Here is a 57,671-nt window from a genome sequence, read left to right on the forward strand (position 1 = left end):
CCTTTCCTTTCTGCGTCCAAGCCACCGAAGCGAACGTCCGCTGATTACCCATCACCGCACCTCCTCATCCGCCACTCAACCAGTTCCTTTGTACACCAATCGATCAACTTATGCAGAGGTTCCCTAGGGGTTCAGTGATTTGATGACCTCCGGGGCTGTCATGGAAAAGGTCGTGATGGTCTTGGCATCGAGCGGCATTTTCATCAGGTCCACCGAACGAATCTGGCTGTTCTCGTAAGTCCGGAAGTAGTATCGCTTCGCCTTCAAATCGGCGGCGCTGGTCCAAACCGTATAGTCGGCGACGATGTTGCCGTGCTCGTCCTTCTTTCCCTGGCGGGACACGCCGTTGGGAATGTCGAAGTTGTTCATAATATGAAACCCCTCGAGCACCGCCTCTTCGCCGGTCTTGGCCGGCAGCGCCGACGCGCTGAAAGCCACGGCTCGGACAAACCGCGACGGCGGGGTGAAGTCGCCCGGCATCCCCAGCATCCCGGTGCCTTGGCCGAAGCCGGTCAGCGTGATGCCGCCGACTTTCACCGGCGGAACATTCACTATTGAGAAGTTTACGTAATTGCGCAGATTGGTCATTTGCCAATCGAAGGATGGCGAGTTGGTCATCACCCCCAGCGGGTCGTCGTGGACATGAAGTTTTCCTTCCACATATTCTATCGCGATGCTCTTGCCCGAGGCGTCATTCACCACGTAGTGAAGCGGCGGCACAAAGTCCATCTGCTTGACCACGACCGCCGGGACTGTGATGCTTCCCATGCCCTGTTTGACTTCTTCGACCGTCGCGAAATTTTCCAAAATCCAGGAACCGACCTCCCAGGGTGCGACGGTCTTGGAGGCCTCGGCAGCGTGGTACTTCATGTAGCCGACGGTCCCGGGAAAATAGAGCAGGCCAATAGCCAATCCCTTCTCATTAACGCCATCGACCAAAAACGGCATGTCGCCACCGTTGTTGACGCCGACCGATGCATACTTGGAGGTCCACTTCAGCCCATTCTCGCCCTCCGGTGTGGTACCGGTTCGCGCATAGCCGCGCGGCACCATCATCACGGCGGAATCCATAACGATAGCGAACTCCATCGTGCGCGCGTACACGACGCTCCCGTCGCTGGCTCTGAGTCTGATGCTGGTGCAGGCTGGCGCCGGCTTCGCGAAAAAGAGCGAACACGCGAGGATCGCGAGAAATATCGCTCCGGAAGCGCTGGGGAACTTGCGGGGCGCGGATGCTTTGACGCCGATGCCGGTAATTTTCATTGGTTCGTCCTTTCTGCGGTTGCTTGGTTCAGTCAACCTGCGGTGATTTTGAAGATGCCCTTACGATACGATTCGGCGTCTAGCATGAAGAATTCCCTTTCTGGATCCAGGCCAGACGCGAATCGCTAAAAGAATGCGCCAGCACGTCCGCCCCGACAACTCTCTGATTGCCTTCTCTGACATTTTGGTTATCAAGGGAACTATTTGAGAAACAGCCTCAGTGTTATTGTCGGACATACATGAGAAGAGTATCTTCGCCACGTCAACCCGAATCTGGGGGATCGTGAATATTCCTGCGGCAGAAAAAATGATGCGATTCAGACCGGTGCTCGTAGCTTTAGGCTGCCTGGCGTTTTTGATTCTTTTCGCGAAGCCGGCGCACGCCCAGCACGGCGACTGGCTTATGGGAACCGACGGCTTGTTGAGTGCTCAGCAGGCGCCGGAAGGGATTTTCTATTCAAACGTCTGGTCGTACTATCACGCCTCAGGCAGTAATTTCGTATCACTCGCGTCACCAGCACCACCGCTCGGGACCGGGGGTAACGGGCCTCTCAAGCTTAATGTCAGCGGCAGTCTCGACGAATTCGTTGACCAGAACATTATTGGCTGGACCTCGCCCTATAAGGTCCTGGGCGCGAACTATGGATTGTTTGTCGATGTGCCGTTTGCCATCGCTGATGCCAGTGGTGCTGCGAGCCTGGAACCCGTCCTGAGTCTGCACGGGAGCTCGCCGTCGCTACAAGCTTCCGCCGGGGTAACCAAGGGCAGTATCGGTGATATTTACGTGGAGCCGGTAGATTTCGGCTGGCACTTTCGCCAGCTGGACGCCATCGTCTCCTCGGGGTTCTTCGCGCCTTCAGGACCGTACAACTCGAAAGCGGCGCTCAACATTGGCTATGGCCACTGGACGGGCGCCTTTGGCCTTGGAGGTATCGCCTACGCCGACGCCGCTCGAACCTGGTCGCTCTCCATTTATACTCACTACCTGCTGTACGCTTCGCAATTGGGCGCAAAATATACGCTCGGCGATGTCGTACCGTTCGAGTGGGGTGCGGGAAAGACCCTCAACTTGAACAACAGCATTTTCCAGCAGCTTATCTTGGGCGCGGTAGGCTACGCCCAGTGGCAGACAACGAACAACCAGATAAATATCGCTAGCCAAAACCAAACCGCTGCCGCAGTTATCAAGACGCTGGAGGATACGCGCGCACAGGTCTATTCGGCGGGCCCTTCAATCAATCTACTGACGAAGTACGGGCTCTTCTCGCTGCGCTACTATGAAGAGTTCGACGCGCATGCCACCCCGTCGGGCCGGCAATTGATGTTCAGCGTCGCCCTTGCTTTTGGTTAGGGCGATGAATCCCGCCCTCGATAGGATGTTGAAAAGAAAGCAACCCAAGACAACCCGATGATGCTCCAGCAAGCAAATCGAATGATGGCAATCGTGTGCAAATACTCGAGCGGCAAAAGGATGGCCAGAATGAAGCTTAGATATGTGCAGTTACTTTTTTGTATCGCCCTCGCGTTGACGATTGTATCTCCCGCGGCGGCGGACGCTGCCGATAGCCAATCGCTCGACGAGGTCAACAAAGAACTGTCTAACCCGATTTCGAGCATCTGGGCGCTGCAACTCCAGCAGAACACTTACTGGCTGAATAAGCCGGATCGAAACGTTGTAAATATGCAGTTTCAGCCGGTGCTGCCTCTGGCGTTGACCGATGACTGGAACCTGATCACCCGGCCCGTATTTCAGGTGTTCAACTCCACGCCCTATGTGAACGAGAGCCTCCATCTCCATCGCGTCACCGGTTTTGGCGACACAATAGTCGGGTCGGTGCTTTCGCCGAGTCCGAAGCTTGCCGGCCCTTGGCTGCTGGGCGCAGGTCCCAGTTTTATCTTGCCTACCGCGAGCAATTCGAGGCTGGGACAGAACAAGTGGCAGCTGGGACCGGCTGGCGTATTCGGCTACCTCGGTGATAAGTGGCTGGCGGGAGTATTTCCGCAACAGTGGTTTTCGGTCGGCGGCAATGGCTCGCAGACTATAAGCCAAATGAACCTTCAATACTTCTTCGTCTATCTGCCGGGCGGTGGTTGGGGCATAGGCACGTCGCCGAACATGCTGGTCAATTGGTACACGAACAACGCGAACAAGGTAACGTTCCCGATCGGCCTGAGTGTCAGCAAGGTAATCAAAATCGGTCCGCTCCCCGTGAAACTTGCGGTTCAACCTCAGTACATGCCGGTTCGTCCTGACGTCTTCGGCCAGAAATGGAACCTCCAGTTCTCGGTCACTCCTGTCATCCCCGATCTGGTTAACAGAAAGATCCTCGAGGGTTGGTAAATCGGTTTCCTCCCCCTGGGGCCGGGCCCATGGTTCGCGGCCTCGAAACCGAGAAAGAAGAAACCCCCGCCCGCGACTTCCGGATAATCTCAGCCCACCACATCGGCGAAGGCAGCCTCCGGGGAAAAGCCCTCACCAACATCGACGCCATCCGCACACTCAAACTGATCGAAACAGAAAATCGCGACGCAACCGAAGCGGAAAAATCCATCCTCGTCCGCTACGCGGGATGGGGCGCGATGCCGGGTGCCTTCCGCCCCTATCCGCCGCAGGAATGGCAATCGGTCGCGAACCAACTCCGTGAGCGATGATTTCAGAGAGACTGGAAGTGACAACGATGGCTCATTCGTCCGCAAAATAACAGCGTTTCGAGAAGCGAGCCGCGCGCATCAACCACCGGCGTCAACCGCCGCTTGTCAACCGCCTCATAGTGTCAACGGCCGTATGGGTGTCAACCGGTTGACAGGTTGACAGGAGAGCAGTACGCATCGGACTCGGTCATCCACCATTTACTCGAAAACTAGAACATGAAAGTTATCGGGCTCGACGCCGCGATCAGCCACCCAAACCATAGCGTTTCGAAAATCGCGATCAGCGTCAGATTGCGCGACGCGCTGTAGGCCGCCGCCGAGAATACTTCGATCATCACGAAATTCAGCGCGATGATCGGCAGGATCAGCATCAGGAAGAACGGCAGTATTCCCAGGCTCACGCCCACCACCATCAAAACCACGATCAGGATGCGACCGAGCGCGGCCCAAACCGTCGAAATCGCCGCTCCTCCGCGCCGCACCAGCAACTCGAAGCCCATCCAGAACGGAAACTGGAGCACGCACGCCATCGCCATGACCATCAGCCGTTCGGGCGACAGCGACAGGTGATGGAACGCCACCGTCATCGCCACCTGGCACACGTAAGCCACAGCGAACCCCCCCGCCGCGACGAATATTGCGGCGCCGGCGCCCTCGCGGATGCGGTACCAATCCAGCGTATGCGACAGCGCGAGCACGCCCACCATGATCAACCCTGCGACCGCGAACCATGAGATCTGGATATCGCCGACCACCACCGGCACAAACGCCGCCGGGTCTGACTCCGCCAGCGGCATCGCTGCAATCAGCGCGCCGCCCAGGATCAGCAGTCCGATCAATCCGCTCGGTCCGGGCCGCTCGCCCGCCCAATTCGCCACCATCGAGCCGCAGACTCTGCCCATCGGCACCAGCAGAATCACAAAGACCAACAGCGCGAATCCCGCTGCCCCCATCCGCGCATCCGCAACCTCGATCACTCCGGTTCTGGTGGTTCCAAACGTGCTATCGAGCCATTTCACGATCGTCGTCGCGGCCGCCGCGGAATAGACGATGGTTATGTGATCGAGCCCCGGCATTCGAACCGCTTCGACCGCGCTGCCCTGGGCGAAATCGCCGTAGGTCTTGCCCAGCTCGATTTGCGCCGCGCCCGCCAGATACGACGCCAGCGCAGGGGACGTGTCCTGGATCATGTCCGGATCGCGCTCGGCAAAAATGAACAGCGCATTCTTCGGACGTTCCGGACCGAGCTGCCAGCCGCCCGAGATCATCACCGCGCCTTTGAGATTGGGATCGTGCGTGGCGTAGTCGAGCGCCGCGCCCGCGCCCATCGAATGCCCCATCACGACGATTCGCGACCCATCGACAAACGGGCTGCTGCGAAGATAATCGACCGCCTGCTTCACGTCCTCACGCAGGCTGCCGACGTCGCCTACGCCGCCAGCGAAAGGATTGGAATTCTCGCCGTGTCCGTTAACGTCGATCGCCAGCACCGCGTACCCGTTCTCCGCGAGCCGTCGCGCAAGCACGCTCATCAGCTTGCGATCCGCCATGAAGCCGTGAATCAGCACGACCGCCGGTGGTCGCTCGGCCGCCGGTTTGGGGAGTTGCATGTAGAACTGACGCGCCGGTCCGGGCATGTACATCGTCGCCGGCTCCTGCCCTGGCAACATGATGGATACGTGCGACGGACCGCGATTTTCCAGCCGCGCCAGCCGCGCGATCGCCAGAATGAATACGACCGCGAGACCAATTGCGATGATACGGGAAATTTTCATTGTGAATTCGCCGCGCTCCTCTCAGCTGACATCCGCGATTTGCATTACGATGTACCAGACGGGCACGCATGGGTCGATCACGCCGCGCGATCGGCTCCCGCGCGACGCTTCTCGACTTCCTTGACCAATACGTCCCTTTACTGGTCGGTCAAGGTCCAGTTCCAGACCGCTTGCAAGCTGATCGCTGCGTTGCCAACGAGTACGCCCCGACCTACCATCAGGCTTGATGCTTATCCATGGGCCGAGGTGGGGCGCGCTATCATCGACGCCAAGGCTCATGTGCTGGCAAGGCTTTGTTCGCAACCGAAGCGTGAAATACAAATGAAACGGCGCGCGAGATCGCGGCTCAAACCATCCCGCATTGCCGCGGCCCGCACCGCTGCGCGCGCAAAGTGAACCGGCATCGGGTTCAAAAGGCGGAACGAAATGGAAGAAAAGTACGCAATTGACTTCGAGCACGTGACCCGAATCTACAAGCGCGACGAGTTCGAGGTCCGCGCGCTCGACGACGTGACCGTGCAGATCCCGGCCGGACGCTTCGTGGCGATCATGGGGCCGTCGGGATCGGGCAAGACCACGATGCTCAACCTGATCGCGGGAATCGATCACGCGACTACCGGACGAGTGGCGGTCGGCGGCGACGAGATCACCCGCATGAAGGAGCGCGAGCTGGCGGGCTGGCGCGCACACCATATCGGGCTGGTGTTCCAGTTTTACAACCTGATTCCGGTGCTGACGGCGTTCGAGAACGTCGAATTGCCGCTACTGCTGACGCATCTTAGCAAGGCCGAGCGGCGCGAGCATGTCGAGACGGCGCTCAGGGTGGTGGGACTGGCCGACAGGATGGACCATTATCCGCGCCAGTTGTCGGGCGGGCAGGAGCAGCGCGTCGCGATTGCGCGCGCGATCGTCGCCGATCCCACGATCATCGTCGCCGACGAGCCGACCGGCGACCTCGACGCAAAGTCGGCCGAGGAAATCCTGGGCTTGCTGGTCGATATGAATCGCCAATTCCAGAAAACGATCGTGATGGTCACGCACGACCCCCGCGCCGAGCGTTACGTCGATACCGTCTATCGGCTCGACAAGGGCGTGCTCGCGGGCGTCGAGCCGGGCAAGCGCGGCGCGACGCCGGAAGCGGCGGCGAATGCGTAACGCGTGAGTTAGCATGAAGTACACGGGGCTGGTGTTAAAAAATCTGGTGCGCAGCAAGCGCCGCACTATTCTGACCGTGCTGTCGATCGCGGTCTCGCTGTTCATCTTCTCGGCGCTGGTCAGCATCCCGACCGCGGCCAACCAGATCCTCGGCGACACGGCGTCGGCCACCCGGATCGCGACGCATAATAAGGCCGGGCTGGCCTACGCGATTCCAATCGCCTACAAGCAGCGAATCGTGGTGATACCGCACGTCGAGGTGGTGGCGCCGGAGAGCTGGTTCGGCGGCGTGTACCATGAAGTGTCGGATCAGTTTCCGAACCTGGCGGTCGATCCCGAGCAGGTCGATCTGATGTGGCCCGACTATGGAATCAGCAAGGAGCAGTTCGAGCAGTTCAAGAAAATCCGCACCGCGTGCCTGGTCGGCGCCGACACGATGAAGCGCTTCCATCTGCACATCGGGCAGCAGATCCAGCTGCGCGGGACGCTCTACCCGTTCAACGTGACGCTGAATATTGTGGGCACGACCGGCGGCAAGGCGCCGCCCAATTACCTGCTCTTTCGGCGCGACTACCTGGAAGAGGCGGCCGGGCGGCCCGGTTGGGTCGATCTCATTTGGGTCAAGGTCGATAAGCCGGAGAATATGCCGCAGGTAATAGCGGCGATCGATGAAGGCTTCGCCAACTCGTCGGCGGAGACATCGTCGGAGTCGGAGGCGGCGTTTATCGGCAGCTTCCTGGACCAGTACCGCACGTTTTTCAGGATGGCGGAGGTGCTGGGATTTATCGTGGTGCTGATGATAGGACTGGTGGCGGCCAACACGGCGGCGATGTCGATTCGCGAGCGGCGCGGCGAGATTGCAGTGATGCGCTCGATCGGGTTTCCGTCGCGCACGATTTTGTCGATGCTGCTGGCCGAGTCGATCCTGATAGGCCTGGCCGGCGGGATTATCGGATGCGGCGCGGCGTATATCGTGCTGAAAGTGTTTTCGGTCGGCAGTGGCACGGGCCCGCTCAGCACGATCCGCATGCAGCCGGCGATTCTGGCCGAGACCCTGGTCGTGGCCGCACTAATAGGACTGTTCAGCGCACTCGTGCCGGCCCGCTCGGCGGCGCGGCGCAATATCGTTGATGCGCTAAGGACGGTTGCCTGAGATGGCTATTCCGCTGAAGTACAACGTGCGTTCGCTGCTGGTGCGGCGCGTCTCGACCGCGATGACGGGCGGTGGAATTGCGCTGGTGGTGGCGGTGTTCGTGATCGTGATGGCGCTGGTGGCGGGACTCAACTCGGCGATTTCCGACACCGGCGACCCGGACAACGTAATCGTGCTGCGCAAAGGCGCGACTACCGAGACCTATTCCGCCATCCAGCTCGATCAGTTCGACGCGATGAAGTTCCTGCCGCAGATTCGGCGCGAGCCCGACGGCGAGGCAGACGCATCGCCGGAACTGCCGGTGCAGGCGCTGATGGAACGCACCGGCGGCGGGCGCGACAATATCGTGGTGCGCGGAGTTCTGCCGATCGCGCTCAAAGTTCATCCCAAGGTGAAGATCGTCGAGGGCCGGATGTTCAATCCGTCGGTCAACGAAGTGATCGTCGGCAAGGGCCTGATGGGGCATTACGAGAACATGACGCTCGGTTCCACCCTTCGCTTCGGGCGCGGCAACTGGAAGGTGGTCGGGATAATGACGGCCGAAGGCGGCTCGTTCGAGTCGGAGGTGTGGGGCGATATCCATAATGTGCAGGACGACGCGCAGCGCGGCGCGTATTACGCCGACGTGCGCCTCAAACTTGCGGCCGGGGCGGACGCGGATGCGCTGATTCGGCGGCTGGCGGACGATCCGCGAATCAATCTGCAGGCCGAGACCGAGGCGGACTACTACAAGGACCAGGCGGTGGTCGCCAACCAGATGCGGGTGCTCGGGATGATCGTCGCGGTAATCATGGCGGTCGGCGCAATCTTTGGCGCGATGAACACGATGTACGCGGCGGTCTCGTCGCGGACCACCGAAATCGGCACGCTGCGTGCGCTCGGCTTCGCGCCGATCGCGGTGATGACGTCGTTCCTGCTCGAGTCTCTGGTGCTGGCGGTGACGGCGGGCGCGATTGGCATCGTGCTGGCGATGCCGATAAACGGGTTGACTTCGACGTTTGGCAACTTTGTCACGTTCTCGACCCTGGCGTTCAGCTTCCACGTCACTTTTGCAATAGTGATCGAGGCGCTGATCTTCGCCGCCGTGATGGGCGTGGTCGGCGGCTGGCTGCCGGCGCGACAGGCGATGAAAATGTCGATCGTCGATGCGCTCAGGAGCATCTGACCTTGTCCACCGAATCACCCAGGGGACCCAATATCCGCGAGCTCGAGTCGCTGCGGATTGCGCGCGCGGCCGAGCCGAAGAAGCCGAGCAGAATCATCCCGGCTGCGATCGTGCTCGCGATTCTCGCGGTGGCCGGCGCGGCGGGATTTTTCGTCTATCAGCGGACGATTGGCCGTCCGCCCGAAGTGCAAACCGCGATCGTCACGGTGAAACAGGCGGGACAGGCCGGCACCGTGCTGACCGGCAGCGGCTATATCGTGACGCAACACAAGTACATCGTGATCGGCACCAAGATTCTCGGCCAGATAGTCGCCGAGCCGATCGAGGAAGGGCAGCGCGTCAAGGTCGGCGACCTGCTGGCGCGGATCGACGATCGCGACTACCAGGCGCAACTGAAGCAGGCCTACGCAGATCGCGATCTGGCGGCGGCCAACGTCGTGCTGAGGAAGGCGCGCGCGCAGCGCCTGCGGGAACTCTACAAGCAAGGCGTGCAATCGAAGGACTCGCTCGAGGACGCGGAGAATCAGCTCTCGGTGGCGGAGGCGGAGCTCAAGAAGGCGGACGGCGCGATCGATTTCGCAAGGTTCAACGTGAGCCAGACCGTGATCACGGCGCCAATCAACGGCGTGGTGCTGCAGAAGTATCGCGAACTCGGCGACACGATTAACTTCGGCGGCGAAATCCAGGCCGGCGGCGGCGCCACCGATATCGTGCAGCTTGCAGACCTGAGCGATCTGCGCTGCGAAGTCGATATCAACGAAGGCGATATCGCGAAGGTGAAGATGGGAACGCCGGCGACGGTGATCCCGGACGCGTACCCCGACAATCCGTTTGCGGCGCAGGTCGTGAAGATTTATCCGGAGGCCGACCGCCAGAAGGGCACCGTGAAAGTCGAAGTCAGAATCCTTCAGCCTGATTTGAAGATTATCAAGCCGGAAATGAGCGCCAAGGTTACGTTCCAATCGATTATGACGCAGACAGCGACAGCGGCGGCGCCGATGGCGCTGGTGCCGAAGAAGGCGATCGTCACTGAGGGCAGCGCCAGTTCGGTGTGGGTCGTGCGCGGCGCCACGGCGCATCTGACGCCGGTCGTGCTCGGGCGCGAGTTCCAGGAAGGCGTCGAGGTCAGGCAGGGATTGAGCGGCGGCGAGATGGTGATAGTGGTACCGCCGGCGACGCTCAAGGAAGGACAGGCCGTCACGCCGGTGGCATCGTAATAACCTAACCCCTAACCCCTTCCCTCGATGGAAGGTGAACAATCGAGTTGAGAAGATGGCGGAGACGTTTGTACTGGTGCATGGCGCGTGGCATGGCGGATGGTGCTGGGCCGCGGTGATCAATCAACTCGAGCGGTTGGGCGACAGAGCCTACGCAGTCGATCTCCCGGGGCATGGCATGAACCGCGCCGATCGCGCGAAGGTGACGCTCGACAGCTACGTCAACAGCGTCGCGGAGTTTATCGAGCGGCACGATCTGAAAAACGTGGTGCTGGCGGGACACAGTCTCGGCGGGATCACAATATCCGGCGTCGCGGCCAAGATTCCCGGGCGGATCAAGCGCGTGGTGTGGATCACGGCGATGGTGGCGCTCGACGGGCAGCCAATCATGGATCCGTCGGCGTCGCCGCTGGCGGCGGCGATCGATTCGTTGCCGGAGCGATCGATTACAATCGAGATGATTGGCCCGGAATTTATCGACGGGCTTACCAACGACATGGCACCGGCCTTGAAGGAATATGTTTTTTCGGCGCTAGGCCCGCAGCCGCTGGCGCCGCTGCTCGCGCCAGTGCCGATGGCGCCCTACTTCGCCACCGGAATTCCCAGCAGCTATATCATTTGCGAAGACGACCAGACGCCGGTCGCGGGCGCACCCAACTGGCATCCGCACTTTTCCAGCCGGCTCAGGAATCCAACGCTCAAGTTCGTGAAGAGCGGGCATGAAGTGATGTTCACGCATCCTGTGGAATGCGCGCGGGCGCTGCACGAGCTGGCGAGCGGCGATTGAGCCAGGCGCCCTCACTCTGAGCGAGCGGCAGGTATGATCAATTTCCCAGCAATCGATGTCGTTGGGCGGTCATATCGCGCATGATCGGGGCGCTCATCTCATGTCGGCGAGTTTGACCGGGCGGGCGGCGCCGTCGCGAAAGCGGGCGGGCGAAAAGGGCGCGAGATCAATGGCGGGCATCCGGCCCTTGACCAGGTCGGCGATCACTTCGCCGGTGAGCGCGGAGAGCAGAATGCCGCTGCGGAAATGTCCGGCGGCGTAGAACACGCCGGCGACCGTCGGCGATGGGCCGAGCACCGGCAACAAGTCGTCGGTGGCGGGGCGAAGTCCAGCCCATGCTTCGCGAAAGGGAATCGAAGCGATCGAAGGGACCATCGCACGCACTGCGCGCAGAATCCGTTCCATCCCATCGAGCGTGACGGACTTGTTGAAGCCCGCATCCTCGAAGACCGAGCCGGCGAGCAGCCGCCCGTCACGCCGCGGCACCAATATTGCGCCGCCCGAGAACAGCGAAGGCACCACCAGGCCCGGCCGCGCGTCGAAGCATAGAATCTGGCCGCGCACCGGGTAGAAGCGGATTCGATCGTCTTCGAGGCCGCGGATGTCGCCGGCCCATGAGCCGGCGGCGTTGATGATGACATCGCCGGTCTCGAGCGATCCGTCGGCGAGGCGAAGGCCGGTGGCGCGCGCGGCGGTAGTGGCGATCGAATCGACGCGGGCGCCTTCGCGGAAATCGGCGCCGGCGTGCGTGGCGGCGTTGATATAGGCAAGGGTGAGTTTGCGATTCTCGACGCGCCGATTGTTCGGCATGTGGAGCGCGAAGATGATTTTTTCCGACAGCACGGGCGCGAGCTTGAACGCCTCGCGCGGGGATAATTCCTCGACGTCGCCACCGGCCGCGCGTTGCCATCGCGCCCGCGATTGCAGCTCCGCGCGCGCCGCGTCGTCGAAGGCGACGTAGAGCACGCCGTGACGGTCGTACTCGGGATCGACGCCGCTCTCGGCGATGAGCCGTTCGACGATGGCGTCGAAGGATTTCTTGCCTGCGAGAGCAAGATCGAAGAACACGCCGGGTTCGTACGCCTCGGCCTGCGGGCTGATGAGTCCAGCCGCCGCCCACGAAGCTTCAAGGCCGAGACGGCCGCGCTCGAAGACGGAGACCTGGACGCCGCCGGAGGCGAGCCGCCACGCCACCGAGCTTCCGATTATGCCGCCGCCGATTACGAGAGCTTTCACTTTTTCACTTTTTCACTTTTTCACTGAGACCCTGCCGACGACTAGATTACCGGCGCCACGGGGACGGTGAAAGCGCGCGGGTGCGCGAGCAGAGTTTGTTGCGTCGATGCAATCCGGCAGCTAATTGGTATCCTTCGAAATCGCCGGAGGTCAAAGTCCATGCTTTTTAGCCCGGACGATTCTGGCATAGTAGGTGTCGGCCCATTGGCACTGTCAGTGGCGAAGTACTTGAGCTGAGGCACGGACTCATTGGACAAGATGAACACTGATTCGCCAGCACCGGTTTCCGAATATTCAGAGGCGCCGCCGCAATCCCCGCACAATCCGCCCGGCGCGAGCGCGCGCGCGTTGAGGAAATTTCTCGACGACCCTGACTACATACTAAGAGCGTGGGCAGCGATCTTGATCCTTGTCGCGATCGACTGGGTATGGGCCCGGCGCGCGGGGTTCGAGATTGATGGAATCAGCCCGGCGGTGCGGGGGGTCGCGATGATCGCGGCGTTGGGCTTCTTTTTCGATTACACAGGACGCGCGCGGCCGGTGTCTGAGGCGGCGCAGTATAGCGCGCTGTGGATAGCGTTCGCGGTAGCGCTTGCCATTTATAGTTACGTAGTGGCGACTCTTCGAATGCCGATGTGGGATCTCCGGTTTGCGCGGATGGACGCGGCGCTTGGATTTAACTGGAGCGCGGGCTTTGATTTGATCACATCGAATTGGACGGTCCGATACGTATTTGGACATGCCTACAACAGTATGATGGTCCAGATCTTCGCGTCGATTGCCTTTTTTGCGTTGATCAACCGCACCGACCGAAATCGGGAGCTGCTGTGGATAGGAATGTTGTCGGTGCTGATTTCTGTGTCCCTGTCAGGTCCCTTTCCGGCCCTTGGTCCTTACACGAAAGGCGTTATGCCGGCGTGGTCGGCGGTCCTGGTGACGATACGCAACGGTACTTTATCGAAATTCACACTGGCTGACGTGACCGGGATCGTAGCGTTTCCATCAGTCCATACCGTTATGGCTGTTCTGCTGGTGTATGTTCATCGTCCACCGTTGCGAAGCTTCGTGCCGGTGGGAATTCTGAATGCACTAATGCTAGTAGCTATTCCATTCGCAGGGCATCATTACTTAGTTGACATGATAGCCGGTGGCGCGATTGCAGCTGTCTTTATCGCGATCGGACAAGCGGCGATGCGACCGCGGAGTCTCGCGCGACCCCAAGGAGTTTGAGCTGCCGCGCTACTCGCTACTTTCGGCGTCGCGATGGACGGTGGTGCTTTCGATCGCACTCGCGACAGCTGACAACTTCGCCGATCCGGACCTGTGGATGCACATTCTGACCGGTCAGGCGATCCTCCGCACCGGCCATATTCCACGGTTCGATACCTACTCCTACACTGCGGCGGGAATGCCATGGCACAATCACGAATGGCTGGCGCAGTTGGCACTGGCCGTCAGTTACGCGCATCTCGGCGTATTCGGCCCCAAGCTCCTGAAACTGCTGTGCGCGAGCATCACGATACTGGCATTGGCGATCGGGATCTCCGCGACGCACGCGTCGAGCCGGATCCAAAGGCTGACGCTGATTATTACCGGCGTTGCGCTGGCGACTCAGATGCAATTTCGACCTCAGCTCTTCACCTTCATGATGTTGAGCGTGGTGATGACGTTAATCGCGATCGAAGTTTACCGGGGCGGGGCAATACTGTGGCCGCTGATTCCGATGTTCGCGCTATGGGCCAATCTTCACGGCGGCTACACGATAGGACTTGGCGCGATGATCATTGCGGTTGCGGTTTTGTTTATCCAGGGCCGTGGAGACACAGGCCGCAAGACGTCGGCGCGCAGGCTCGGATTGGTCACGCTTGGATGCGCGGGCGCGACGATTCTCAATCCGTTCGGAGCGGGCTTGTGGACGGGAGTGGCGCATTCGGTCTCCGATCCGCTGATTCGGCAGATAGTCGCGGACTGGGTCCCGTTGCCGGAAACGCTGCTATCCATGTGGCGCGAATCCAAGCCGGAGCTGCTTCAGTATGTTGCCCCGCTCCTGCTGTTTGCCAGTTTTATCGCGGCAGTTGCGATGGCTCCCGACCTCGGGGACGCGGCCTTGCTCGCGGTCGCGACAATCTTCATCGGGAGCGCCCTCTATGCCTCACGTAACGTGGCGCTGGCGGTGATCGCGCTCGCGATTCCGCTGGCGCGCCATGCCACCTTGGCATTGGAACCCACACCAGCAATCAAGGTTGGTGACCGCTTGGAATATGCCGACCCGCCGCAACCGACTCTCGGTAACGAACCGACGACGGCGCTGCTGGCGATTTCGGCGCTCTTGGTGGCGCTGGCGGGTGGAACTTTCTCCAACCGACTCAAAACCTGGAAGCCCGTGCCTACCGGTGCGGTCGCATTCATGGAACGGCATGGCCTTCACGGCAACATCCTTAACCAGTTCGAATGGGGCGAATATCTGGCCTGGCACGTGGGTAATGACAGCCGGGTCTTTATCGATGGACGCTGCGAGCTGGTCTACCCGGACAGGCTGATCCGCCAGTACGCAGTCTTTTTCTACGGGCTGGAGGGCGCCGATGGTGTGCTCGACGCGTTTCCCCACAACTTCGTGCTCATCGGCCCGCACACCAAGGGCTACGAAGTCGTCAGGAAGGACGGACGCTGGCAATTGATCTATAGCGATGCGACCGCGGCGCTTTTCGCGCGAGCCGCCTTGCCCGTCGAAGCGCCCACCGGCCGTAAGGTTGCCGACACCTATTTTCCTTGAGCTTTCCGTCGGCGGCGGAATAAAAAATCGCCAGACTCAGGACCTGCGCTACATCCGGTTCAGCAACACGCCAAGTCATGCATTTTGAGACAGCGCCGGCCGACTAATGGCATTTCGGCACGAGCAACGCATTTTGGGACACTCGCCGCGACTGCGTAAAAATTCAGCGACTGAAGCCAACGTCAGGCTGCGATAGCAAGTCGTTGACGTGCTCCGCGCGGGGCATTGGACTTGCTATTGAGGTATGGACCATCGGATCGATCCGTCCGTCGACGGCTTAGGGATTGCTGACCCGCGCCACTTAGCCAACGGTACGGCTGCGTCGGCCACGCGTGACGCATTTCCCCCCATAACCGACGGCATTCGACGGGACCCGGCGGGCGGCTCTGACAAAGCGATGACGTTCGTCATGGGCGACGATGACAATTTCGAGTGGGTGTCGTCGATATTGCGCGCGAGCTCATTGGCGATCATAGCTTTTCAGATCGGATACACGGTGCTTGACGGCGCGGAGTATCCGCAGACCTTCGCGCGGACTCTTCCGCTTCATATCGCAACCATTACGCTGGGCCTGGTCGCGATCATGGCAACGCTCTCCCCGCGTGCGATGCGGAACTGGCGCGCGATCGCGCTGGCAATCTGCGCGTCGATTCTGGCGATCACGGCGTGGATTGGAGCGATCAATAGCGACGGCGACGTACTGGTCGCGTCGATTCTGCTGTCTTTCCTGGCCTCAGGTGTGTTCGTTCCATGGAACCCGCGCTGGCAGGCGGCATTCAATGTTAGCGGAGCGCTGGCGTTGCTGGAGTACTCGATGCAAACCGCGGATCCGAATTCGCGCCTCGCGATCGCCTGGATAATGCTGCTCAGCGCGGCGCTTTTATCCCAACTGAGTGCGGTCCTTGCTACCCGCTATCGCCGGAAACTGGCCGAGCAATTGGCGGCCCTGGCCGAGAACGATCGTTTGCTCAGGCGCGAGATGGACCTGCGCGCGCAAACCGCATCCGCTCTGGAACGCGATCACGAGCAGCTGCAGGCAAGCGAGGCGATGCTGCGCAAGGTATTCGAAGCGGCGCCGGACAACATCGCGATCAACAGCCTTTCCGACGGACGTTTCATTGCCGTCAACGACAATTACCGGGTCGGCGGTTACACCCGCGACGACGTGATGGGGACCAACGTGATCGCCCTTGGGGCGTGGCGGCACAAAGAAGAGATAGCGGAGTTCCTCGAGAGCATTCGGCGAACCGGGCGCGTCAAGAACATGGAAATAACCCAGCGCCGCAAAGATGGCTCCGTCGACGAGACGCAGCTGATCTCGGCCTCGGTGGTCGAAGTCAATGGTGAGCCGTGCGTGATTTCGATGCTCCGGGACATCACGGAGATAAAGCGCGTCGAGACCAGCCTGCGCGCCAGCCACGCCGCACTGCGCAAGATCTTCGACGCCACCCTGGACATCATCGTCGTTACCAGGCTGTCGGACGGCAGCTTCATCGATTTCAACCAGCAGTTCGAGCAGATCGGCGACCTGCGCCAGAATCCCGACGATTCCCGCAATGGCCGCCGTCAGATCTGGGCCAACGCCGAACAGCGTCAGGAGCTTCACGATCGCATCATGGCCGACGGCGTCGTGCGCAACATGGAGGTCGATTTCCTGAAGCCCGATGGCGGTCTGATGCCGGCGCTGCTGTCCGCCGTGCGTGTCGAACTCGATGGCGAAGACTGCATGGTCAAAATGATTCGCGACATCACCGAGCGCAAGCGCAACGAGCGCGACCTGATGGCGGCGCGCGAGAAATTGTCACGGCAGGTAAAGGCGCTCAGCGCCAACGAGGAGACCTTACGCAAACTTTTCGACGCGAACCTGGACAGCATGGCGCTGACCGGAGTCGATGGAAAATATATCGATGTCAACCAGGAGTTCACCCGGGCAACCGGGTTTTCGCGCGAAGAGACCATCGGCCATCATTTCACCGAACTCAACCAGTGGATCCATCCGGACGAAATGATTGCCTTCACCGATCAACTTTTTAGGACCGACGAAGTCCGGAACCTCGAGGTGACGATCCGTCACAAGGACGGTTCGGAGTTGCCGATGCTCATTTCGGCGGTGAATCTGGAGCTGCATGGACAGCACTGCTGCTTGACTATTTCGCGCGAAATATCCGACCTCAAGATGACGCAGCGCGAACTGGTCGCAGCGCGCGAGGCGGCGCTGGCCTCATCGCGCGCCAAGTCGGAGTTCCTCTCGAGCATGTCGCACGAGATTCGCACCCCGATGAACTCGATCCTCGGGATGGCCGATCTGCTGATGGAAACGGAGCTCGGCGACGAGCAGCGAAGATATTTGAGCACTGTCATCAGCAATGGCCACGCACTGCTCGAACTGATCAACAGCATCCTTGACCTAGCCAGGGTCGAGAGCGGCCGGATCAGCCTCGAGGCGGTCGAATTCGATCCCAAAGACGTGACCGAGAAGGTCCTCGAGACGCTGGCGATTCGCGCCCATGAAAAAGGCCTCGAGCTGATGGTCCGCTTTGCGCCGCAGGTCCCCGAGCTCGCGCTCGGCGATCCATTGAGACTCGGCCAGATCCTGATCAACCTGGTCGGCAACGCGATCAAATTCACCCAGCGCGGACAGGTGCTGGTGTCGGTCGAGCCCGACCCGGACTCCACCACCGCCGGCGGGCTCAAGTTCACGGTCACCGATACCGGAATCGGAATTCCCGCCGACAGCCTCCACCTGCTGTTCCATGCATTCAGCCAGGCCGACTCTTCGACCTCGCGCAAATACGGCGGCAGTGGTCTCGGATTGGCAATCGTCTCGCGACTGGTCGCGCTGATGAACGGCAAGGTTGCGGTAACGAGCGAACCTGGAATCGGCAGCGCGTTTTCATTCACCGCGCAATTCGGGACGGCCAGCGCCAGGACGGCGCCGTCGGGGCCGCGGGAACCGGCGTTCGCCGGCGTAAGAATTCTGCTGGTCGATGACAACCCCGACAGCCGATCGATTCTCTCCGACCTGCTCACAGCGCAAGGAGCGGATCTGACCCAGGCGTCGTCGGGCACCGAGGCGCTGGACGAACTTCGCAGCCGCGCTTCGCCCGGGTCGTGCTTCCAGATCATGCTGCTCGACAGCACGATGCCTGTGCCGGGCGGATTCTACCTCGCAAAACACCCCATGACCGGCGCGCCCGCGCCGCCGCAGATCGTGATGATGGTCGCCACCAACGACTTGACCGGCAAGCTGGTGCGCCTGCGTGCGATCGGGGTCAACAACTATATTGTCAAACCGGTGCGGCGCGCTGAGTTGTTCGCAGCCGTCGCGCGAGCGTGCGAGGAAGCGCACCTCGAATCGCGCGGCGACCGGTTCGCGGCGCCGGCAATCGCGCCGGTATCAACCTCTCCGCCAATGCTCGATCGGCCGCTGCAAATTCTCATGGCCGACGATTCGCACGATAACCGCGCTTTGATCCGGGCGTATCTGAAGAAAACCCCCTACCGTCTCGAAGACGCCGAAAATGGCCGGCAGGCGATCGACAAATTCATCGCGGGGAAGTTCGATCTGGTGCTGATGGACATCCAGATGCCGATCGTTGACGGCTACGAAGCTACCACCTTCATTCGCGGCTGGGAGCGGGCCAACCATCGCCACCGCACTCCCATCGTGGCCCTGACGGCGTCGGCGCTGGAAGAAGCAGTGCATCGCACAAAGGCGGCGGGGTGCGACGCGCACGTAACCAAGCCGGTCAAGAAATCGACGCTGCTCGATGCGATTCGCAACGCGATAGAAGGGGACCCGTCGGACGACAAGCGGGCGGACCTTGCCAATCTCAAGGAGGAAACATGCCCGACCGAGTAATAGTGGAAGTGGACGAGGATCTGAGCGACCTGATCCCGGGGTTCCTGACGCACAAGCGCGCCGATGTCATAACGATTTTCGACGCGATTGCGCGCCGCGACTACGCGGAGATCAGCCGCATCGCGCATCGGATCAAGGGCGAAGGCGGCAGCTACGGATTCGAAACGATGACGGAGATGGGCCGCTCGCTCGAGCATGCCGCCGCGATGCGCGACGATGGCGCAGTGGCGACGCTCGCGCGTCAGCTGCTCAACTACATGGATGGTCTCGAGATAGTGTTCCAGCCGTCCAAGGATTAGCGCAACGGCATCATTGGCGGCGAGCTTTCGCTCCAACTGCCACGGCTAAGAGGAATTCAGCTTGCCAAGTCGGCGCCGTGCTCGCCAAGGGTCGCGAGGCTGAGGCCCTTGAAGGCAGGCTCCGCGGCAGTCATCGACGCAAACACCGCGTCCGCCGAGCTCGGACGATCGACGCCGTCGAGCGCATGACCGAGCCTCGCGATCGCCTCGATGGCGGCGATCGCGGCTCCGGGCGGCGGGAACGCCGCGTTGATCCGCTGCACACGGCCCTTGAAGTTCGTAAAGCTGCCGTCGATTTCGGGATACGCCGCGATCGGCCAGACCTGGTTGGCCATCTGGCAGGTCTCGTTGGCGTCGCTCGATAGCACCAGCATGTAGTCGAGCGCACCGAAGCGCCTGACGAACTCTTCTTCGCCCAATGCGCGAACCAGGTCGGCGCGCATCGCGATCAGCATCTTGAGTTCGCCCGACGCGACGGCGGCTGCTAGTCCGTCGAGTCCATCGGCCGGGATCGCCAGCGCCGCGAGTCCGCGCGCGTTGGGATTTTTGTTCGCGCGGATCAGCAAGTCGTCATCGCCACTGGCGCCCGGCGGCGACCAACTGAGCGTCGCGATTCGATCCGATCCGATCGCGGTCTTCATCAACTGCTTCAGCGCGAACGCTTCTTCGTTGGTGGACTGCGCATCGACGACCGCCGCGATCGAATTGGGGCCGTACCGGCGCCTGTAATCCGCGATGATCGACGCTGCGCGCCTGATACCTTCGCCCCAGGGCTCGGTTACCAGCTGGTCCTTGGACTGCACGAGCGGCGACGTGAGGCGCGTCTCGTTCTGCAGCGCGGGGAAACTGTGACGGCCCTCGTCGCACATCCAATAGCTGTTGACGCCGGGGTTGAAGCGCGGCTTGAAGCGGTAGATTCGTCCGCGATGGTGGTGGATGTCGATCGCGCATCCACGCTCGCATCCGCCGCACACCGACGCGGTGCGATGCAGGTACCACACGCGCATCCGGAAGCGGAATTCCTTTTCGGTGAGTGCGCCGACCGGGCAGATGTCCACGACGTTGCCCGCGTACTTGTTGTTGACCGGCTGGCCCGGATTGATGTCGATGCGGTTATGGTCGCCGCGCTCGAAAATCGCCAGTTCGGAGGTCTTCGTCACTTCATCGAAGAACCGGGTGCATCGCGCACACAGGATGCATCGCTCCTGATCGAGCATCACGCCCGAGCCGATGTCGATCGCCTTGCCCTTGTGATTTTTCTCGGGCAACGGAAAGCGCGACGGCTGCTGATCGTAGTCCATGTAGTAGTCTTGCAGCTTGCACTCGCCGGCCTGATCGCAAACGGGACAATCGATCGGATGGTTGATCAGCAGAAACTCGAGCACCGCCTTCTGCGCGGTCCTGGCCTTGTCGCTTTTGGTATGGACGACCATCCCCTCGGCGACGCGCGTGTTGCAGGCGATTTGGAGCTTGGGCGCCTTTTCGACTTCGACCAGGCACATCCGGCAGTTGCCGACGATCGTCAAGCCGGGATGGTAGCAATATTGCGGAATCTCGATGCCGACGAGTTCGGCCGCCTGGATGAGATTCAGGTTGGCGCCGGCGTCAACTTCCTTGCCGTCAATGGTGAGCTTGGGCATCTGAAAATCTCAGTGGCCGGCCGCGGCGCTGAGGCCGCCCGCCTTGCCGTCACGATCTTTGAACGGGCATCGCCCGAGCTTGATGTGCGCCTCGAATTCGTCGCGATACTTGGGCACGAAGCTCTTCACCGGCATCGAGAGGCTGTCGGCGAGCACGCAAATGGTGTTGCCTTCCATGTTGGAGGCGGCATCGATGAGGACCTTGAGATCTTCCATCTTGCCGCGCCCCGCTTCGATTTCGGTGACCAATTTTTCGATCCAGCCGCATCCTTCGCGGCACGGCGTACACTGTCCGCATGACTCGTGATGGTAGAAATGCGCGATCGTTTTGAGCGCATCGACCATGCAGGTGTCTTCGTGCATCACCATCACGCCCGCAGTCCCCATCAGCGAACCGGCAGCGCGCACGGATTCGAAATCCATGTTGACTTTGACGGCCTCTTCGGCGGTGAAGATGGGAAACGACGAGCCGCCGGGAATGACGCCCTTGAGCGCCTTGCCGTCGAGGATTCCACCGCCGACATCGTAGATCAGATCCTTGAGCGGAAAGCCCATCGGCAATTCGTACAATCCCGGTTTGTTGACGTGACCGGAGAGGCAGAAAATTTTGGGACCGGGACTTTTTTCGGGACCGATCGATTTGTACCAGTCGGCGCCGCGATTGATGATGTGCGGGACGTTCGCGAGCGTCTCGACATTGTTGACGACGGTCGGGCATCCGAACGCGCCCTGGATGGCGGGAAACGGCGGACGGTTGCGGGGATACGCGCGCTTGCCTTCGAGCGATTCGAGCAGGCCGGTTTCCTCGCCACAGATGTATGCGCCGGCGCCGCGATGCGTGAAGACGTCGAGGTCGAAGCCGGAGCCAAGGATGTTCTTGCCCAGGTAGTTGCTGGCGTAAGCCTCGGCGATTGCGGCGTCAAGAATTCTCTTCTGCACGGTGAACTCGCCGCGCAGGTAAGTGTAGGCAATATGCGCGCCGACCGCGCGACACGTGATCGCGATGCCCTCGATGATGCCGTGCGGATCTAACTCGAGTTCGTAGCGATTGGCGAACGTGCCGGGCTCGCTCTCGTCGGCGTTGCAACATAGATAGACCGGCTTCTTGGAATCTTTCGGAATGAAGCTCCACTTCACGCCGGTTGGAAACGCCGCGCCGCCGCGCCCGCGCAGGTTCGAGTTCTTGACCTCGTTGATAATCTCCTCGGGCTTCATGTCGAACAGCGCCTTGCGCAGCGCCTTGTATCCGCCGTTGCCGACGTACACGTCGAGCTTGCGAAGATCAGGGATATCCAGCCAGCGAGTCAGTATCCGTTCCATGTGAATCCGGTCAGGCGGTTTGATGCTTGCCGCTGAGCGCCATCAGTTTCTGCTTCTGGCCCTGGATTTTCCGCTGTAGCGCCATCAGTGCGTCGAGCACGCCTTCCGGCCGCGGAGGACATCCAGGAACATACACGTCAACCGGGACAATTGTGTCGATGCCGGGCAAGGTCGCGTAATTGTCGTAGAAGCCGCCGGTCGAGGCGCATGCGCCAAACGCCATCACCCACTTAGGCTCCGCCATCTGATCGTAAACGCGGCGCAAAATCGGCCCCTGCCGGACCGTTACGGTGCCGATCACCATCAGCAGATCCGCCTGGCGCGGAGTGAAGCGCGGCAGCAGCGCGCCGAAGCGGTCGATGTCGTAGGGAGTCATCGAGAGCGACATATATTCCATCGCGCAGCAGGCGGTCGCGAACGGATACGGAAAAATCGAAAACTTTCGCGCCCAACCAAGAGCCTTGTCCAGCCGGGTCAGGACCGCGGTGTCGCCCAGCATATTCTCGTCGCCCTTGGACGACTCGAGCCCGCTCTTAATTAAAGCCATTGATGCCTCTGGCGATGGATGTCTACGTTAGATTGCTACGGTTGAAGGGTAGCAAGCATCGCGTCGCCACGTCAACGAACCCTAATGAGACGGCCGTTCTGAGTGAAGGAAAACTTGCACTGCCATGGCATCTCACGAAATTCGCAGCACGCCGGCGCCTTTGATCTCGTCGTGTTTGAGCATCTTGAGCGCCATATTCGCCTCGGCCAGCCCGAAGGCCACGGTACTCGTGCGAATCGGTATCTCGCCCGCAAGCTTCAGGAACTCTTCGCCGTCGGCGCGTGTGTTAGCCGTCACACTGCGAAGTTCTTTTTCATAGAAGAGATGCTTTTCGTAGTCCAGCGCCGGAATTGGACTTAGGTAAATTCCCGCGACCGCCAGGATGCCTCCGCGATCGAGCGCTTTCAGAGCCGGCAACACGAGATTTCCCGCCGGAGCAAACAGAATTGCCGCATCCAGCAGCGCGGGCGGCGGATCCTCTGCGTTGCCGATCCATTCGGCGCCAAGATCTTTCGCCAGGTCGCGATGCGGTCCGCCCCGGCTCATGACAAACACGCGGCATCCCCAGTGGCGGATCACCTGAATCGCAAGATGAGCCGAGCCGCCGAAGCCGTAGAGGCCGACCGTCGCACCCGGCTTGACCTCGGCACGCTTGATTGCGCGAAATCCTATTATTCCGGCGCACAACAGGGGCGCCGCTTCCTCATCGCCAAGCGAATCGGGGATCGCGTAAGCGAAATCCTCACGCACGGCGGCCCACTCGCAGTAACCGCCGTCGTGGTCGTAGCCGGTGAAGCGCGCGTTCGGGCAGAGATTTTCGCGCCCGCGGCGGCAATAGATGCAACCGCCGCAGGTCTCGCGAAGCCATGCGATCCCGACTCGATCGCCCTGCTTGAAACGAACGGCGCCGGCCCCGCGCTTGTCCACGACGCCCACCACTTCATGGCCGGGGATGATTCGCGGATGGCGCGGCGGCAGGTCGCCTTCGGCGACGTGAAGATCGGTCCGGCATACGCCGCAAGTGCGTACTCGCACGAGAATTTCGCCCGGCCCCGGCTCGGGCACGGCCGTGTCGATGGCGTGGAGCGGATCCGATTCGATCGGCGCGGGCTTTTCGACCACCATCGCCTTCATTTTTTCATCAATCTCATTTGCAACGATTGAACTCGAACTGGAAATATCATACCTGACGCGTCCGTTGTTGGCCTGCCAACAAACCCCGTAAGCCACCGAAAGGCAAATAATTGTGCTACCGTTTATCGGCGTGCTCTATTGAGCCGCACGGATGCAGGCGCTCAAACAATCCCAACCGTCGGGCGAACTTTCATTTGCGCGCTCCGATAACTCTACGCTGGTCGTCCGGCTCGCCGGCGATTGGCATCTTCGCCGTGGCCTGCCTGAGCCTGACCTTGTACTGAAACAACTCGACACCGCGCCGAAGCCCGTCAGGCTGACCTTTGACGCTGCCGGGCTTGGCGACTGGGACAGCGGCCTGCTCACGTTCCTCATGGGCGTCAGCGAGATCTGCCATAAGCGCAACTTGCCCGCGGATTGGAGCCCGCTTCCCGAGGGCGTGCGGGGCTTGATCCAGCTGGCGGAAGCGGTGCCGGAAAAACTCGGCGCGCGCCACGAGGCGTCGCATGCCACGTTCATCGAAGAGCTTGGCCAGGCGACGATTTTGTATGCGCGCGGGCTGCAAGAATTTTTGCGCTTCCTCGGCGAAGTTGCGATCGCGTTCGCCATGCTGTGCGTTGGCAAGGCGCGTTTTCGAAGGGTTGACCTGATGATCGCGATCCAGGATTGCGGCGCCAGCGCGTTCGGCATCATCACGCTGGTCAGTTTCCTGGTCGGGGTGATTCTCGCGTTCATGGGCGCGGTTCAGCTGCAACAATTCGGCGCGGCAATATACGTCGCCGACCTGGTCGGAATTGCGATGAGCCGCGACATGGGCGCGATGATGACCGCGATCATCATGGCCGGCCGCACCGGAGCCGCGTTTGCCGCGCAGCTCGGCTCGATGAAAGTGACGCAGGAAATCGACGCGCTGACCACGATGGGAATCTCGCCGCTCGAATTCCTGGTCTTGCCGCGCGTGCTGGCCCTGTTCCTGATGATCCCGCTGCTATGCGTGTACGCCGATTGCCTCGGTGTAGCAGGCGGAGCGTTCGTCGGCGCGACGATGCTGCATATCTCGGTCGGCACGTACATTCGCGAAACGGCAAACGCGGTCACACTCACCGAAATCTTGGGCGGCGTATTCAAGGCCGCTGTTTACGGCGTAATTATCGGGGTCGCCGGATGCCTGCGCGGGTTCCAGTGCGGCGACAGCTCGTCGGCGGTCGGTGACGCGGCGACTTCGGCGGTGGTTACGGGAATCGTCTATGTAATCGTCGCGTGCGGAATGTTCGCCTTCATCTTCAATCTCCTCGGACTTTAGCTGGAAGTGAGAATCAACCTGCACAGCCCGGCGCGCTGATATGGCCACCACCCCCTCATCAATCAAGTCTTCGGACGGCAAACGCCTCTCCAGGGTGAAGTTTCCCAAGGAGGGTCCTCCGCCCATCACGGTCAAGAATCTCACCATGGCGTACGGAACCTTCGTGTTGATGAAAGATATAAACTTCACCGTGAATCACGGCGACATCTTCATAATAATGGGCGGCAGCGGCAGCGGCAAAAGTACCCTGCTCCGCCACCTGCTCGGGCTGATCGTGCCCGCTGAGGGCGAGGTTTGGTACGGCGATTTCAACTTCACCAGAGGCGAGCCGCTCGAGCGCGAGGCGATGCTGCGGTACTTCGGCGTTCTCTACCAGAGCGGCGCGCTATGGAACTCGATGACGCTGGCGGAAAACGTGGGACTGCCGCTCGGCGAATTTACCGATCTGTCGGACGCGGAAATTCGGGAAGTTGCTGCGCTGAAGCTGGCGCTGGTCGGGCTCAAGGGCTTCGAGGACTACTATCCCAGTCAGATCAGCGGCGGGATGAAAAAGCGGGCGGGACTTGCGCGTGCGATCGCGCTGGACCCGGAAATACTTTTCTTTGACGAGCCGTCGTCCGGCCTCGATCCGATAAGTTCGCGCCTGCTCGACGACTTAATCCTGGAACTGCGCGACAACCTCGGCGCGACGATCGTCGTCGTGAGTCACGAGCTGGCCAGCATTTTTGCGATCGGCAACAACAGCGTCTTTCTCGACGCGGAGAGCAGGGCCATGATCGCACACGGCGACCCCAAGGACCTGCTGGCGCATTGCACCGATCAGCGCGTGAAAACCTTCCTCACCCGCGGAGGAAAAGACGCGGACAAATCAGCGAGGAATCATGGGTAAACGAATCAATCCGGCCACCGTGGGTGCGTTCGTTTTGGGCGGACTGGGCCTGATCCTGGCGGCGGTTGTGGCCTTCGGATCGGGAAACCTGTTCCGCACCACCCACCAATTTGTCATCTACTTCGGCGGCGGCGGCGGCGGTATCAACGGCCTGAGGGTCGGCGCGCTGGTCAAGTTCAAGGGCGTCGAGATAGGCCAGGTCAAACAGATTCGATTGCGCCTGGAGCAGGAGGTGAGCCGCGACACCGGCAAGTTGAGGGCCCAGGTGCGCATCCCGGTAATCATCGAGCTCGATCAGGAAAAGATTCTTTCTCACGGCGGCACCACCATGGACTTGAGCGACCCGCATACAATTCCCAACCTGATCCGGGAAGGGCTGCGCGCGCAACTGGGCTCGGACAGCTTCGTGACCGGCCTGCTATACGTGGCGCTGGACATCGAGCCGAATATGCCGATTCAAATGGTCGCGCCGCCGGGTTCTCCGCTGCAGGAAATTCCCGCAATTCCAACTACCCTCGAACAAGCCCAGGCGGTGGCGGTCCGAATTTTCGAAAAACTCGACAAGGTGGACTTCGGCGCCGTTTTCCAGCAGATGACCGATATGGTGAATTCCATCAGGCAACTCACCAGCTCGCCTGGGCTCAGGGAAGCGGTGGCCAATTCCGAAAAAACACGCCGGCAACTGGAACGAACGCTGGCTGGCGCACAGCAGACTCTCAGCACGATGAACAGCCAGGTACCTCCCCTGTCGGACTCTTTGCAGAAGACCTCGGTTTCCGCAGACGCCGCAGCGAAGCAGGCCCGGCTGACGTTCGGCGCCGTCCAAACGGCGATCGAGCCGAACTCTCCCGTCAACTACCAGGTGCTGCAGACGCTGCAGGACGTCTCCGCCGCCGCGCACTCGATCAAGGAGCTGGCCGACTACCTGCAACGTAACCCGAGTGCAATCATTCGCGGGCGCGACATCAGCCAGGATTAACGATGACCTCGACCAGACAGCTTGTGAAGACTTGTGCGGTCGGCGCGATCGCGATGGCGCTGGCAGGATGTTCCGATGTCGCCAAAACGATTCTCGCCCCACAGCCGGATATCACGAAGTTTTATCTCCTCACACCCACGGCGGGCACTGCGGCGCCGGCGGCTGCGCAGGGCGTGGGCGGCGATTTCGCGATCGGACTTGGGCCGATCAAACTGCCTCCGTACCTCGATCGCCAGGAAGTAGTGACGCGGGCTGCCCCCAATCGTCTCGAGCTCTCAAAGGACGCGCGATGGGGCGAATCGCTGCAGAACGGTTTCACGAACGTGATGGCGCGCGACCTCGCCGCGCAAGCCGGGACGCGGCGCGTGATTATCTTCCCGTGGTACAACACCACGCATATCGATTTTCAGGTCCAGATTGACGTCTATCGCTTCGAGACCGACGGCCAGGGCAACGCGCAACTATCGGCGAAATGGACGATTCTCGACTCCACCGGCAAGAACATCCTGTATACTGCGGAGTCCAATCTGACGCAGCCCTCCAAGCCCGGCGATACCACGGATGCGGCGGCTGCGCTTAGCCGAACGGTCGGCGATCTGAGCGGCCAGATCGCGAACATGCTGCGCCAGGTGCGCTCGCAACAGGGTGCGCATCCGGCTTGAGCGTAAATCGGCGCGCCCAGATCGCGAGCGGCGCAGTTTTGTTTTGCAACTAGGTTGCCTCACCGTAACTGATCGCTTATAAACGCGATTGATGCCGTCGATGCATTCATCGCTCGCTTCCGCGCCGCGGGAACGCGCGCCGATCCGCGATATCCTCGATCGAGCGCTCGCGGGCGCGCGCTTAAGCGATGCCGACGCGATCGCGCTTATCGAATGTCCCGATGGCGGCCTCGACGCCATGCTCTCCGCGGCGGCTGAACTCCGCGATCGTGGCAAGGGCCGCGACGTAACCTACTCGCGCAAAGTCTTTCTGCCCGTCACCAATCTCTGCCGCGACCGATGCACCTATTGCACGTTCCGCAAAGACCCCGGCGACCCGGGCGCGTGGACGATGATGCCTGACGAGATTGCCGATTGGTCGCGGCGTGGCGCCGAACTCGGATGCAAAGAGGCGCTGATGTGCCTGGGCGACAAGCCCGAGGTCGCATTCAAGGAATATCGCGAGACGCTGGCGCGGCTGGGCGTCCGCACCACGATCGAATACGTCGGCCGCGCCTGCGAAATCGCGCTGGCTGAGGGACTGCTGCCGCATACCAACGCCGGCCTGATGACGTCCGATGAAATGCGCGCGCTGCGTCCGCTCAACGCGAGCATGGGTCTGATGCTCGAAAATATCTCGCCGGGACTGCGCGCGCGCGGCGCAGTGCATCAGGCCGCGCCGGACAAGGATCCTGCGCTGCGGATTAAGATGATAGATGAGGCAGGCGCGATCCGAATTCCGTTCACGACCGGAATCCTGCTCGGGATCGGCGAGACTCCGGCCGAACGCGCGCTGAGCCTGACAGCGATTCGCGACACCCATGAGCGTCACGGCCATATCCAGGAAGTGATCATCCAGAATTTTCGCGCCAAGCCTGAAATTGCGATGGCCGATGCGCCGGAGCCTGACGCATACGACATGGCGCGGGCGATCGCGACCGCGCGCCTGGTGCTCGGGCCGGCGATGAACGTACAGGCGCCGCCTAACTTGTCGCCGCGTCAGATCGAGTTGTTCCTGAGCGCCGGAATCAACGACTGGGGCGGAATTTCGCCGCTCAGCAAGGACTACGTGAACCCCGAGGCGCCGTGGCCGCACATCGAAAGGCTCGCCGAGCGATGCGCGCGAGCTGGATTCAGGCTCGATGAAAGGCTCGCAATTTATCCCGAATACATCAATGATGAGTGGCTCGACCCGGCGGTCGCGACTAAAGTGCGCGCGATATGGGATCGATCCGTCGGAGGCCAACAATGAATCTGGAGTACTGGCGAGATTACGTTGACGAAATCGAAGCGACTCCCGTTGACGCTTTGCTTGGCAAGGCGTCCCCCGCCGTGCGCACCGCGCTCGAACACGCTCTCCTGAAAAGAGAACTGACGCCCGAAGAAGGCCTGCTGCTATACACCGCGGAGGGCGACGACTTGCGCGCGACCATCAGATGCGCCGACATCGCACGCGCCGAGGACGTCGGCAACGAAGTCACCTACATCGTCAATCGCAACATCAACTTCACCAATGTCTGTTTCGTGGGATGCCAGTTCTGCGGCTTCAAGCGTCAACGCTGGGAGGCCGACGCCTACGATCATTCCGACCAAACGATCGTGCGCAAAGTGGCCGACGCAGTCGCGCGTGGAGCGACCGAGATCTGCATGCAGGGCGGCATCAACCCCGACATGCCGCCGTTCAAGTATCGCGACCTGCTCGATACGATGAAGGGCGCATTTCCCGAGATACACATCCACGCCTTCTCGCCGATGGAGATAATGTACGGCGCCAGACGCGTGCGGATGGACTATCCGGAATACATCACGATGCTCAAGGAGCACGGACTGGGCTCGATCCCGGGCACCGCCGCGGAAATCCTCGACGACGGCGTGCGCGAGATCCTCAGTCATAAGAAGGTCGATGTTTCCGCGTGGGTCGAGATAATCACCACCGCTCATGCGGTCGGCGTGCCAACCACGTCAACCGTCATGTACGGTCACGTCGAGACTCCCCACCATGTGGTGAATCATCTCGACTTGATCCGCACGATCCAGAAGCAGACGCACGGCTTCACCGAGTTCGTGCCGCTCAGATTCATCCATCAGAACACGATGCTTTACCGCAAGGGCCTGGTCTCGCCCGTGGATCGCGGTCAACTGGATTTCCAGATGTACGCGTTCTCGCGCCTGTTCCTGCGCGGGCAAATCGACAATATCCAGACCTCGTGGGTCAAGTGCGGCCTCGATCTCGCGGCGCTCACGCTCAAGGCCGGATGCAATGATTTTTCGGGCACGCTGATGGAGGAAATGATCACGGCCCTGGCCGGCGGCGACTCGGGTGAGTTCGTGCCGGTCGATTTGTTCGAGGAAAAAGCGCGCGAGATGGGCCGCGTCGCGGTCGAACGTACCACGCTCTACAAGAAGCTCTACGGAAGAAAGGCACCCAATGGAGCGCGGCCAATCGCGTCCTCTCCCGTCCCGGCAGATCACCACGCTTGCGGGGGGAGTGGGTGCAGCTAAGTTCATCCGGGGACTGGTTCGGCGTATCGATCCCGAAAGGCTGACCGTCGTCGTTAACACCGGCGACGACGAAACCTTTTACGGGCTTCACGTCTCCCCTGATATCGACACCGTCACCTACACGCTCGCGGGCGTCGTCAGTCGTGCGCAAGGCTGGGGATTGGACGGAGAATCGTTCAACGTGCTCCGCGCGCTCGCGCGTTTCTATGGCAAGCCGTGGTTCGGCCTGGGCGATCGCGACCTCGCCACGCATCTGTACCGCACCGAGCGGATGCATCAGGGCATATCGCTCAGCCGAATCACCGCGGAAATCGCCGACGCATTCGGAGTCAAGTCGCGAATCTTGCCCATGAGCGACGACCGGGTGCGGACCTTCGTGAAATTGCGCGGACGCCGCGCCATCCCATTCCAGGAGTACTTCGTGCGCGGGCGCGCACGCGGCGCCGTCGAAAAGATCGAGCTGCGTGGAATCAGCCGCGCGCGCGTCAATCCCGCGGTCCTGCGGGCGATTGGCAAATCCGGCGCGGTCATCCTGGCGCCGTCGAATCCGTTCGTCTCGCTTGGCCCGATTCTGAAATTGACGGGCGTGCGCGCGGCGCTGCGCCGCGTGAAACCGCGCGTCGCGGCCATAAGTCCGATCGTGGCCGGCAAAACGATCAAAGGTCCCGCTGACAAAATGCTCCGCGGCCTTGGGATGGAAGCCTCGCCGCTTGGAGTTGCGCGGCTCTATCGCGATATAGCCGGACTGTTCGTGCTGGACAACGCCGATCGGCGTTACCTCGAGTCGATCGAACGGCTTGGGATGCGCGCGCTCGCAACCGACACGATCATGGCCACTCCCGAGCGCGCCGCCGCTTTGGCCGAAGTGGTTCTGCAAGCGCTTGAGGTGTAGTAGGCTGGTCCCGCCGATGCGCACGATAAGTCTCACTGCGATCGAGGGAATCCCGATGGTGAAGGCGGGCGACGATCTTGCCGCGCTGATTGCCCGGGGACTCGACGACACCGGCTTCAGACTCGAACCCGGCGATATTCTCGTCGTATGCCAGAAGGTAGTCTCGAAAGCCGAGGGTCGCGTCGTGGATTTGAAGGATTTCGAGCCCTCCGAATTCGCCCGAAGCTATGCGAAGCGGTGGGAAAAAGATCCGCGCGCGGTCGAAATCGTGCTGCGCCAAACCAGCAGAATCGTCCGCAACGACCGCGGTGTACTAATTGTCGAGACCGGACCCGGATGGGTCTGCGCCAATGCCGGCGTCGATGAATCCAACAGCCTTGAAGACGGCCGCGCCATCCTGTTGCCCGACGATCCCGACGCGTCGGCGCGCCGTCTTCGCGACCAGATTCGCCGGCGCTCCGGCGTTACCGTCGCGGTGCTGGTTACCGACACCTTCGGCCGTCCGTGGCGCGACGGCCTTACCGAAGTATGCCTCGGAATAGCCGGCATGAATCCAATCCTCGACTTGCGCGGCACCACCGACCTGGGCGGCCGCGAATTGCATCATACCGTGGTCGCAATCGCCGACGAGATCGCGTCCGCCGCAGGCCTCCTGATGGAAAAAGCGGGCGCCACTCCGGCGGTCGTCGTGCGCGGGTACAAATATGAACCGTTCGAGGGCAGCGCGAAGGTATTGATTCGTCCCGCCGAAGCCGATTTATTCCGCTAACTGCATCCAGTGAACAGTGAAAAGTGAAAAGTGAAAAGTGAAAAGAGCCAAGGCAACTCAACTCGCTGCCGCATCGACGCCTGAGGCTTTGAGCCCCGCGCGCCTGGTCGAAGCCGACCTGACAGCGGCCGAAGCGAAACTCTCCCGCCTGCTCGACTCCAACGAATCGACAATCGCGGAAGTTTGCCACTACCTCGTCGACGCGGGCGGCAAGCGGCTGCGACCGACGTTCATCCTGCTGGTGTACCGCGCATGCGGCGGAACTGAGGCGAAAGTGGCGGACGCGATCGACGCTGCAATCGCGCTCGAACTGATCCATTCCGCGACACTGCTCCACGACGACATCATCGATCGCGGCCTGCTGCGTCGCGGCAAGCCGTCGGCGTTCGCACGCTACGGCTTTGGCCCGTCGTTGATCGCGGGCGACTATCTGTTCTGCCGCGCGTTCGAAGTATGCGGCCGCTTCGAAGAACATCTCGTACACACCGCGGCGCAGGCGTGCATCCATCTGACCGAAGGCGAAGTGATGGAGGGCAGATTCCGTCACAATACGGCCGCGACTCTGGCCGACTATATCGCGGTCATCGATCGCAAGACCGCGTCACTGTTCCACGCCGGCGGCAAGGTTGCGGCGGACCTCGCAGGCGTGTCGTCGCGGACGATCGATGCGATGGCGAAGCTCGGAACCGCGATGGGCCTGGCATTCCAGATGGTCGATGATCTGCTCGATATCCTGGGGCCGGAAGAAAAAATCGGCAAACCTGTCGGCTCCGATTTGCGCGCCGGCATTCTGTCGCTGCCGGTCGTGCTCGGTGTCGAGCGCAGCGCCGAGCTGCGCGCGTTGTTCCAGAACGGAACCAGGATGAAGGGCGCGGTGCTCGAGCGCGCGCTCGACCTGCTGCGAGATCCTGAAATCATCACCACCGCACGCCGTCTTGCCGCACAGCAAGTCGCAATCGCGCGGTCGATCGTAGGCCTGCTCGAACCGTCGCCCTACCGCGACGGCTTGGCAACGTTGATCGACGACCAAATCTCCCGCGAAGTCTGAGACACTCGCGCGCGCTGCCGCGGCACTTCTCCACAGGCTGAAACCGAAGCAACGGGGAACTCCAGATGCTCAATGCAATCGTCGTTGGTGCCGGACCGGCGGGCGCCCTGCTCGCCTACCTGCTCGCGCGCCGCGGCGTCCCGGTGACGCTGCTCGAACGACAGACTGATTTTTCGCGCGAGTTTCGCGGTGAGGTCCTGATGCCGTCGGGAATCGCGGCGCTCCACGAAGCCGGACTTCGTCAACCGCTCGGCGCTTTGCCGAATCTATCGATTCGAACCGTCGAGATCTTTCGCGGCGAACGGCGAATAGTTGCCATTCCGGTTGACGGCTTCGAGACGCCGCCGCGGATTGTGCCGCAGCCTGCGATGCTTGAGATGATTGTTGCCGAGGCAACGAAAGCGAAATTCCCCGGCTTCAAGCTCGAACGCGGCGTAACCGTGCGCGATCTGATCTATGAAAAAGACCGCGTGGCCGGCGTTCATGCCGACACCCTCGAGGGTCCGCGCGATTATCGCGCCGACTTCGTGATCGCATGCGACGGGCGCGCATCTGCGATTCGAAAACGCGCCGCCCTCCCCCAGGACCGCATCATGCAGGCCTTCGATGTCGTATGGGGCCGCGTCCCCGGCCATTTTCTCGACGGCCGCACCGCGCGCGGCTACATCGGAAACGGGCGCCTGCTCATCATCTATCCTTCTCCCGAAGGGCACATGCAGATCGGATGGGTCATCGACAAAGGGGCCTTCGGCGACATCAAAAAGCTTGGCGCCGAAGGATGGATCGGCGCGCTCGCGCCGCACGTGTCATCCGATCTGAGGAATTTTCTCGCCGCGAATAAGACCGGCCCGGCGCATCCGTTCTTGCTCGACGTCATCTGCGACCGGCTGCGCGAGTGGACCGTCCCCGGGTTGCTCCTGATAGGCGACGCTGCGCATCCGATGTCGCCGGTCGCAGCGCAAGGAATCAACGTCGCGCTGCGCGATGCGGTCGTCGCGGCCAACCATCTAGGTCGCGCGCTCGTGATGCATGCCGACGAGGCCATGCTCGATTTTGCGGCGCGCAATATTCAGGCCGAGCGATGGCCCGAGGTCGTGACGATACAGGACATGCAGCAGCTCGGACCGCGCTTCGTGATGTCGAATTCGCTGCTTGGCCGTATCGTCGTTAGCGCGCCGATGATCGCATTTGCGAAACTTTTCCTCGCCGGCTTCCTCGCCCGGCGATTCGATCCGTTCCTCAACGGCGTCACCCGCGTCGTGATGGAGCAGTAGTCGTCTTACCCTTCTTCGATTGATTGACATGGTGACCATCCGGATGCTGAAACACGATGAAAATTAGCCCGATAACCCTTTGCACGGGCCGCGTCCGCGCGATGCTCGCGCTTTGGTTTGTACAAACGCCGCCTGGGTTCTGGCGCCGCCGCATGAAAAACGCCTCTCCGATCAAAACCGAAGCCGTATGGGTGGCGCTTGGCTCGATCGCGTTCGCGCTCTGCTTTGGCTATCCAATCCTGCGTCATCTCACCCGGGGAGATGTTCCCAAATTCAGCTATAGCGATTGGGATTACGGTCTGTCACTTCATTGGATCTCTTTCCACACCATAACCCATTTTCATCAATTTCCGTTTTGGGATCCGTACAGGTGCGGCGGGATGCCGCTATTCGGTAACCCTCAATCATCCGTGCTCACGCCATTCCTGCTCCTTCATCTGCTGTTTGGACCGGTGATCGGACTGCGTCTCGAGTTCGTCAGCCATATTGCGATAGCGTTCGGCGGCGCCTATTTTCTCGCTCGCGTGCTGGGGATCTCCAGGCTCGGGGCGGTCGCTTGTGCGGGTCTCTTTGCCGGCAGCTCGTGGTACTACCTCCACACCGAAATAGGACACTACGTCTTCATGCCATACGCTTACCTTCCATGGGCGGCTGCGTTGCTGTGCCTTGGCCTGGAGCGCCGTCGGCTGACGCCTGCCGCGCTCGGCGGTCTGGTGATGGCCTTGATGTTAACGGAGGGTGGCGTATACGCACTCTTGCATACGGCGTTGCTCCTCGCGTTGCTTGCGCCAATGATCGCGCTGCAGCGGCGGAGCTTCTTCCCCTTGATGGTGCTGGCCGTCATGGGTGCATTCACGGTTGGTTTTGGGGCGATCAAGCTCCTCCCCGGGCTCGCGTTCACCGGGGTTTACGCGCGGCTGTGGCCTCCGAACCAGGTCAATCATCTGCCGTTACTTTGGTTCGAGCTTTTCTCGCGCGTTCAGAGCCCCACGAGATTCGGCAATCATATATATGACGCCTACATTGGAGTGTTGTTCGCGGGTTTAGCACTGCTGGGGATCGTCCTGCAGTTTCGCCGCGCTTTAATCTGGGCAATTTTGGCTTTCGCGCTGCTGCTCCTGGTGGCAGGGGGCTTTGGGCCGTACTCCCCGTGGGTCCTGATACACAAACTGCCTTTCTTCGCCTCCACGCGCGTGCCGGTGCGCTTGCTCCTGCCATTCACGCTGGTAGTCGGAGTGCTGGCCGGCTTCGGGACCGATGCGATCCGCGCGATGGCAAAACCGTGGGGAGCAAGAATTGCCGTGTTGCTGATCGGACTGGCGCTGATAGACTGCTGGTCCGTCAGCACGCGCTACCTCCATTATGTAGTCAAGGGCCACGATGCTGCGCTGTCGCCATCGCCCGTTTTCCACCAGTGGCGCAATCAGTACCTTCATCACCACATGTTCATGGCTGCGAAAGCGAATATAGGGGTGCTTTCGTGCTATGAACCGGTTCGGCCGCCCCGCTACCCTCTCGGCTTCGATCAGCCGGATTATCAGGGAGAGCAGTACCTGCTCGGCGCCGGCACGGTGACGCTTGAGCGATGGACCCCCAACGCCCTGAGCTTCGACATTGACGCGCCGGCGCCAACGATGATGGTGGTCAATCAGAATTACGAACCGGGCTGGCGCGTGGCGCAAGGAGCGGGCACACTCGCCGCAAATAACGGCCTGATCGCAGTACAATTACCCGCCGGCAAACAGCGCCTCGAACTGGTTTATCGAAGCCAGCATTTCCTGATCGGCCTATCGATCACGCTGGTAACTTTCATGGCGATGCTGCTGCTTTGGGGTTACGAACGTTGGCGGGCCCATTCCTCAACGGCGTCACCCGCGTCGTGATGAAACAGTAATCGCCTTGCCGGCAATGGTTCAGTTTCGATGAAATGGAACGCGGGAAGGCGGCCAAGTCCCGTAAAACGCCACACAACCATCGGGCGGATGAAATAGCCAGTATGGAAAATCATCCGCCGGCCGAACAATCGCGATGGCAGGTGATGGCGAGCGAGGCGTTCGCATTCAGAGAGTTCGCCTCGCTGCGCAGAGATCCAATCTATCGCGGCGAGGGCGTGCCGCGCGGCGACGGACGCCTCGTCGTAATCATTCCCGGGCTTTTCGGCAGCGACTTCTATCTCTGGCCCTTGCGGGGATGGATTTCTCGCATCGGCTTTCGCGCGGCCACCTCGGGACTGTGGGTCAACGCGGGATGTCCCGACCGGCTCACGTCAGACATCCAGAAATGGGTCGAACGCCAGGAGCCGCGGCACGATCGACCTCTCGTGCTGATCGGTCATAGCCGCGGAGGCCTGCTTGCGCGAGCGCTGGCCGTACGGCTTGGGCGCCGGGTGTCACATCTCGTCACGCTCGGATCGCCGATGGGGCTCGTATCGTCGTTCGCGCAGCGCGGAGACGTCCCGCCAATCGCGCATCCAACGATGAGCACGGTCTGGAATGCGAGCAACACCGCGCGCCGGATTCTCGATCCTCAATGCCGCTTCCCGGATTGTGGATGCGAATTCGTCGCTAACATGCGCGCTTCGCTCGCTCCCCAGACGATTGTGCTTTCGATCTACAGCCGCGAGGATCCGATCGTCCCGCCCGAGTCTTCAATCGTGACCGGCGCGCGCAACGTCGAGGTGACGGGCACGCACTCGGGCCTGGTTTACAATCCGGCGGTCTACCGCGAACTCGCCCGCTCGCTCCCGTGAATTCCCCCCCCCGTGATGAAGCAGTAATCGTCCTGCCCTTCTTCGGTCGACATTGACATGAGGCGAAATCCTTGATCGCAGGGCTCTCCAAGTGTTAGCTCGTTCCAGGTCATGGAGTGGAAAGACGCAATCGTTAAGGTGCTTCAAGACGCCAAAGCGCCTATGCACTATACGGAGATCGCTGAGAAGATCGCCGAGGGCTCATTACGGCAAGAACTTACCGCGACTCCCGCCAACACCGTCGTCGCCATAATAACCACGTCTCTGAAAAACGACGGCGCTGAGTCGCCTTTTTCTCGCACTTCCCGAGGATATTATTCCCTTCGCGATGCCGAGCAGCAGGCGCCCGCCTTGGAGGAAGGGTCAGAGACCGAAACCTCGGAGGTGACCGGGCTAGTCAATGCGTTTGGAATGTTTTGGGAAAGGTCCAAGATCCTCTGGGCATCACAACCCAAGATCCTAGGGCAACAACAGACTGCCTCTGGCAGCGTCGATTTCTGTGATCAAAGGGGTGTTTATCTCCTGCACGATTCACAGGGAGTCGTTTACGTCGGGCGTACCACCGATCAGAGTCTCGGACGTAGACTCTACCAGCACACTATCGACAGACTCGCGGGCCGTTGGACTAGATTCTCTTGGTTCGGTGTGTATCCCGTCGAGCCGAACGGTACTCTAAGAACTGCCGCTGCTCTAGAAGCGATTGGCACAGATGTGGTGATCGCGACCATGGAGGCGGTCCTGATCGAGGGATTAGAACCCCGCCAGAACCGGAAGCGCGGAGACGACTTCCAGGCGATAGAGTTTATCCAGCTCGAAGACCCGGAAATCGAGAGCGACAGAAACCGAAGACTCCTCCAAGAGCTGCTCCAAGAGCTGCTAAAGCGCAAAGCATGAACCCCCGCCACGCAGCCGCGCTCGCGCTTGGGGATGAACTGTTCAGCCTGACCCCGCCGGATTTGCCGTGCTACGCGTACGGCATGGACAACCGTCACGATGCCCCTGACTGGCCGCACTCGCCCGAAATCGGCCGCCGCCCGCTTCTTGCAAAAACAATTTTTGACGGAACGAAACTACCCATAGAGCCGACCCGTCCCAAAACCACAAGTAATGGTAGAAATTGCTCTTTTCCGCCCTTTTCGATCACTCAAAACCGCGCCCACGCCGACCGCGTTGGGTTTGTTAGTCGTGCCGCGAAGTAAATCCGCGTCACTGAAACAGGAATCGCGCCCACGCCGACCGCGTTGGGTTTGTTAGTCGTGCCGCGAAGTAAATCCGCGTCACTGAAACAGTTGACATGAGGCGAAAAAAGAGCGAAAACAGTGCTGATGGCAGCACTCCCAAAACCCTCGTGGAGCAAACCTTCAAGCCCGATTCAGGCCCTCAGACTGCCGTCTCATATCCCGCTCGAAAGGCCACAACCACTTGTATTTTCAGGGGTTTTTCGTGGCCATGAACTTACCCGCAAGGATCGCCGCCTAAGCTCCGGACTCGCCTCGCTCGACGCCCTGATAGACGGTGGAATCCCGCGGGGGCGAATCAGCGAGATCACGGGCCGCGCCGGTTCGGGCAAGACCTCGATTGCCGCATCTTTCGCCGCCTTCGCCACCCGCCGTGGCGAGGTCGCCGCATGGCTCGATGCCTCAGGCGCCTTTGATCCCGAGAGCATGGCGGCTGCCGGAGTAGAGCTTGCCCGGATGCTGTGGGCGTCGATGAAGACAACGAAAACGACAACGACAGCGTCGCGGATGGCGCGTGCGACTCTCCCGTACAGCCGCTTCGCAGTCGGCCCGCTCGCGCGCCATCAATCCGCGATCGTCAAAGCTGCGGAACTCGTGCTCGAGGCCGGCGGCTTTGGCCTGGTCGTCGTCGATTTCGGCGAAGCGCCACGCGCACTCGCTCACGCGTCAGCGCTTCGAATCGCCCGCGCAGCCGAGCGCAGCGGCACAGCCGTGATCGCAATCGCACCGTGGCGGATGTGCGGGACGTTCGCGGCGCTGAGTCTGGCTGCCAGCCGCGCCAAGGCGTCGTTCAGCCGGCTCGCTCCCGGCTCACCGGTAATGTTCGACGGACTTGCGGTGGATGCGATGGTTGCGCGGAACAAGATGGGCGGAACGGGGCGGCGTGTTCGCGTTCGCGCTCTCGTTGATCCGGTTCCAATTCCAAATCCAACCGACTTGCATCCGCAGGTTCGAGTTTCCGCAAGCAGCTAGTGCGGTGTCCCGATGGCTCGTATCGCGTGCATCATGGTCGCCGATTTTTCGATCGCGGCGCTGGTGCGTTCGAATCCCGCGTTCGAGGGCAAGGTGTTGGCTATAGGCCAAAGCCTGGCTCCGCACGCCGAGCTCGACACCGTCTCGCCGCACGCGCGTGAACTTGGAATCCGCCCCGGGATGACGATCGCGCAGGCGCGGGCGATCTCCTCCGATCTGGCCGTAGTCCATCGCTCACCCGCCGCGGAAAGTTCGGCGCATTCTGCCCTGCTCGACGCGGTCGAATCGGTTTCGCCTATCGTTGAGTCGGGCGCGCCGGGATGCGTGTGGCTCGATCTCGCAGGCCTGCATCGCATCTACAATGGCGAAGAAGAGATTACCGCCGAGCTGGTGCGATGCGTGCGCAGAGTCGGGATGGAACCCGCCGCCGGCGTCGCGGCCAACAAGGAACTGGCGCATCTGGCCGCGCGATGCGGGGGCGTGCGCGTGATCGAAGCCGGGCGCGAGCGCGAATTCCTGAACTGGCTGCCACTCGACATGCTTGGCTTGGGAAAATCGGATCGCGGCGACGACTTGGAGACCACGCTCGCCAGATGGGGGATGCGCCGGCTCGGTGAGCTGGCGCGCCTCAATCCCGACGCTGTTGGCACGCGGCTGGGCCGTCGCGGCGTCGAGCTGGTCCGCCTTGCGCGCGGTGGAAGCTCTTCGCCGCTTGTGCCGCGCCGCCGCGCCGAGTTTTTCATCGAAACTATCGAGCTTGAATACGGAATCGAGAACCTGGAGCCGCTGGGATTCGTCATGCGTGCGATGCTCGAGCGGCTCGCCGAGCGGCTTTCGATGCGCGCGCTGGTCGCCGGCGATATCACGCTCGCGTTCGGGATGAGCGGTCATCGCAGTTTCAGCCGCCGGGTCGCGGTTGCGGCGCCGTCGAACGATGTCCGCGCGATTCTCACGCTCATCAACCTGAGCCTTGAAGCGGCGCCGCCCGAGGCCGCCGTCGAATCGATTCGAATCGAGATTGCGCCGCGCGTCCCGCGTCCCGCGCAGACCGACATGTTTCTGCCGCCCAGTCCTGCGCCGGACAAGCTGCAGACTACGATTGCGCGGCTGGCAGCGCTATGCGGCCCCGGCAACGTCGGCATGCTAAGGGCAGAGAATTCGCATCGGCCCGAAGCGATGCGGCTCGATCCGTTCGCACCGCCTGCCGCGATGCCGATCCCCGAAAATGCGGCAGCGAAGAATGTCACGCAGCTGGTGATACGCGCGATTCGTCCGGCGCGGGAAATCGAGGTGATGTGCTCGCGGGAGATTCCGGAGTTCGTCCGCGGTGAGAATCTTGGCGCGCGCGTGATTTCGATCGCCGGGCCATGGCGGCGCGATGGCGAATGGTGGCTTGGATTCGTCGTGGATATGCGCGCGGATTCATCCGATGAAAAAAATCCCGCAGTGCATAAATGCGGCTTCGTCCGCGATTATTACGAACTCGCGCTCGAAGATGGCGGCGTTTACCGCATCTTCCGCGACTTGAACTCGGATAAGTGGTTTCTCGACGGCGCCTACGACTGACTAATCGCGGCGAATCGGCATGAACTCCGACTACATCGAGCTTCGCGCGCGGAGTGCTTTTAGCTTTCTTGAGGGGGCTGGCACGCCCGAGGATCTTGCGACGCGCGCGGCGGAACTCGGCTACAGCGCGATGGCGCTGGGCGATCGCGACGGACTTTACGGCGCACCGCGCTTTTACCAGGCTGCGAAGTCCGCGGGAATCCGGCAAATCGTCGGCGCAGAACTGACGCTGGACGACAACTCGCGCCTCTACGTCCTCGCACCGGATCGCGAGCGCTATCAAAATCTCTGCCGCATGATCACCGACTCGAAGATGCGCGTCCTCAATCCCGGCGCGCTCGCACGCGACGGCTCCGCCGCGCCGCCCGTCTATCCCGCCAAGGGCGGGAGCCGCATTACGCTGGACGAGCTCGAACGCTACGGCCGCGGACTCATCTGCCTTGCCGGCGGCGTGATGAGCCCGCTGTCATGCATGCTCGTTCGCGGCGAGGATCCCGGCGATCTGGGCCGGCGGCTCGGCGGGATTTTCGGCGCGGGAAATTTCTACATCGATTTGCAGCGTCATCTCGACGCCGGCGAGGAGCGCCTAAATCGCAAGCTCGCCGCGCTTGCCGGCGCGGCGCGAATCCCGGTGGTCGCGACCAACGACGTATGCCACGGCGGCTCGGATCGCAGGTTGCTCGACGTGCTGACCTGCATCCGGCTCAAGACCACGCTCGAGGAAGCCGGCCGCGCGCTGTGGATCAACAGTCAGCGTCATCTGAAATCGCCGGCTGAGATGGCCGCGCTGTTTCGCGATCTGCCCGGCGCCGTCGCCGCCTCGCGCGCGATTGCCGAACGATGCGCCTTCCAGCTATCCGACATGGGATACCGCTTCCCCGACTATCCAATTCCACCCGGAGAAACGGCCGACAGCTATTTGCGAATACTCACTTATGCGGGTGCGCGAGAGCGATGGCGCGGCGCGATCGACGATCGCACCCGTTGCCAACTCGAACACGAACTCGGGATCATCGAGCGGCTCAAGCTCGCCGGCTACTTCCTGATCGTATGGGACATCGTCCAGTTCTGCCGCGAGAATCGGATCATGGTGCAGGGACGCGGCTCCGCGGCCAACAGCGCGGTGTGTTACGCGCTCGGAATCACGGTGGTGGATGCGGTCAAGATGGAACTCCTGTTCGAGCGCTTCCTTTCCGAGGAGCGCGGCGAATGGCCCGACATCGACCTCGACCTGCCCAGCGGCGACGATCGCGAGAAGGCGATTCAATACGTCTATCGCCGCTACGGCGAACGCGGCGCCGCGATGACCGCGAACGTGATCACCTATCGAACAAAAAGCGCCGTGCGCGAAGTCGGCAAGACGCTCGGCTTTTCGCCCGAACAGGTTGACCGTCTCGCCAGGCTCAACCAGGTGTACGAGTTCCGCGACCATCACGACGATCTCGTGGCGCTGCTCAAGCGCGGCGGCGTCGATGCGCAAGCGCCGCGAATCGCGATGCTGGCCGATCTCGTGCGCAGGATTCAGAGCGTGCCGCGCCATCTCGGGCAGCATAGCGGCGGCATGGTGATCGCCGCGCAGCCACTGGATGAAATCGTCCCGCTCGAGCCGGCCTCGATGCCCGGCCGCGTGGTGATTCAATGGGACAAGGACGACTGCGCCGATCTCGGCATTATCAAGATCGATCTGCTCGGACTCGGGATGCTGGCCGCGCTGAAAGAGGCTCTTCCGATGATCCGCGCGCACGAAGGAGTCGAGATAGACCTCGCGCATCTTCCGCCCGACGACCCCGGCGTGTATGCGATGCTCCGGCGCGCGGACACGGTCGGCGTCTTCCAGGTCGAGAGCCGCGCGCAGATGGCGACGCTGCCACGGATGAAGCCGGAGCGGTTTTATGACCTGGTGGTCGAGGTCGCGATAATTCGCCCCGGCCCGATCGTCGGCAAAATGGTGCATCCCTATCTCGATCGCCGCAACCATCGTGCGCCCGTCGAGTATCCGCATCCTTCGCTCGAGCCGATCCTCAAACGCACGCTGGGCGTCCCGCTTTTTCAGGAGCAGTTGCTCCGAATGGCGATGACGGTGGCGGGCTTCAGCGGCGGTGAGGCCGAGGAACTGCGCCGCGCGATGGGATTCAAGCGCTCTGCCGAGCGGATGGAGAAAATCGAAGCACGGCTGCGCGCCGGGATGCTGCGAAACGGCCTGCAGGGCAACCTCGCCGACGATATCGTGCGTTCGATCACATCCTTTGCCCTGTACGGCTTCCCCGAATCGCACGCCGCCAGCTTCGCGCTGATCGCGTACGCGTCGGCATACCTGAAGCATCATCATCCGGCGGCGTTCGTTGCCGCGATGCTGAATTGCTACCCGCTCGGCTTCTATCATCCCTCAACGCTGGTGAAGGACGCCGCGCGTCACGGTGTCGTCGCGATCCCCGTCGATGTGACCCGCTCGAACTGGAAATGCACAATCGAGATTGTGGATCGGCGGCCCGCGATTCGCATGGGACTGCGATACGTCACGGGCATCCGCGAGGAAATCGCACTTCGAATCGAAAGCGAGCGTGCGCGGCGACAGTTCGATTCGATTGCCGATCTTACCGCGCGCGTCGGACCGAACCGCCGCGAGATCGACGCGCTCGCCTACGCGGGCGCGTTCGCCGCGTTCGGCCTGGCGCGGCGCGACGCGATGTGGAATGCGGCCGCCGTCGAACGCGATCCAACCAGCCTGCTTGCGGGCGCGAAGCCGCGCGATAGCGAGGTTCCCCTGGCCTCGATGGCGCCTATCGATGAAACGCTGTCGGACTACGCCGCGACCGGCCTCACCACCGGACCTCATCTGATGACGTATCTGCGAGGCGATTTGAGCGCGCGCGGAATTCTCAGCGCCGACGATCTCACGCGCGCCAGACATCAATCCTGGGTGAAGACCGCCGGCGTCGTGATCGTGCGCCAACGCCCCGGCACGGCCAAGGGCTTCCTGTTCATCACGCTCGAGGACGAAACCGGAATTGCCAACCTGATCGTCACGCCCGACCTGTTCCAGAAAAACCGCCTGCTGCTGCGCAGTGCCGGCATTCTGCTGGCCGAGGGCGTGCTGCAAACGGTTGACGGCGTGACCGCGATTCGCGCGCGGCGCTTCGAGGAAATCAAGCTTCCCGGCGCGGTTCCGCCGTCGCATGATTTTCATTGATCGCGCGATTTCACGCACGAATCGACGTCCCCCGCCGAACCCGGTCGCCGACGGCACACAAAGCTCGTAACCGGTTTTTTCGGTTAACGTACATTTAGATTAGAGCAATCGTCGCCAATCAAGGTGGCCGCTCCACGCATTCAAGGAGTCTTTTATGGTTTCAAAGTTGTCTCGCGGTGTCGTTTCCGTAGTCATGGCAATCATCCTGGTCGTTGCGGTTGCTCATGTCGCTTCCTCGAATTCAGGCGGTGGCGGCCCCATGGGGCATTGCAGCATGCATGGCGGTATGAGAGGGCACAGCGCTCCGTTTATGCGCTTGCTGAAGAGCGCCAATCTGACTGACGCGCAGAAGACGCAGATCCATGCCATCTTCCAGGCCCGGCGCGCTTCGCAGAAGGCTGAATTCCAGCAGCTCAAGGCAGCCAAGGAGGCAATCGCGGCCAAGTTCACGTCAACCGGCCCGGTAGCCGCCGCCGACGTGGCCGGCTCGGTTTCGACAGCCAGTCAGATCCACGATCAGATGGCGAACGAGCGGATTCAGGACGCTATCGCGATCCGCAACCTGCTGACTCCGGCTCAGCTCGCGCAAATCTCCGCGACCAAGGCCAAGCTGGACCAGATTCACGCCGAGATGAAGGCTCTGTGGGCGCAAGGCGGCAGCGATTCAACACCGGCCGAGTAGGAAATAAGTTCGGCAACCTCCCCAGTTGGACGGGGTCGCGGCAATTCGGCGGCGACCCCGTCCGGCAATTCGCATGGCGTCAACTCGGCGCCGGCTCACTCTGGAATGAGCGACGGGCTGCCCGATTTCGCCGTTGGTCCGCCATTCCACCGCAGCGCCGTTCATCATCGACGGCGGCTGGATCGTCAGTTAAATTAGAATCGTGGCCCGCCTCACAGGCAAAGTCGCAATCGTAACCGGCGCAGCCAATGGGATCGGGCGCGCGATCGCGCTCCGGCTCGCCGACGAAGGCGCAAAGGTGGCGCTGGCGGATATCCAAGTCGATTCCGCCGAGCAGGCCGCCGCGGAAATTCGCCGCGGCGGCGCAGCCGCGATCGCGGTTGCACTTGACGTCACCAAACTTGCCGAAGCAATCGCAGCTGCCGATCGCGTCGAAAGTGAACTGGGACCAATAGACATCCTGGTGAACAACGCCGGATGGGACGTCGTGTTGCCGTTCGTCGAGTCCACCCCCGATCTTTGGGATAAAGTGATCGCGATTAACTTTCGCGGCATGCTCAATTGCTGCAAAGCCGTGGCGCCGCGGATGCAATCCCGCGGCGCAGGCAAAATCGTCTCGATCTCTTCCGACGCGGCCCGCGTCGGCTCCAGTGGCGAAGCCGTATATGCGGGATGCAAGGCCGCCATCATCGGTTTCTCCAAAACACTCGCGCGCGAGCTCGCGGCAAATCACATCAATGTCAACGTCGTTTGCCCGGGGCCAACCGACACCGCTTTGCTCAGGAACGCGATGGCGGGGCGCGAGAAAGTTCTCGAATCGATGGCGCGTGGCATCCCGTTTCGCCGGCTCGGGCAACCGGCGGACCTGGCGGGCGCGGTCGCATTCTTCGCTTCTTCCGATTCGGACTTCGTCACGGGCCAGGTGCTCAGCGTGAGCGGCGGCCTGACCATGGCGGGCTGAGGCCGGCTCGCCCGCGCGATCCGGCGTCGCCGGTCTCGCGCGCGCCCGCGATCGCTAGTTGAGCGTGATTCCCGGCGCGGGGAACCTGCGGCACATCTCGGTGACTTCGGCCGCGATGCGCTTCAGCGCCGCCTCATCGTTGGCGTGCGCGATCGCCTCGTCAATCCACTTCCCGATCTGCCGCATCTCCGCGTCGCCCATCCCGCGCGAGGTTACCGCCGGCGTGCCGAACCGAAGCCCGCTGGGGCTGAACGGCTTGCGCGGATCGTACGGGACGGTGTTTTTGTTGCAGACGATTCCGGCCGCGTCGAGCGCCTTCGCGCCCTTCGTGCCAATCACTTTCTTGTTCGTCAAATCGACCAGGATCAGATGATTGTCGGTGCCGCCCGAGACCAGGCTGAAGCCGCGCGCAAGCAGTTCGTCGGCCAGCGTCTTGGCGTTGCTCACCATTTTTTTCGCGTACGCCTTGAACTCCGGCGTCGATGCTTCCTTCAACGCAACGGCGATCGCCGCCGTCGTATGATTGTGCGGACCGCCCTGCAGCCCGGGGAAAACCGCCTTGTCGATCGCTTCGGCGTATTCGTTACGGCACATGATCATCGCACCGCGCGGGCCGCGCAGCGTCTTGTGCGTGGTCGTCATGATTACGTCGGCGTACGGCACGGGATCCGGATGCACGCCGCCAACGATGAGTCCCGCGATATGTGAAATATCGGCGAGCAGGATAGCGCCGACCTCCTTCGCGACCTCGCTGAAGCTCTTGAAGTCCCACAGCCGCGGATACGCCGTGCCTCCGGTCACGATGATTTTCGGCCGCTCCGCGCGCGCCATCTCGCGAATTTTGTCGAAGTCCACGACGTGACTCTCGCGATCCACCACGTACTGCGCCGAACGCCAGAACGTGCCCGTGATGCTCGCCTGCCATCCGTGCGTCAGATGCCCGCCGTGGGGAAGCGACAAGCCCATGATCGTGTCGCCCGGCTTGAGCAGCGCAAAATAGACCGCGAGATTTGCGGGCGACCCCGAGTACGGCTGAACGTTTGCGTGATCGACTTTGAACAGCGCCCTCGCGCGATCTATCGCGATCATTTCGATCTGATCGACATAGCGTTGGCCCTCGTAGTAACGGCGCCCCGGGTAGCCTTCGGAATATTTGTTGGTGAGAATCGATCCGGTCGCTTCAAGCACCGCTTTGGAGACGTAGTTCTCCGACGGTATCAGCCGGACCGAATCGATCTCGTAGCGCTCTTCATCCTTGATGAGCTGATAAATCTCCGGGTCAGTTCGCTTGAGTTCGTCCACGCCGCACCTCCATTGCCGTCATCCGATGAGCCTATAGGCGCGGACGCACCGACGCAAAACTGGACGGACAACTCGCGATGGAGTTGTCCGCCGGTCGGCGCGCGAAAATTTTTCGACAGCCTGCTACTGCAGATCGGCCGGCGTCACCTTGGCCAGCCACGCGCGGAAATTGCCCTCGTAGCCGACCGCACGCTGGCGTTCGCGCACCCGGCGCAGAAGGCTCGCGACGGCTTCCGGCGCAAGTTTCGGCCGCACGCTCATCGCGCCCGCGATCTTCTCGGCCGACGCCGCCGCCTCTTTGCGCGCGCCCTCTGCGAGGTTCAATTTCTCGTCCGACAGTCCCAGGTACGCCTCGGCCACGCGCAGTCCAATCTCGGTTCCGCTTTCGAGCGAGTCCTTGATGTTGCCCTTGCCGGTCAGCACGTTTCCGGCCGCAAAGACCGCGGTCGGCCCCTCCATCAGCAGGCCGATCTTCTGATCGGCGTAGATATAAGTCTCGCCCTTCTGCGGAATTCCAGGGATCGGTTGCGGGATGCTTCCGATCGAGCTGATCGTCAGCTTCGCGAGCGCGTCCTCCACCCCTTCCTCGACCGTGCGCACTTGACTGCCCGTGACTTCGGTGCGGTTGAAGTTCAACCCGACCATCGTGCCGTTCTCTGCGATCACTTTGCCCGGCGCGCGCAGTTCGTGAAACTCGAACAGGAATTTGCGCTGCGCCTTGTCAACGATCTTTACCCGCGCCTGCCTGAGCGCGTCCGCGCGCTTTTGCGGCGTGTCGGCAGGAATATCCGACAGCGGCATGTCGATTACGCGCCGGCGATAATACAGCCTGCATGGCGGGATGCCGAGGTCGGCGTACTTCAACCCTTTCGCATTCAGCACCGGCTCGATCCCTTCGCGCTCGAGATCGAGCATGTCGCCCTGGATGCCGCGCGCCCTGAGCCCCGCAAGCGCGTACTCGATCTGCACGACCTTGACCACGTCGATCGACGCCAGTCCGCCGCCGACGACGAGCGCTCCCGGAGTCAGCTCGTAGCGCGGACCGTCGTAAGACTTTTCCGGATAGTGATTCCACCAATAGATCAGCTTGTTCTGGTAGACCAGCCCGCGATCGATGTACTGATCTGCGCCCTCGATCGGAAGCGGGCGATCCTTCCATGCGCCGTTGGTCAGTACGATTCCACTGACTCCCCAACGGGTCCGCAGCTCCTCGAAATCGATATCGCGTCCCATCCCCGTCATCGGCACGTATTCGATATTGGGATGGTCGAGGCGTTTGTTGATCTCCTCGTACTCATCGTGGCGCTGCTTGACGTGCCATCGCGGCAACCCGTCTTCGATTTTTCCGTACGGCCGCGAATTCTGCTCGAACACGATCACGAGCGCGCCGTACCCCGCCAGGATCCGCGCGATTTCCGAACCTGCCGTCGCGCCCCCGATCACGGCCATCACGTGGCGCGATGAAACATTTGCTGTATCAGTCATAAGGATCTGTAATTGCCTCCTGGGACATTCATAAGGGTATTTAATTACCGTCTGCGAGCCTGTCGCGCAACCTCAAGCGGAGCCAAAACCGCCCCCTACCGCCACGGCAGTTCGTCTTGCGCGCATGAAACTCTCATGGTTTCCTTACCGGTTGTGATGAGTGTGGCGCGGACTGTGTTTGGGCAATTTCGAAAAATCGCGATCGTCTCCTCGATAGTGCTTTTCGCGGGATGTTATTTCGCGCCATATTTCGCCAATCGCGCGGCAGGCGGCGGCACCGATGCGGTCGAGGGCGAGCAGCACGACGTCCCGTACAACGTAAATGATTCGTTCCTTCTGATCCAGGATGTGCTGCGCGGTGAGGGTATTCTGTTCGAGGTCAAGTCCGACGACAAACTTGTCACGCTGTGGAAGGATGCCGACACGCGCGCCGGCATCCTCGGCAGCATCGTCGGTGTGCATCCGCAGTATCGCTACGAGATTGAAGTCGTGCCGAACGGCGATCGCAGCTCCCGAATAATCGTCAATGTCCGCACCGAGGACATCCCCGACCAGGACCTCGACAAGTACAAGGTCAGCACGCGCCTGAACCTGTTCGGCAAAATCGACCAGCTCGCCGCGAAATTCCCTCCCTCCGGCGGCACTCCCAAAGAGGGCGGCGTCAACTACGCCCTCCTGCCCAACGAGGACTTGAAGGCTCTCGCCCGGCGGGCGACCGGCAATGAGGACAACTGGCGGCAAATCGCGCAGGATAACGGACTCAAATCGCCCACCGACGCTGCCAATCTACCCAGCGTCTGGATCAGGAACACGTTGCTGAGCGAGCCGAAAAAGGAAGCCCCAACTGACAACTGAACCCAAGGCGCGTCCACGCCGGGCCCGAAAAACCGAAAAACCAAATCATGAAAATCGAATCGTGCAAAAATCGATGCCTGCCCAAGCGCGCCCGGGCAGGCATCGAAACAATGCTCTCGCGCTATCGCGGGGGGTCAGTCGTTAGGGAAGGACGCCTCGCTCGCGTCGTATTCCGGGCTCAGGCCGGCCGGACTTACTGCCGCGACCACTGCCAGAAATTGCTCGAATGTCATGTGGAGATTGAGAAACCCGCCTTGGCAAAAGACCCATCCGTAGTAATCCAGAATCTCGTCCGGGATCATCACCGGCAGACGCGGCAGTGTTGAAACAACCGGAAATGGATGCGGTTCGCCCTGGTTGATGTTATCCCAAACGGCAGACTGGTCGGGTTCCCGGTCCGACTCGACCACGCTTACTTCCCGTAACGGAATTACTTTGCCTCTAGCAACTCGGTTCATAGGCAATAGAGCCTCCTGCTCCCCTCACCATCATTCGGCCGCTTCCCGCGCAACCAATTCTAGACTATGTGTTGAGCCCGTCAAGGAGCAAATTCGACATGTATTCACCTCTCGGTCCGTTTCGTGGTCATGGGTCCCGACTGGCGCAATTATGCGCGAAAGGTCCGGCCCTTTCCTAAGGGCCTGAAAATATTATGTTTTCCGTATTTCAGGCTATCGTTCTCGGCGCGATCCAAGGCTTAACCGAGTTCCTGCCGGTCTCCAGTTCGGCCCACCTTATACTCGTCCCTTGGCTGCTCCGATGGCAGGATCCGGGGCTTGCCTTCGATGTAGCCCTTCACCTTGGAACGCTGTTGGCGCTGTTACTCTATTACTGGCGCGAATGGCTCGATATGGGATTATCGCTGGCCGTCGGCAACCGCCTCCCCCGCCGCCTGCTGTTCCTATTGATAGTCGCCTCAGTTCCCGGCGCCATCATCGGCGTCCTGCTGGAGAAGCAAGCCGAGACGGTCTTCCGCTCGCCGCTGCTGATCGCGGCCACGATGACTACCCTTGGGCTTCTTTTATGGGTTGCAGATTGGTATGGCTCGAAAAAACGCAGCATAGATGACCTCACTTTCCTCGATGCCCTCCTGATCGGGCTAAGCCAGGCGCTCGCGATCATCCCCGGCGTCTCGCGCTCGGGCGCCACGATTACGACGGCCCGCATCCTCGGCATCGATCGCGCCGACGCCGCCAATTTTTCGTTCCTGATGGCGACGCCAATTATCGCCGGCGCCGGCATGCTCGAGGCGCACAAGCTTTTCCATACGGGCCTCGCCGCTCAGCTCGGATGGGGCTTTGCGGCCTCGGCTGTCTTCGGTTTGCTCGCGATTGTCGGCCTGCTGCATTTCTTACGAGCCCACAGCTACAGGCCCTTCGCGATTTATCGAATCGTGCTGGCCGCGATTGTTATTGCCGTCTACGTGGCGCGGTCGTAGTCGATGCGAACCGACAGCTCAGCTACGTCCGTGTCCCCGGTCGTCAACGAAAACGCCACGGCCCGCCGCGCGCGAGCCTTTCAGGTTGGCGTGACGCTCTGCATCATCAACACGATCATCGGCGCCGGCCAGCCCGTGATCACGCGATGGGGTGCGGTACATCTCGATCCCCTGCTCTTCTGCACCAGCGCGGTCGTGTTCGCCTCGATTTGCTCAATTCCGTTTCTCCAATTCCGCGGCGAGTTGAGATTGATCGTGGACCCGCGCTATCGCGCGCGGTTGTTCATGATGTCGATGGCGGGAACCGTGCTGACGAGCCTCACCCTCACCTACGGACTCACCCGCATCAGCGCCGTCGCCGGTGTGCTGCTGCTGCAAACCGAGCCGGTCTATTCGCTGGTTCTGTCGACAGTCTTCATCGGCGAGCGCCCGTCTGCGCGCCAGATACTCGCGACCGCCACCATCCTCGTTGGCATCGGTTCGGTGTTCGCCGGCGGCGGCTCATTTTCACCGCTATGGGCCGCGGCCATCATCTTCGCGACTCCTCTATTCTGGCAGACGTCGCACGTGATGGGTCTGAAGCTGATGCCTCCGTTGACGCCGACCTCGGTCGCCGGCGGCCGATTTTTCTATGCGTCGTTTGTTCTGACCGCGATGCTGCTGATCTTCCGCCGCGGCTCGCTCGTGCAACTCGCCGACCTGACTTCGCTCAGCGTGATCGCCGTGACCGGTTTTTTTATCTATTTTCTGAGCGCGGTCACCTGGTACGGCGCCATCAGCCGGCTCTCATTGGCGTGGACGACAGCGCTGGTCGTGCCCGGAATCCCGATACTTTCGATTCTGTTCGCCGTGATGTTTCTCGGCGAGCACGCAACTACCCGCGAGGTCGTCGGCATCCTCATTTCGGTCAGCGGCGTACTGACTCTCGTCCTCGGCGCCGATCCGCATCGCAAGCAACCTGCTTCGGAAGCCGCCGAGGCAATCCACGAACCCCTGATCTGATTCCCGCTTTGACATTCCAAGAAACGCATTGGGCGCAGGTGCCGGCCCCTGCATTTGACTCTACGACTCTGCTGGTCTTAAGTGACCCACAGATTCTGCCGCAGGAATTGCGCGCGAACAGAAAACAGAAATTCAACGCGAGGAATTCTTCATGGCCCGAATTGTCAGACACGAAAGGAACACGCCCTACGAGGTTGCGGAAGGCACCGAGTTGCCGGTCTATATCTGCGCGTGCGGACTCTCGAAGAACAAGCCATTTTGCGACGGCTCGCACAAGAAAACGCGCGACGAAAATCCCGCGGACGTTTACGTTTACGACGACATCGGCCGCGCCCGCGTCAAGACCGAATACTAGTTTTTAGTTTTTAAGTTGTTCCGGGCCCTTCGACTTCGTTCAGCGTAAACTCGATTGTTCCCCTTCCCACGTGGGAAGGGGTTAGGGTTTAGGTTTCCCCCCTGCTTATTTCCGCCGGTGCCGGTATGTTATTCGGAGCCGGTCGCGATGCTCGCGATGCTCTTAATACTGCCCACCGTGGCAACGGTTGAAAAGTTGAAACTTCCTGAAGAGATTACGCGCGACGATCCCGAGCCGGCTTCTATCCCCGAGTGTGAAGCCCCTCTCGATCCCGCCGCTACGGCTCCCGCGGTCGCGCCAATCACCGGTCCTCCGGATTGGCTCCAGTATATAGCCGAGCCGCGCTACGCATGGCCGATACTGCTGATTGTCGGAGTCGCGCTCTATCTCGTAAATCTCGGCGGCTATCCGCTCTACACCAAGGGCGAACCGCGCGAGGCCGTCACCGTATTCGACATCGTCCACGGCGGCGGCGTGATTCTCCCACAGCGCGCAGGCGTCGAAATCCCCTCCAAGCCGCTGCTGATGCACTGGATGGCCGCGCTGGTCTCGCTCGTTGCCGGCGGCGTAAACGAATTCACCGTGCGGCTGCCGTCAGCCGGGCTCGCTATCGCCGGCGTGATCGTTTGCTACTTCTATGTGCGCCGCCTGTTCGACAACGTGACCGCGCTCTTCGCCGCGCTCATCCTCGCCACCACGTTTCAGTACCTGCAAGCCGGGACCGGCGCCCGCGTTGACACGACGCTGACCTTCTTCATGGAGGTCGCGTTCTTCGAATTCATTTTCATGGCCGAGGGACTGACGCGCCGGCGGATGCTGCTCTACGTCGCAATCGCGCTCGCCATTTTGACCAAGGGCCCCATCGGGTTGATTCTTCCGGGGCTGGTCGCCGTGATTTGGCTGGCCGCTGAGAAACGATGGAACCTGTTGCGCCGAATCGGTCTCGTGCGCGGCGCGATCGTCGTCCTGGTGCTCGCCGGAGGATGGTATCTTGCAGCGCTGATCGAAGGCGGCCCGGATTTTTTCCGCAAGCAGATTCTCGCCGAAAATCTGCTCCGCTTCACCGGCGGCGCCGATTTCCACGAGGGCCACATCCATCCCTTCTACTATATGGAACTCGCTCTTCTCGCCGGATTCATGCCGTGGACGATTCTGCTGCCGATCGTCGGCGTCCAGGCAGCGCGCGCGCCGCGCGCACTCGATCCGCGCCTCAAATACATCATCGTCTGGTTCGCCGCGGTGCTGATCTTTTACAACCTCCCGCAGAGCAAGCGCGGCGTGTACCTGCTCTGTATGTATCCCGCTTTTGCCACCCTGGTGGCGATCTATGTCCGCGAGGCTGTCGTGCGTCCTGAGCCTGCGCGCGCTTGTGTCCACTGGATCGCGCGATTGTCCGGTCTCGCGATGCTGATCCTCGGCGGCGCCGGATTGATTGCGCTTGCGATGCTCGTCGGCAGGCCACAGGAGTTCGCCGATCTGCTGCAGGCGGCGGGCATTCGCGCACCCGCTTTTCCACGCGTCTTGACCTCGGTTGTTGCCGAGGATTGGGCGCTGGACCTCGCGATGCCGCTCGCGGTTGTCGCACTCGGCGTCTTTATGATCTTCACCCGTCCGCGTATCGAACGAATGGTGCTCGCGATTGCGGCCGCGATGGTTTTCACCACCGTTGCGGCCAACGTTGTCGTCGTTCCGGCCATCGCCAACACTCTCTCGCTCAGGGACTTTACCGATCATGCCATGAAAATTGTGGGCGACAGTCCGGTCGGCTATCTGGGCGTGCTCAACTACGACGTCGCCTTTTACAGCCGCCGCACAATTCCGATCGTCTCGCAAGGAAATCCGGAGATGCCCGAGTACCTGATCGCCTGGCGCGCTCTGTTCAATGCGCTTCCCGCGTCCAGGCGAGGCCGCTTCGACATCGTGATAACCAGCAACCCGACCTCGCTCGACGGCACCGACGAGATGCTCCTCCTTCGCCAGCGCGCAGGTTCCCCGGCTCCGCCGTCCAAAAAACCCGCCGACAGCTACATTGAAGCAGGAATTTCTACGACATGGTCTCTCTTCGAATCTCGTCGACCGCCTTCACCAGCCGCGGCAGCACCTCCGCCGATCCGCCGCGCAAGCTCACGTCGCAATATTGCGTGACCTCCGACTCGTAGAGGTTCACTTCGATGAGTATTCCGCCGCGCTGCTTCACTTCCAGCGCGAATCCCGCCGCCGGATAAACCGTCGCCGAGGTCCCCGCCACGATCACCAGGTCTGCCTTCGCCGAATGCTCCGCGCACATGTTCAGCACGTCGATCGGAATCGGCTCGCCAAAGGAAACCGTGTCCGACTTCAACAATCCTGCGCATCGCGGACACGCAGGCGGCAGCTTCTCCAGGCTGATCGCATCGCGATGAAACCGCGTCATGCAATCGAGGCATCGAATCAAAGTCCAGTTGCCATGAATTTCCGCGAGCGCCTTCTGCCCGGCCTGCCGGTGCAGGTCATCGATGTTCTGCGTGATCACGAAGCGCAGCACTCCCAATTCTTCCATTTTCACCAGCGCGAGGTGGCCCGGATTCGGCCTGGCAACCGTAAGCGGTTTGAAAAGTTCGTCGTTGCGTTTGCTGAGCCGCTCTTCCCACGCTTTTTTCGGATCGGCCATGAAGCGCTGAAAGCCGTTCATCGGCGGCTCGCCGTACTTGGTCCACAGCCCGCCCGGCCCGCGAAACGGCGGGATCCCGCTTTCGACGGACATTCCCGCGCCCGTGAGCGCGATCGCATACCGCGCCGCCAGGATCATCCTCGCGCCTTCGCGAATTTCCTCGTCGCTCGCTTTCTGGCTTGCCTTTGCCATTGGGAATCCGCCCTCCGTGCGCAATCTCACATTTTAAGCCGGGCAGTGGTGCGGTTCTATAATAACCGCGGCACGGCCGGGTAGTGGGTCAAGAAAGGCAAGCAGGCGGTCGCGATGATGTCTGCTTGGCGGTATGACCAAAACCGGCTAAAGCTTGCAGAGGAACGCCGTTCGTTCTATACGGCGAGTTGAAGCCGGAGAGTAAAAGGAAATCCCGGTTAACACAAAAGACATGGCAGCGCGGGCGCCGGTGCTCTGGCAATTCGCGATTTCCCATTACGCCGAGAAGGCGCGCTGGGCGCTCGATTACAAGCAGGTTCCGCACCTGCGGCGCTCGCTGCTGCCCGGGCCTCATGTTTCCAGAATCAGAAGGATGACCGGACAGACCGCGGTGCCTGTCCTCGAGCTCGGTGGCGCGATCATCTTCGACTCGACCCGCATCATCGAAGCGATCGAAAAAGCTCATCCCGATCCGCCGCTCTATCCCGCCGACCGCGAGGCGCGGGAACGCGCGCTCGAACTGGAAGATTATTTCGACGAGGAGCTGGGCCCGTACATCCGCCAATGGGGATATTTTATGTTGCTGCCCTACTCGTCCACGGTAACAGCGCTGTTCACCAGCCAGGCCGGCCTCGGAAAGCGACTGTTCATGCGCGCGATCTTTCCGTTGGTGCGGCCCCTGATGAGAAGCAAGATGAAGGTCTATCCGGCCGAGGCGGGAGCGGCGCGGGATAAGACCGTCGCCGCGATGGATCGAATCGCGCGCGACCTTCAGCCTTCGGGCTACCTGGTCGGCAACGGTTTCACGGTTGCCGATCTGACCGCGGCCGCATTGCTGTCGCCGCTGGTGATGCCGAAGGAGTTTCCCTACCCGCCTCCCACCGCAATCCCGGCGCCGCTGGCGCAGGCGCGCGCGCAGCTCGCGGAGCATCCGGCGTTGAAATGGGCTGCCGGCATCTATGCCAAGCATCGCGGCAAATCGGCGGCGCTCGCGGAAGAGACGGTCATCTAAAGCCCTTTGGATTCAAAACCGGGGTCGAACTTCCCGTTTGCAAGCCGCTTCGTGTCGGTGGTAGTTGGATCCTAGGTGGGGTTGTCTTCGCTTTGGCACATTTTATTGTGGCTTCTGGCGTTGAGCTTCGCCGACCATGGCTAAAACTGAATTTGAAGGTGAATCATCATGAGAAACAAGATTCTGTCAATCGCAATGTTGGCGTTGCTACTTGCGATCGGCCCCGCAGTCTGGGCGCATGACCGTGGTCACCTACCTATTCCTACTCCTGGAACCCCGATCGCGACGCCGAGTCCTACTCCTGCAATCCCGACCGCGACGCCGACTCCGTTCGCTTTCAGTGACGCTAGTCTCAACGGAACGTATTCGACCAGGTTCAGCGGCTTCTGGCTGATACCGAGCACGACTACGGGCAACCCGCCGTCGCTCTCGCCGATCGCGGGATTCGGAAATCTGACTGCGGACGGCACGGGAAATATCACCGGCGGGACCGAGACCTTCAATGCCGGCGGCAGCGTCTGCACAGGCACGATCACCGGAACGTATTCTGTGAATCCGGATGGCACTGGCGCCTTGACCCTCACGTTCACCAGCACCGGCCCGGGTTCCAATTGCTCATCGCTCAGCGGAACCAACGATGACGACTTTGCGATCCGCGGAATGGGAGGGTACGGGGTGGATTTCTTCTCGACTGATGCCGACTTGGTAATTAGCGGAACCGCGTCGCAGCGGGGCGCCTATCGCATCATCGTACCCCCGCCGCCCCCGACCCCAAGGTGACGCTGGAAGGGCATAGTCCGGGCTGATAACCGATTGGAACGGGCGGCCCGGCCGTGATATTGCGGCCGGGCCGCCTGCTTTTCACCAGTCGCGCTTGTCAACGCGAAAATCGCGGCTAAGTGGATTTGACGCTACGCCCATCGCGCGTTAGTCACTGGCTCGTGGCTAAACCCTCGCGCCTCAAAGTGATTGCGATCGAAACGCCCGCCGACATGCAACGTGCCTACGCGATTCGCCGGCGCGTGTTTATCGAAGAGCAGCGCGTGCCCGAAGAAATTGAAGTGGACGCCTACGATTCGCGCGCATTTCACGCACTGGCGATTCTCGACGGCAACCCCATCGGGTGCGGCAGGATGGTCGAACAGGGGGCGAGCGAAGTAAAGATTGGCCGGATGGCCGTCATCCGGGACTTTCGAAAGACGGGAGTCGGCGCTGACATCCTGCGCTTCCTCGTCGATCGCGCTCGCATACGCGGATTCCGCCGGGCCATTGTGCACGCGCAAGTTACGGCTGAGGGCTTCTACCTCAAAGAAGGATTCATCGCCGTGGGCGGCGTCTTCGACGAAGCCGGCATCGCCCACCGCAGGATGGAACGCGACCTCTAGACGTCCTTGTTGCCTCAGAAATGAAAGGGAGTTGAAACTGCGCCTCGTATAACTATCAACCAATTCCGAAGAAGAGATCCCGAGGCCTATTCGAAAACGAGCACAGACGCATCGCAGACCGGTCGATACCCGATCTCCTGGTAGATGTGATTGGACGTCGGATTTGCGAGGTCGGTATAGAGGAAGCAGAACTTGCGGCCTTCGTTCAGCAGCGACTGGCTCACCGCCGCGACGCATGCGCCAGCGAATCCGCGCCCGCGCAATTCCGGCGGCGTGTACACCGCACCGATTCTTATCCCATT

General features: G+C 61.3%; 52 protein-coding genes (2 of these 52 only partly in view). 39 read left to right on the forward strand and 13 right to left on the reverse strand.

Features of this window, described 5'->3' with window-relative positions:
- Positions 1-123: 123 nt before the first annotated feature.
- Positions 124-1,197: a linear amide C-N hydrolase gene (locus tag ABR989_RS00005; RefSeq protein WP_428125281.1), complete on the reverse strand. Its 1,074-nt coding sequence runs from the start codon at positions 1,195-1,197 to the stop codon at positions 124-126.
- Between ABR989_RS00005 and ABR989_RS00010 the strand changes: the two genes are divergently transcribed.
- The 4 genes from ABR989_RS00010 to ABR989_RS00025 all read left to right on the forward strand — a co-directional run bounded on the left by ABR989_RS00010 (position 1,133) and on the right by ABR989_RS00025 (position 3,915).
- Positions 1,133-1,309 (forward strand): hypothetical protein, encoded by a 177-nt coding sequence (locus tag ABR989_RS00010; protein WP_428125288.1) that lies wholly within the window; start codon positions 1,133-1,135, stop codon positions 1,307-1,309. The two genes, ABR989_RS00005 and ABR989_RS00010, sit on opposite strands and share 65 nt — an antisense overlap.
- 237 nt (positions 1,310-1,546) lie before the next feature.
- The gene (locus ABR989_RS00015; protein ID WP_428124915.1) at positions 1,547-2,614 is read left to right on the forward strand and encodes a SphA family protein; all 1,068 of its coding nucleotides are present in this window, start codon (positions 1,547-1,549) and stop codon (positions 2,612-2,614) included.
- A 129-nt stretch (positions 2,615-2,743) separates the two neighbouring features.
- Positions 2,744-3,604, forward strand: a complete 861-nt coding sequence (locus ABR989_RS00020) for a hypothetical protein (protein WP_428124916.1) — start codon at positions 2,744-2,746, stop codon at positions 3,602-3,604.
- A 29-nt stretch (positions 3,605-3,633) separates the two neighbouring features.
- The gene (locus ABR989_RS00025; RefSeq protein WP_428124917.1) at positions 3,634-3,915 is read left to right on the forward strand and encodes a hypothetical protein; all 282 of its coding nucleotides are present in this window, start codon (positions 3,634-3,636) and stop codon (positions 3,913-3,915) included.
- 209 nt (positions 3,916-4,124) lie between these two features.
- Here the strand turns inward: ABR989_RS00025 and ABR989_RS00030 are convergent, their stop codons facing one another.
- On the reverse strand, positions 4,125-5,690 hold the full coding sequence (locus ABR989_RS00030) for an alpha/beta hydrolase (protein ID WP_428124919.1): 1,566 nt from the start codon (positions 5,688-5,690) through the stop codon (positions 4,125-4,127).
- A 426-nt stretch (positions 5,691-6,116) separates the two neighbouring features.
- On the opposite strand from ABR989_RS00030, the gene ABR989_RS00035 reads away from it, so the two are divergent.
- The 5 genes from ABR989_RS00035 to ABR989_RS00055 are packed head-to-tail and all read left to right on the forward strand — an operon-like array spanning position 6,117 to position 11,167.
- On the forward strand, positions 6,117-6,845 hold the full coding sequence (locus ABR989_RS00035; RefSeq protein WP_428124921.1) for an ABC transporter ATP-binding protein: 729 nt from the start codon (positions 6,117-6,119) through the stop codon (positions 6,843-6,845).
- Positions 6,846-6,858: 13 nt separating this feature from the next.
- Positions 6,859-7,998, forward strand: a complete 1,140-nt coding sequence (locus ABR989_RS00040) for an ABC transporter permease (protein ID WP_428124922.1) — start codon at positions 6,859-6,861, stop codon at positions 7,996-7,998.
- A 1-nt stretch (position 7,999) separates the two neighbouring features.
- The gene (locus tag ABR989_RS00045) at positions 8,000-9,163 is read left to right on the forward strand and encodes an ABC transporter permease (RefSeq protein ID WP_428124923.1); all 1,164 of its coding nucleotides are present in this window, start codon (positions 8,000-8,002) and stop codon (positions 9,161-9,163) included.
- Positions 9,164-9,165: 2 nt separating this feature from the next.
- On the forward strand, positions 9,166-10,380 hold the full coding sequence (locus tag ABR989_RS00050; protein ID WP_428124924.1) for an efflux RND transporter periplasmic adaptor subunit: 1,215 nt from the start codon (positions 9,166-9,168) through the stop codon (positions 10,378-10,380).
- Positions 10,381-10,435: 55 nt separating this feature from the next.
- Positions 10,436-11,167 (forward strand): alpha/beta fold hydrolase, encoded by a 732-nt coding sequence (locus tag ABR989_RS00055; RefSeq protein WP_428124925.1) that lies wholly within the window; start codon positions 10,436-10,438, stop codon positions 11,165-11,167.
- Between the two features lie 93 nt (positions 11,168-11,260).
- On the opposite strand, the gene thiO is transcribed toward ABR989_RS00055, so the two are convergent.
- The gene (gene thiO, locus ABR989_RS00060; RefSeq protein WP_428124926.1) at positions 11,261-12,403 is read right to left on the reverse strand and encodes a glycine oxidase ThiO; all 1,143 of its coding nucleotides are present in this window, start codon (positions 12,401-12,403) and stop codon (positions 11,261-11,263) included.
- Positions 12,404-12,661: 258 nt separating this feature from the next.
- Here thiO and ABR989_RS00065 point away from each other — a divergent pair, with 258 nt between their 5' ends.
- The 4 genes from ABR989_RS00065 to ABR989_RS00080 all read left to right on the forward strand — a co-directional run bounded on the left by ABR989_RS00065 (position 12,662) and on the right by ABR989_RS00080 (position 19,337).
- Positions 12,662-13,633 carry a phosphatase PAP2 family protein gene (locus ABR989_RS00065; RefSeq protein ID WP_428124928.1) on the forward strand — a complete coding sequence of 324 codons (972 nt, stop codon included), beginning with the start codon at positions 12,662-12,664 and terminating at the stop codon, positions 13,631-13,633.
- A complete protein-coding gene (locus ABR989_RS00070; RefSeq protein ID WP_428124929.1) occupies positions 13,551-15,176 on the forward strand; it encodes a hypothetical protein in 1,626 nt (541 codons plus the stop codon). Before ABR989_RS00065 ends, ABR989_RS00070 begins: the two co-directional genes overlap by 83 nt.
- Before the next feature lie 397 nt (positions 15,177-15,573).
- Complete coding sequence (locus ABR989_RS00075; RefSeq protein ID WP_428124931.1) at positions 15,574-19,038, forward strand: PAS domain S-box protein; 3,465 nt, start codon at positions 15,574-15,576, stop codon at positions 19,036-19,038.
- Positions 19,023-19,337, forward strand: a complete 315-nt coding sequence (locus ABR989_RS00080) for an Hpt domain-containing protein (RefSeq protein WP_428124932.1) — start codon at positions 19,023-19,025, stop codon at positions 19,335-19,337. The genes ABR989_RS00075 and ABR989_RS00080 overlap by 16 nt, the downstream gene beginning before the upstream one ends.
- 56 nt (positions 19,338-19,393) lie before the next feature.
- Here ABR989_RS00080 and ABR989_RS00085 read toward each other — a convergent pair whose 3' ends face one another.
- The 4 genes from ABR989_RS00085 to ABR989_RS00100 form a co-directional block, all read right to left on the reverse strand.
- Positions 19,394-20,977: an NADH-quinone oxidoreductase subunit G gene (locus ABR989_RS00085; protein WP_428124933.1), complete on the reverse strand. Its 1,584-nt coding sequence runs from the start codon at positions 20,975-20,977 to the stop codon at positions 19,394-19,396.
- A gap of 9 nt (positions 20,978-20,986) precedes the next feature.
- Complete coding sequence (gene nuoF / locus ABR989_RS00090; RefSeq protein WP_428124935.1) at positions 20,987-22,297, reverse strand: NADH-quinone oxidoreductase subunit NuoF; 1,311 nt, start codon at positions 22,295-22,297, stop codon at positions 20,987-20,989.
- Between the two features lie 10 nt (positions 22,298-22,307).
- Positions 22,308-22,796, reverse strand: a complete 489-nt coding sequence (gene nuoB / locus ABR989_RS00095; RefSeq protein WP_428125283.1) for an NADH-quinone oxidoreductase subunit NuoB — start codon at positions 22,794-22,796, stop codon at positions 22,308-22,310.
- Positions 22,797-22,976: 180 nt separating this feature from the next.
- A complete protein-coding gene (locus ABR989_RS00100) occupies positions 22,977-23,978 on the reverse strand; it encodes a zinc-dependent alcohol dehydrogenase family protein (RefSeq protein WP_428124937.1) in 1,002 nt (333 codons plus the stop codon).
- A 151-nt stretch (positions 23,979-24,129) separates the two neighbouring features.
- Here ABR989_RS00100 and ABR989_RS00105 point away from each other — a divergent pair, with 151 nt between their 5' ends.
- The 18 genes from ABR989_RS00105 (at position 24,130) to ABR989_RS00190 (ending at position 45,693) form a co-directional block, all read left to right on the forward strand.
- Positions 24,130-25,281, forward strand: a complete 1,152-nt coding sequence (locus ABR989_RS00105; RefSeq protein WP_428124939.1) for an ABC transporter permease — start codon at positions 24,130-24,132, stop codon at positions 25,279-25,281.
- A 145-nt stretch (positions 25,282-25,426) separates the two neighbouring features.
- The gene (locus ABR989_RS00110) at positions 25,427-26,170 is read left to right on the forward strand and encodes an ABC transporter ATP-binding protein (RefSeq protein ID WP_428125284.1); all 744 of its coding nucleotides are present in this window, start codon (positions 25,427-25,429) and stop codon (positions 26,168-26,170) included.
- On the forward strand, positions 26,163-27,149 hold the full coding sequence (locus ABR989_RS00115) for an MlaD family protein (protein WP_428124940.1): 987 nt from the start codon (positions 26,163-26,165) through the stop codon (positions 27,147-27,149). The genes ABR989_RS00110 and ABR989_RS00115 overlap by 8 nt, the downstream gene beginning before the upstream one ends.
- Before the next feature lie 2 nt (positions 27,150-27,151).
- Positions 27,152-27,811, forward strand: coding sequence for a PqiC family protein (locus ABR989_RS00120; protein ID WP_428124941.1), 660 nt, complete (start codon positions 27,152-27,154; stop codon positions 27,809-27,811).
- A gap of 100 nt (positions 27,812-27,911) precedes the next feature.
- Positions 27,912-29,102: a 7,8-didemethyl-8-hydroxy-5-deazariboflavin synthase CofG gene (cofG, locus tag ABR989_RS00125; RefSeq protein WP_428124942.1), complete on the forward strand. Its 1,191-nt coding sequence runs from the start codon at positions 27,912-27,914 to the stop codon at positions 29,100-29,102.
- Positions 29,099-30,352 (forward strand): 5-amino-6-(D-ribitylamino)uracil--L-tyrosine 4-hydroxyphenyl transferase CofH, encoded by a 1,254-nt coding sequence (gene cofH / locus ABR989_RS00130; protein ID WP_428124943.1) that lies wholly within the window; start codon positions 29,099-29,101, stop codon positions 30,350-30,352. Before cofG ends, cofH begins: the two co-directional genes overlap by 4 nt.
- On the forward strand, positions 30,339-31,244 hold the full coding sequence (gene cofD, locus ABR989_RS00135) for a 2-phospho-L-lactate transferase (RefSeq protein ID WP_428124944.1): 906 nt from the start codon (positions 30,339-30,341) through the stop codon (positions 31,242-31,244). The genes cofH and cofD overlap by 14 nt, the downstream gene beginning before the upstream one ends.
- Before the next feature lie 16 nt (positions 31,245-31,260).
- Positions 31,261-32,013 (forward strand): coenzyme F420-0:L-glutamate ligase, encoded by a 753-nt coding sequence (gene cofE, locus ABR989_RS00140; protein WP_428124945.1) that lies wholly within the window; start codon positions 31,261-31,263, stop codon positions 32,011-32,013.
- Between the two features lie 37 nt (positions 32,014-32,050).
- Positions 32,051-33,061, forward strand: coding sequence for a polyprenyl synthetase family protein (locus ABR989_RS00145; RefSeq protein WP_428124946.1), 1,011 nt, complete (start codon positions 32,051-32,053; stop codon positions 33,059-33,061).
- A 65-nt stretch (positions 33,062-33,126) separates the two neighbouring features.
- Complete coding sequence (locus ABR989_RS00150; protein WP_428124947.1) at positions 33,127-34,335, forward strand: FAD-dependent monooxygenase; 1,209 nt, start codon at positions 33,127-33,129, stop codon at positions 34,333-34,335.
- A 56-nt stretch (positions 34,336-34,391) separates the two neighbouring features.
- Complete coding sequence (locus tag ABR989_RS00155) at positions 34,392-36,218, forward strand: YfhO family protein (RefSeq protein WP_428124948.1); 1,827 nt, start codon at positions 34,392-34,394, stop codon at positions 36,216-36,218.
- Between the two features lie 113 nt (positions 36,219-36,331).
- Positions 36,332-37,084 (forward strand): hypothetical protein, encoded by a 753-nt coding sequence (locus ABR989_RS00160; protein ID WP_428124949.1) that lies wholly within the window; start codon positions 36,332-36,334, stop codon positions 37,082-37,084.
- 111 nt (positions 37,085-37,195) lie between these two features.
- Entirely contained in the window at positions 37,196-37,978 is a 783-nt protein-coding gene (locus ABR989_RS00165; protein WP_428124950.1) for an HTH domain-containing protein, read from the forward strand.
- A 431-nt stretch (positions 37,979-38,409) separates the two neighbouring features.
- Positions 38,410-39,294 (forward strand): ATPase domain-containing protein, encoded by an 885-nt coding sequence (locus ABR989_RS00170; RefSeq protein ID WP_428124951.1) that lies wholly within the window; start codon positions 38,410-38,412, stop codon positions 39,292-39,294.
- 12 nt (positions 39,295-39,306) lie between these two features.
- Positions 39,307-40,860, forward strand: a complete 1,554-nt coding sequence (locus ABR989_RS00175; RefSeq protein WP_428124953.1) for a DNA polymerase Y family protein — start codon at positions 39,307-39,309, stop codon at positions 40,858-40,860.
- A 19-nt stretch (positions 40,861-40,879) separates the two neighbouring features.
- On the forward strand, positions 40,880-44,050 hold the full coding sequence (locus ABR989_RS00180) for an error-prone DNA polymerase (protein ID WP_428124955.1): 3,171 nt from the start codon (positions 40,880-40,882) through the stop codon (positions 44,048-44,050).
- Positions 44,051-44,204: 154 nt separating this feature from the next.
- Complete coding sequence (locus ABR989_RS00185; protein ID WP_428124956.1) at positions 44,205-44,732, forward strand: Spy/CpxP family protein refolding chaperone; 528 nt, start codon at positions 44,205-44,207, stop codon at positions 44,730-44,732.
- A 202-nt stretch (positions 44,733-44,934) separates the two neighbouring features.
- Positions 44,935-45,693, forward strand: coding sequence for an SDR family NAD(P)-dependent oxidoreductase (locus ABR989_RS00190; protein WP_428124957.1), 759 nt, complete (start codon positions 44,935-44,937; stop codon positions 45,691-45,693).
- Positions 45,694-45,747: 54 nt separating this feature from the next.
- Here the strand turns inward: ABR989_RS00190 and glyA are convergent, their stop codons facing one another.
- Both glyA and ABR989_RS00200 read right to left on the reverse strand, forming a co-directional pair.
- Complete coding sequence (glyA, locus tag ABR989_RS00195) at positions 45,748-46,995, reverse strand: serine hydroxymethyltransferase (protein WP_428124959.1); 1,248 nt, start codon at positions 46,993-46,995, stop codon at positions 45,748-45,750.
- Between the two features lie 123 nt (positions 46,996-47,118).
- On the reverse strand, positions 47,119-48,480 hold the full coding sequence (locus tag ABR989_RS00200; RefSeq protein ID WP_428124960.1) for a ferredoxin--NADP reductase domain-containing protein: 1,362 nt from the start codon (positions 48,478-48,480) through the stop codon (positions 47,119-47,121).
- Between the two features lie 162 nt (positions 48,481-48,642).
- Here ABR989_RS00200 and ABR989_RS00205 point away from each other — a divergent pair, with 162 nt between their 5' ends.
- On the forward strand, positions 48,643-49,335 hold the full coding sequence (locus ABR989_RS00205; protein ID WP_428124961.1) for a hypothetical protein: 693 nt from the start codon (positions 48,643-48,645) through the stop codon (positions 49,333-49,335).
- A 134-nt stretch (positions 49,336-49,469) separates the two neighbouring features.
- On the opposite strand, the gene ABR989_RS00210 is transcribed toward ABR989_RS00205, so the two are convergent.
- Positions 49,470-49,745, reverse strand: coding sequence for a sulfurtransferase TusA family protein (locus ABR989_RS00210; protein WP_428124962.1), 276 nt, complete (start codon positions 49,743-49,745; stop codon positions 49,470-49,472).
- A gap of 242 nt (positions 49,746-49,987) precedes the next feature.
- Here ABR989_RS00210 and uppP point away from each other — a divergent pair, with 242 nt between their 5' ends.
- From uppP to ABR989_RS00230, 4 genes are all read left to right on the forward strand, one after another.
- Positions 49,988-50,773 (forward strand): undecaprenyl-diphosphatase UppP, encoded by a 786-nt coding sequence (gene uppP / locus ABR989_RS00215; protein WP_428124963.1) that lies wholly within the window; start codon positions 49,988-49,990, stop codon positions 50,771-50,773.
- Between the two features lie 3 nt (positions 50,774-50,776).
- On the forward strand, positions 50,777-51,775 hold the full coding sequence (locus ABR989_RS00220; RefSeq protein WP_428124965.1) for a DMT family transporter: 999 nt from the start codon (positions 50,777-50,779) through the stop codon (positions 51,773-51,775).
- A gap of 151 nt (positions 51,776-51,926) precedes the next feature.
- On the forward strand, positions 51,927-52,130 hold the full coding sequence (locus ABR989_RS00225) for a CDGSH iron-sulfur domain-containing protein (protein WP_428124966.1): 204 nt from the start codon (positions 51,927-51,929) through the stop codon (positions 52,128-52,130).
- Positions 52,131-52,325: 195 nt separating this feature from the next.
- On the forward strand, positions 52,326-54,275 hold the full coding sequence (locus tag ABR989_RS00230; protein WP_428124967.1) for an ArnT family glycosyltransferase: 1,950 nt from the start codon (positions 52,326-52,328) through the stop codon (positions 54,273-54,275).
- Here ABR989_RS00230 and ABR989_RS00235 read toward each other — a convergent pair.
- Positions 54,175-54,972 (reverse strand): Sir2 family NAD-dependent protein deacetylase, encoded by a 798-nt coding sequence (locus ABR989_RS00235; protein WP_428124968.1) that lies wholly within the window; start codon positions 54,970-54,972, stop codon positions 54,175-54,177. The genes ABR989_RS00230 and ABR989_RS00235 overlap by 101 nt on opposite strands.
- 232 nt (positions 54,973-55,204) lie before the next feature.
- Between ABR989_RS00235 and ABR989_RS00240 the strand changes: the two genes are divergently transcribed.
- From ABR989_RS00240 to ABR989_RS00250, 3 genes are all read left to right on the forward strand, one after another.
- On the forward strand, positions 55,205-55,984 hold the full coding sequence (locus tag ABR989_RS00240; RefSeq protein WP_428124969.1) for a glutathione S-transferase family protein: 780 nt from the start codon (positions 55,205-55,207) through the stop codon (positions 55,982-55,984).
- 168 nt (positions 55,985-56,152) lie between these two features.
- Positions 56,153-56,764, forward strand: coding sequence for a hypothetical protein (locus ABR989_RS00245; protein WP_428124970.1), 612 nt, complete (start codon positions 56,153-56,155; stop codon positions 56,762-56,764).
- Positions 56,765-56,925: 161 nt separating this feature from the next.
- The gene (locus ABR989_RS00250; protein ID WP_428124972.1) at positions 56,926-57,369 is read left to right on the forward strand and encodes a GNAT family N-acetyltransferase; all 444 of its coding nucleotides are present in this window, start codon (positions 56,926-56,928) and stop codon (positions 57,367-57,369) included.
- Between the two features lie 86 nt (positions 57,370-57,455).
- Here ABR989_RS00250 and ABR989_RS00255 read toward each other — a convergent pair whose 3' ends face one another.
- Positions 57,456-57,671, reverse strand: partial view of a GNAT family N-acetyltransferase gene (locus ABR989_RS00255; RefSeq protein ID WP_428124973.1) — the 3' portion only. It continues 27 nt past the right edge of the window; 216 of the gene's 243 nt are visible here — the last part of the coding sequence; its start codon lies off the right edge, out of view; its stop codon occupies positions 57,456-57,458.
- Positions 57,662-57,671: the 3' end of a hypothetical protein gene (locus ABR989_RS00260; RefSeq protein WP_428124974.1), read on the reverse strand. It continues 626 nt past the right edge of the window; 10 of the gene's 636 nt are visible here — the last part of the coding sequence; the start codon falls outside the window, past its right edge; its stop codon occupies positions 57,662-57,664. Before ABR989_RS00260 ends, ABR989_RS00255 begins: the two co-directional genes overlap by 37 nt.

It is taken from the genome of Binatus soli (SeqCode), assembly GCF_050015535.1.
Classification (GTDB): domain Bacteria; phylum Desulfobacterota; class Binatia; order Binatales; family Binataceae; genus Binatus; species Binatus soli.

What these genes read in the sequence shown, in the direction of transcription:
- ABR989_RS00120 (WP_428124941.1), top strand. Translation starts at nt 27,152, where the DNA reads ATGACCTCGACCAGACAGCTTGTGAAGACTTGTGCGGTCGGCGCGATC.
- nuoF (WP_428124935.1), bottom strand. Translation starts at nt 22,297, where the DNA reads ATGGAACGGATACTGACTCGCTGGCTGGATATCCCTGATCTTCGCAAG.
- ABR989_RS00115 (WP_428124940.1), top strand. Translation starts at nt 26,163, where the DNA reads ATGGGTAAACGAATCAATCCGGCCACCGTGGGTGCGTTCGTTTTGGGC.
- uppP (WP_428124963.1), top strand. Translation starts at nt 49,988, where the DNA reads ATGTTTTCCGTATTTCAGGCTATCGTTCTCGGCGCGATCCAAGGCTTA.
- ABR989_RS00055 (WP_428124925.1), top strand. Translation starts at nt 10,436, where the DNA reads ATGGCGGAGACGTTTGTACTGGTGCATGGCGCGTGGCATGGCGGATGG.
- cofG (WP_428124942.1), top strand. Translation starts at nt 27,912, where the DNA reads ATGCATTCATCGCTCGCTTCCGCGCCGCGGGAACGCGCGCCGATCCGC.
- ABR989_RS00220 (WP_428124965.1), top strand. Translation starts at nt 50,777, where the DNA reads ATGCGAACCGACAGCTCAGCTACGTCCGTGTCCCCGGTCGTCAACGAA.
- ABR989_RS00150 (WP_428124947.1), top strand. Translation starts at nt 33,127, where the DNA reads ATGCTCAATGCAATCGTCGTTGGTGCCGGACCGGCGGGCGCCCTGCTC.
- cofE (WP_428124945.1), top strand. Translation starts at nt 31,261, where the DNA reads ATGCGCACGATAAGTCTCACTGCGATCGAGGGAATCCCGATGGTGAAG.
- ABR989_RS00165 (WP_428124950.1), top strand. Translation starts at nt 37,196, where the DNA reads ATGGAGTGGAAAGACGCAATCGTTAAGGTGCTTCAAGACGCCAAAGCG.
- ABR989_RS00040 (WP_428124922.1), top strand. Translation starts at nt 6,859, where the DNA reads ATGAAGTACACGGGGCTGGTGTTAAAAAATCTGGTGCGCAGCAAGCGC.
- nuoB (WP_428125283.1), bottom strand. Translation starts at nt 22,796, where the DNA reads ATGCTGGGCGACACCGCGGTCCTGACCCGGCTGGACAAGGCTCTTGGT.
- ABR989_RS00225 (WP_428124966.1), top strand. Translation starts at nt 51,927, where the DNA reads ATGGCCCGAATTGTCAGACACGAAAGGAACACGCCCTACGAGGTTGCG.
- ABR989_RS00105 (WP_428124939.1), top strand. Translation starts at nt 24,130, where the DNA reads ATGCAGGCGCTCAAACAATCCCAACCGTCGGGCGAACTTTCATTTGCG.
- ABR989_RS00080 (WP_428124932.1), top strand. Translation starts at nt 19,023, where the DNA reads ATGCCCGACCGAGTAATAGTGGAAGTGGACGAGGATCTGAGCGACCTG.
- ABR989_RS00085 (WP_428124933.1), bottom strand. Translation starts at nt 20,977, where the DNA reads ATGCCCAAGCTCACCATTGACGGCAAGGAAGTTGACGCCGGCGCCAAC.
- ABR989_RS00065 (WP_428124928.1), top strand. Translation starts at nt 12,662, where the DNA reads ATGAACACTGATTCGCCAGCACCGGTTTCCGAATATTCAGAGGCGCCG.
- ABR989_RS00155 (WP_428124948.1), top strand. Translation starts at nt 34,392, where the DNA reads ATGAAAATTAGCCCGATAACCCTTTGCACGGGCCGCGTCCGCGCGATG.
- ABR989_RS00180 (WP_428124955.1), top strand. Translation starts at nt 40,880, where the DNA reads ATGAACTCCGACTACATCGAGCTTCGCGCGCGGAGTGCTTTTAGCTTT.
- ABR989_RS00110 (WP_428125284.1), top strand. Translation starts at nt 25,427, where the DNA reads ATGGCGTACGGAACCTTCGTGTTGATGAAAGATATAAACTTCACCGTG.
- ABR989_RS00160 (WP_428124949.1), top strand. Translation starts at nt 36,332, where the DNA reads ATGGAAAATCATCCGCCGGCCGAACAATCGCGATGGCAGGTGATGGCG.
- ABR989_RS00245 (WP_428124970.1), top strand. Translation starts at nt 56,153, where the DNA reads ATGAGAAACAAGATTCTGTCAATCGCAATGTTGGCGTTGCTACTTGCG.
- ABR989_RS00175 (WP_428124953.1), top strand. Translation starts at nt 39,307, where the DNA reads ATGGCTCGTATCGCGTGCATCATGGTCGCCGATTTTTCGATCGCGGCG.
- ABR989_RS00200 (WP_428124960.1), bottom strand. Translation starts at nt 48,480, where the DNA reads ATGACTGATACAGCAAATGTTTCATCGCGCCACGTGATGGCCGTGATC.
- ABR989_RS00025 (WP_428124917.1), top strand. Translation starts at nt 3,634, where the DNA reads ATGGTTCGCGGCCTCGAAACCGAGAAAGAAGAAACCCCCGCCCGCGAC.
- ABR989_RS00020 (WP_428124916.1), top strand. Translation starts at nt 2,744, where the DNA reads ATGAAGCTTAGATATGTGCAGTTACTTTTTTGTATCGCCCTCGCGTTG.
- ABR989_RS00100 (WP_428124937.1), bottom strand. Translation starts at nt 23,978, where the DNA reads ATGAAGGCGATGGTGGTCGAAAAGCCCGCGCCGATCGAATCGGATCCG.
- ABR989_RS00030 (WP_428124919.1), bottom strand. Translation starts at nt 5,690, where the DNA reads ATGAAAATTTCCCGTATCATCGCAATTGGTCTCGCGGTCGTATTCATT.
- cofH (WP_428124943.1), top strand. Translation starts at nt 29,099, where the DNA reads ATGAATCTGGAGTACTGGCGAGATTACGTTGACGAAATCGAAGCGACT.
- ABR989_RS00170 (WP_428124951.1), top strand. Translation starts at nt 38,410, where the DNA reads ATGGCAGCACTCCCAAAACCCTCGTGGAGCAAACCTTCAAGCCCGATT.
- ABR989_RS00185 (WP_428124956.1), top strand. Translation starts at nt 44,205, where the DNA reads ATGGTTTCAAAGTTGTCTCGCGGTGTCGTTTCCGTAGTCATGGCAATC.
- ABR989_RS00045 (WP_428124923.1), top strand. Translation starts at nt 8,000, where the DNA reads ATGGCTATTCCGCTGAAGTACAACGTGCGTTCGCTGCTGGTGCGGCGC.
- ABR989_RS00240 (WP_428124969.1), top strand. Translation starts at nt 55,205, where the DNA reads ATGGCAGCGCGGGCGCCGGTGCTCTGGCAATTCGCGATTTCCCATTAC.
- ABR989_RS00075 (WP_428124931.1), top strand. Translation starts at nt 15,574, where the DNA reads ATGACGTTCGTCATGGGCGACGATGACAATTTCGAGTGGGTGTCGTCG.
- ABR989_RS00035 (WP_428124921.1), top strand. Translation starts at nt 6,117, where the DNA reads ATGGAAGAAAAGTACGCAATTGACTTCGAGCACGTGACCCGAATCTAC.
- ABR989_RS00010 (WP_428125288.1), top strand. Translation starts at nt 1,133, where the DNA reads ATGCTGGTGCAGGCTGGCGCCGGCTTCGCGAAAAAGAGCGAACACGCG.
- ABR989_RS00235 (WP_428124968.1), bottom strand. Translation starts at nt 54,972, where the DNA reads ATGGCAAAGGCAAGCCAGAAAGCGAGCGACGAGGAAATTCGCGAAGGC.